General features: G+C 54.0%; 41 protein-coding genes and 2 tRNA genes (1 of these 43 cut by a window edge). 14 read left to right on the top strand and 29 right to left on the bottom strand.

The genetic code is table 11. The features are described from left to right. Positions 1-79 precede the first annotated feature (79 nt). Both ABD931_RS17935 and ABD931_RS17940 read left to right on the top strand, forming a co-directional pair. Positions 80-943 (top strand): hydroxypyruvate isomerase family protein, encoded by an 864-nt coding sequence (locus tag ABD931_RS17935; RefSeq protein ID WP_345269233.1) that lies wholly within the window; start codon positions 80-82, stop codon positions 941-943. 115 nt (positions 944-1,058) lie between these two features. Then, the gene (locus ABD931_RS17940) at positions 1,059-1,943 is read left to right on the top strand and encodes a hydroxypyruvate isomerase family protein (RefSeq protein ID WP_345269234.1); all 885 of its coding nucleotides are present in this window, start codon (positions 1,059-1,061) and stop codon (positions 1,941-1,943) included. A 225-nt stretch (positions 1,944-2,168) separates the two neighbouring features. Here ABD931_RS17940 and ABD931_RS17945 read toward each other — a convergent pair whose 3' ends face one another. Next, on the bottom strand, positions 2,169-2,423 hold the full coding sequence (locus ABD931_RS17945) for a hypothetical protein (protein WP_345269235.1): 255 nt from the start codon (positions 2,421-2,423) through the stop codon (positions 2,169-2,171). A gap of 19 nt (positions 2,424-2,442) precedes the next feature. Beyond that, positions 2,443-3,006, bottom strand: coding sequence for a hypothetical protein (locus ABD931_RS17950; RefSeq protein ID WP_345269237.1), 564 nt, complete (start codon positions 3,004-3,006; stop codon positions 2,443-2,445). Positions 3,007-3,168: 162 nt separating this feature from the next. Between ABD931_RS17950 and ABD931_RS17955 the strand changes: the two genes are divergently transcribed. Next, positions 3,169-4,518, top strand: coding sequence for an APC family permease (locus tag ABD931_RS17955; protein WP_345269238.1), 1,350 nt, complete (start codon positions 3,169-3,171; stop codon positions 4,516-4,518). A 12-nt stretch (positions 4,519-4,530) separates the two neighbouring features. Further along, a complete protein-coding gene (locus ABD931_RS17960; protein WP_345269239.1) occupies positions 4,531-6,372 on the top strand; it encodes a hypothetical protein in 1,842 nt (613 codons plus the stop codon). On the opposite strand, the gene ABD931_RS17965 is transcribed toward ABD931_RS17960, so the two are convergent. From ABD931_RS17965 to ABD931_RS17975, 3 genes are all read right to left on the bottom strand, one after another. Then, entirely contained in the window at positions 6,357-7,121 is a 765-nt protein-coding gene (locus ABD931_RS17965; protein ID WP_345269240.1) for a class I SAM-dependent DNA methyltransferase, read from the bottom strand. The genes ABD931_RS17960 and ABD931_RS17965 overlap by 16 nt on opposite strands. A gap of 104 nt (positions 7,122-7,225) precedes the next feature. Next, the gene (locus ABD931_RS17970) at positions 7,226-11,275 is read right to left on the bottom strand and encodes an AAA domain-containing protein (RefSeq protein ID WP_345269241.1); all 4,050 of its coding nucleotides are present in this window, start codon (positions 11,273-11,275) and stop codon (positions 7,226-7,228) included. 99 nt (positions 11,276-11,374) lie between these two features. Then, the gene (locus tag ABD931_RS17975) at positions 11,375-12,457 is read right to left on the bottom strand and encodes a TerC/Alx family metal homeostasis membrane protein (protein ID WP_345269242.1); all 1,083 of its coding nucleotides are present in this window, start codon (positions 12,455-12,457) and stop codon (positions 11,375-11,377) included. Positions 12,458-12,602: 145 nt separating this feature from the next. Here ABD931_RS17975 and ABD931_RS17980 point away from each other — a divergent pair, with 145 nt between their 5' ends. Beyond that, complete coding sequence (locus ABD931_RS17980; protein ID WP_345269243.1) at positions 12,603-13,343, top strand: glycosyltransferase family 2 protein; 741 nt, start codon at positions 12,603-12,605, stop codon at positions 13,341-13,343. Here ABD931_RS17980 and ABD931_RS17985 read toward each other — a convergent pair. Further along, positions 13,303-14,484: a type III polyketide synthase gene (locus ABD931_RS17985; protein WP_370469329.1), complete on the bottom strand. Its 1,182-nt coding sequence runs from the start codon at positions 14,482-14,484 to the stop codon at positions 13,303-13,305. The two genes, ABD931_RS17980 and ABD931_RS17985, sit on opposite strands and share 41 nt — an antisense overlap. 63 nt (positions 14,485-14,547) lie before the next feature. Between ABD931_RS17985 and ABD931_RS17990 the strand changes: the two genes are divergently transcribed. From ABD931_RS17990 to ABD931_RS18000, 3 genes are all read left to right on the top strand, one after another. Next, a complete protein-coding gene (locus tag ABD931_RS17990) occupies positions 14,548-15,438 on the top strand; it encodes a UbiA family prenyltransferase (protein WP_345269246.1) in 891 nt (296 codons plus the stop codon). A gap of 99 nt (positions 15,439-15,537) precedes the next feature. Beyond that, a tRNA-Gly gene (locus ABD931_RS17995) sits at positions 15,538-15,613 on the top strand. A gap of 56 nt (positions 15,614-15,669) precedes the next feature. Next, positions 15,670-15,756: transfer RNA gene (locus tag ABD931_RS18000), tRNA-Leu, on the top strand. Between the two features lie 129 nt (positions 15,757-15,885). Here ABD931_RS18000 and ABD931_RS18005 read toward each other — a convergent pair. From ABD931_RS18005 to ABD931_RS18015, 3 genes are read right to left on the bottom strand one after another with little or no spacing between them, the layout of a single operon-like run. Then, positions 15,886-18,366 (bottom strand): hypothetical protein, encoded by a 2,481-nt coding sequence (locus tag ABD931_RS18005; RefSeq protein WP_345269247.1) that lies wholly within the window; start codon positions 18,364-18,366, stop codon positions 15,886-15,888. A gap of 56 nt (positions 18,367-18,422) precedes the next feature. Next, positions 18,423-20,105 (bottom strand): RagB/SusD family nutrient uptake outer membrane protein, encoded by a 1,683-nt coding sequence (locus ABD931_RS18010; protein WP_345269248.1) that lies wholly within the window; start codon positions 20,103-20,105, stop codon positions 18,423-18,425. 34 nt (positions 20,106-20,139) lie between these two features. Beyond that, positions 20,140-23,181, bottom strand: coding sequence for a SusC/RagA family TonB-linked outer membrane protein (locus tag ABD931_RS18015; protein WP_345269250.1), 3,042 nt, complete (start codon positions 23,179-23,181; stop codon positions 20,140-20,142). Positions 23,182-23,337: 156 nt separating this feature from the next. Between ABD931_RS18015 and ABD931_RS18020 the strand changes: the two genes are divergently transcribed. Continuing rightward, positions 23,338-24,693 (top strand): hypothetical protein, encoded by a 1,356-nt coding sequence (locus tag ABD931_RS18020; protein ID WP_345269251.1) that lies wholly within the window; start codon positions 23,338-23,340, stop codon positions 24,691-24,693. Positions 24,694-25,139: 446 nt separating this feature from the next. Here the strand turns inward: ABD931_RS18020 and ABD931_RS29260 are convergent, their stop codons facing one another. Then, a complete protein-coding gene (locus ABD931_RS29260; protein WP_370469330.1) occupies positions 25,140-25,424 on the bottom strand; it encodes a group I intron-associated PD-(D/E)XK endonuclease in 285 nt (94 codons plus the stop codon). A 241-nt stretch (positions 25,425-25,665) separates the two neighbouring features. Between ABD931_RS29260 and era the strand changes: the two genes are divergently transcribed. The 3 genes from era (at position 25,666) to ABD931_RS18035 (ending at position 28,625) form a co-directional block, all read left to right on the top strand. After that, positions 25,666-26,589, top strand: a complete 924-nt coding sequence (gene era, locus ABD931_RS18025; RefSeq protein WP_345269252.1) for a GTPase Era — start codon at positions 25,666-25,668, stop codon at positions 26,587-26,589. Positions 26,590-26,674: 85 nt separating this feature from the next. Continuing rightward, positions 26,675-27,982: a ribosome biogenesis GTPase Der gene (gene der / locus ABD931_RS18030; RefSeq protein ID WP_345269253.1), complete on the top strand. Its 1,308-nt coding sequence runs from the start codon at positions 26,675-26,677 to the stop codon at positions 27,980-27,982. A gap of 334 nt (positions 27,983-28,316) precedes the next feature. Beyond that, on the top strand, positions 28,317-28,625 hold the full coding sequence (locus tag ABD931_RS18035) for an ArsR/SmtB family transcription factor (protein WP_345269254.1): 309 nt from the start codon (positions 28,317-28,319) through the stop codon (positions 28,623-28,625). 53 nt (positions 28,626-28,678) lie between these two features. Here the strand turns inward: ABD931_RS18035 and ruvB are convergent, their stop codons facing one another. Together ruvB and ABD931_RS18045 are read right to left on the bottom strand one after the other, a co-directional pair. After that, positions 28,679-29,707, bottom strand: a complete 1,029-nt coding sequence (gene ruvB / locus ABD931_RS18040; protein WP_345269256.1) for a Holliday junction branch migration DNA helicase RuvB — start codon at positions 29,705-29,707, stop codon at positions 28,679-28,681. Between the two features lie 91 nt (positions 29,708-29,798). Then, positions 29,799-33,473, bottom strand: coding sequence for a T9SS type B sorting domain-containing protein (locus ABD931_RS18045; protein ID WP_345269257.1), 3,675 nt, complete (start codon positions 33,471-33,473; stop codon positions 29,799-29,801). A gap of 266 nt (positions 33,474-33,739) precedes the next feature. Between ABD931_RS18045 and ABD931_RS18050 the strand changes: the two genes are divergently transcribed. Continuing rightward, positions 33,740-34,774 carry a PorP/SprF family type IX secretion system membrane protein gene (locus ABD931_RS18050; protein ID WP_345269258.1) on the top strand — a complete coding sequence of 345 codons (1,035 nt, stop codon included), beginning with the start codon at positions 33,740-33,742 and terminating at the stop codon, positions 34,772-34,774. Between the two features lie 48 nt (positions 34,775-34,822). Here the strand turns inward: ABD931_RS18050 and ABD931_RS18055 are convergent, their stop codons facing one another. From ABD931_RS18055 to ABD931_RS18085, 7 genes are all read right to left on the bottom strand, one after another. Beyond that, the gene (locus ABD931_RS18055; protein ID WP_345269259.1) at positions 34,823-36,085 is read right to left on the bottom strand and encodes an aspartate kinase; all 1,263 of its coding nucleotides are present in this window, start codon (positions 36,083-36,085) and stop codon (positions 34,823-34,825) included. A 154-nt stretch (positions 36,086-36,239) separates the two neighbouring features. Further along, entirely contained in the window at positions 36,240-38,180 is a 1,941-nt protein-coding gene (gene dxs, locus ABD931_RS18060) for a 1-deoxy-D-xylulose-5-phosphate synthase (RefSeq protein WP_345269260.1), read from the bottom strand. Between the two features lie 305 nt (positions 38,181-38,485). Then, entirely contained in the window at positions 38,486-39,403 is a 918-nt protein-coding gene (locus ABD931_RS18065; protein WP_345269261.1) for a rhomboid family intramembrane serine protease, read from the bottom strand. A 3-nt stretch (positions 39,404-39,406) separates the two neighbouring features. Next, complete coding sequence (locus ABD931_RS18070; RefSeq protein ID WP_345269322.1) at positions 39,407-40,186, bottom strand: rhomboid family intramembrane serine protease; 780 nt, start codon at positions 40,184-40,186, stop codon at positions 39,407-39,409. Positions 40,187-40,217: 31 nt separating this feature from the next. Continuing rightward, entirely contained in the window at positions 40,218-42,167 is a 1,950-nt protein-coding gene (gene mutL, locus ABD931_RS18075; RefSeq protein ID WP_345269263.1) for a DNA mismatch repair endonuclease MutL, read from the bottom strand. Between the two features lie 92 nt (positions 42,168-42,259). Then, on the bottom strand, positions 42,260-44,704 hold the full coding sequence (locus tag ABD931_RS18080) for a TonB-dependent receptor (protein ID WP_345269264.1): 2,445 nt from the start codon (positions 44,702-44,704) through the stop codon (positions 42,260-42,262). A 112-nt stretch (positions 44,705-44,816) separates the two neighbouring features. Next, on the bottom strand, positions 44,817-45,185 hold the full coding sequence (locus ABD931_RS18085) for a DUF8478 family putative metalloprotein (RefSeq protein ID WP_345269265.1): 369 nt from the start codon (positions 45,183-45,185) through the stop codon (positions 44,817-44,819). Between the two features lie 301 nt (positions 45,186-45,486). Between ABD931_RS18085 and ABD931_RS18090 the strand changes: the two genes are divergently transcribed. Further along, a complete protein-coding gene (locus tag ABD931_RS18090; protein ID WP_345269266.1) occupies positions 45,487-45,654 on the top strand; it encodes a hypothetical protein in 168 nt (55 codons plus the stop codon). Between the two features lie 77 nt (positions 45,655-45,731). On the opposite strand, the gene ABD931_RS18095 is transcribed toward ABD931_RS18090, so the two are convergent. The 10 genes from ABD931_RS18095 to ABD931_RS18140 form a co-directional block, all read right to left on the bottom strand. Then, complete coding sequence (locus ABD931_RS18095; protein ID WP_345269267.1) at positions 45,732-46,460, bottom strand: RluA family pseudouridine synthase; 729 nt, start codon at positions 46,458-46,460, stop codon at positions 45,732-45,734. Between the two features lie 12 nt (positions 46,461-46,472). After that, positions 46,473-47,291: a 3-methyl-2-oxobutanoate hydroxymethyltransferase gene (panB, locus tag ABD931_RS18100; protein WP_345269268.1), complete on the bottom strand. Its 819-nt coding sequence runs from the start codon at positions 47,289-47,291 to the stop codon at positions 46,473-46,475. 15 nt (positions 47,292-47,306) lie between these two features. Continuing rightward, positions 47,307-48,698: a murein hydrolase activator EnvC family protein gene (locus ABD931_RS18105; protein WP_345269270.1), complete on the bottom strand. Its 1,392-nt coding sequence runs from the start codon at positions 48,696-48,698 to the stop codon at positions 47,307-47,309. A gap of 24 nt (positions 48,699-48,722) precedes the next feature. Further along, entirely contained in the window at positions 48,723-49,568 is an 846-nt protein-coding gene (gene lolB1 / locus ABD931_RS18110) for a lipoprotein insertase outer membrane protein LolB1 (RefSeq protein ID WP_345269271.1), read from the bottom strand. After that, entirely contained in the window at positions 49,565-51,325 is a 1,761-nt protein-coding gene (locus ABD931_RS18115; RefSeq protein WP_345269272.1) for a tetratricopeptide repeat protein, read from the bottom strand. The genes lolB1 and ABD931_RS18115 overlap by 4 nt, the downstream gene beginning before the upstream one ends. 286 nt (positions 51,326-51,611) lie before the next feature. Further along, the gene (locus ABD931_RS18120) at positions 51,612-52,334 is read right to left on the bottom strand and encodes an RluA family pseudouridine synthase (RefSeq protein WP_345269273.1); all 723 of its coding nucleotides are present in this window, start codon (positions 52,332-52,334) and stop codon (positions 51,612-51,614) included. Between the two features lie 87 nt (positions 52,335-52,421). Beyond that, positions 52,422-52,862: a hypothetical protein gene (locus tag ABD931_RS18125; RefSeq protein ID WP_345269275.1), complete on the bottom strand. Its 441-nt coding sequence runs from the start codon at positions 52,860-52,862 to the stop codon at positions 52,422-52,424. After that, positions 52,859-54,871, bottom strand: a complete 2,013-nt coding sequence (locus ABD931_RS18130) for a fibronectin type III domain-containing protein (RefSeq protein WP_345269276.1) — start codon at positions 54,869-54,871, stop codon at positions 52,859-52,861. The genes ABD931_RS18125 and ABD931_RS18130 overlap by 4 nt, the downstream gene beginning before the upstream one ends. Before the next feature lie 10 nt (positions 54,872-54,881). After that, the gene (locus tag ABD931_RS18135; RefSeq protein ID WP_345269277.1) at positions 54,882-56,999 is read right to left on the bottom strand and encodes a fibronectin type III domain-containing protein; all 2,118 of its coding nucleotides are present in this window, start codon (positions 56,997-56,999) and stop codon (positions 54,882-54,884) included. A gap of 14 nt (positions 57,000-57,013) precedes the next feature. After that, positions 57,014-57,671 carry the 3' portion of a hypothetical protein gene (locus ABD931_RS18140; protein ID WP_345269278.1) on the bottom strand. Its footprint extends 368 nt past the window's final position, so 658 of the gene's 1,026 nt are visible here — the last part of the coding sequence; its start codon lies off the right edge, out of view; the stop codon is at positions 57,014-57,016.

Here is a 57,671-nt window from a genome sequence, read left to right on the forward strand (position 1 = left end):
TAAGGTTTGAGGTTTGAAGTTTGAAGTTAAACCTTGGCCTTGAACCTCAAACTTCAAACCTTAAACCTCAAACTAAAGAATGTCTTCCCGCCGAACTGCTCTCAAAACCCTGACCGGCACCGCCCTGACGCTGTCGCTGGCAGAAACGCTGGCCGCCCAGACGGCTGCCGCTGCTCCCGCCCTGAAAGGTAACATCAAACACTCGGCCTGCCGGTGGTGCTACAGTAAAATTCCGCTCGAAGAACTGTGCAAGGCTGCTAAGGAAATTGGCCTACAGGCCCTCGATCTGACCGGTCCCGACGAGTGGCCGGTCCTGAAAAAATACGGCCTGACCTGCTCCATGGCGCAGGGGGCCGGTAAAGGCATAGAGCGGGGTTTCAACGACCCGGCTCTCCACGACGAACTGGTAGCCAGCTACGAGGCTATTTTTCCGAAGCTGAAAGATGCCGGCCTCACCAACGTAATCTGCTTCTCGGGCAACCGCCGGGGCATGGCCGACGAGCAGGGGCTGGAAAACTGCGCCAAAGGCCTGAAGCGGCTGATGAGCAGCGCCGAAAAGCATGGCGTGGTGATGATTATGGAATTGCTCAACAGCAAGGTCAACCACAAAGACTATATGTGCGACCATACCGCCTGGGGGGCCGAACTCTGCCAGCGCGTGGGCTCGGAGAACTTCAAGTTGCTGTACGATATCTATCACATGCAGATCATGGAGGGCGACATTATCCGGACGCTCAAAGAAAACAGCAAGTACATCGGCCACTACCACACAGGCGGCAACCCCGGCCGCAACGAAATTGATGACAGCCAGGAGATCTACTACCCGGCCGTGATGAAAGCCATCCTGGAAACCGGCTACAAAGGGTTCGTTGCCCAGGAGTTCATCCCCAAGCGCGACCCCCTCACCTCGCTGAAGCAGGGGGTGATGATTTGTGATGTATAAATTTAGTTTGAGGTTTGAGGTTAAAAAGATCACCTCTAATCTGAGAGCGTCCTATTGTTGAAGAATTAGTGTAGCTTAACTTCAAACCTCAAACTTCAAACCTCAAACGACAATTATGTCTACCCGCCGAACGGCCCTCAAAACATTAGCCGGTACTGCGCTGGGCGCGGCTGCCTTTGACTCTATAGCTATGGGTATGGATACGCCCATGAAACTGAAGGGTAATATCCGGCACTCGGTGAGCCGCTGGTGCTACGCCAGCATCCCGTTTGAAGAGCTGGTGCAGATCAGCAAGAGCCTGGGGATCGAGTCGGTGGAGCTGACCGGCCCTGAGGAGTGGAAAGTGCTGAACAAATACGGCATGACCTCGGCCATGGGCTGGATGGACCCCTGGCCCAAAGGTACCGGCCTGACCAGTTTCTTCAACAATCCGAAGAACCATGATACGCTGGTTGAGTTGTACACCAGTCTGATTCCACAGGCAGCCAATGCCGGGGTGCGTAACCTGATCTGCTTCTCGGGCAATCGCAACGGCATCGGCGATTACCAGGGCCTGCTCAACTGCCAGAAGGTACTGAAGCGCATTATGCCCATCGCCGAGAAGAACAACGTGCTGCTGACGATGGAACTGCTCAGCTCCCGCGACAGCCACCCCGACTATCAGGCCGACAATGTAGAGTGGGGTGCCGTGCTGTGCGAGATGGTAGGCTCACCCAACTTCAAGCTGCTGTACGACATCTTCCATATGCAGAGCATGTCGGGCGACCATATCCGCAACATCCGTCGGTACCATCAGTACATCAGCCACTACCATACCGGAGGGCATCCGGGCCGCCACGAAATCGACGAGACGCAGGAGATTTACTACCCTGCTATCGTAAAAGCCATTGTAGCGACCGGCTACAAAGGTTTTATCGGGCAGGAGTTTGTGCCCTCATCTAAAGACAAACCGGCTATGGTGGAGTCGCTGAAAAAGTCGGTGCTGATTTGCGATGTGTAGAGATTAGTCGATAGTCGTTAGCTGTCCAGCGCCAGCCCTGACGCCTATCGACTATTGACTCTTATCCCAAACTCCCCTTCTTCAGCGCCATTACGCAAAACACTGCCAGTGCTCCGTTCTGCTGCTGCGCTGTTCATTATAGGCCTGCAGGCGCTGAAACACAAAGAAGCCTCTCTTAACCGCTGATTGGTTAAGAGAGGCTTCTGGCATTTTTGAGCAGATGGCTTACCGCTGACCACCATTACTGTTCCTGGCAGACCCCTGACCGGTCTTGTTTTGAGTACTCCGGTTGATGGTACCGCCGGTACTGCCCGGCTGTTGATTCTTTTTGCCAAGATCGGTAGCCGAGCCGGGTTGTCGGCCCTGCTCGGCTACCGTCACCCGCGAGGTACTGACCCCACCCGCCCCCGACGGTGAAGCGGTATTCAATCCGGCCTGCGTCTGGCTACTGCCTGCCGGAGCCTCATTAGCCTGAGTCATGTTATCGGGTGTGCGGCTCTCAGTCCCTTACGCCAGACACCGAACCGGGTCGGGTAGAACCCGACTGCCCAGAGGTAGATAGCGTAGAGGTGCTGAGGCTGGGTTGCTGCCGTACCGTAATTTTGGTATTGGTACCCGGTGCACCGCCCGGCGTAGGCGCACTGGCAGTACCCTCCGACGAACTACCCTGCGTTCGCACGCGTGGCCCCGTCGCCGGTAACCGATTCACCCATTGGGGTTCAGGCTCAATACTCGGATTGGGTCTGGCCGGGTTGTTGGATATATTGTCGCTCGGTGCGACAATGACATATTCATTTCCCTGAGACGAAGTAGGGCCGGTGGGCGAATAATAACTGTTGCCGCTGCTGGTGACGGTCTCACCCTTCATTTTACCACTGCCCACTTCGCTATTACCGCTACCAACCCGATTCATCCCTCTGACCGAGCTGGTTTCATTCTCTGGTACAGTGTTTGATGTGACCCCCGAAGTCGTTTTCAGCGAAGGCGACGATTTTGTCTGAGCTATAGATCGGGTAGTCAGCATCATCGACAACACTAAACTACCAATAAGTATCTTTTTCATAACGCGACGTAGTTTCTGAATTGTAATCGTTCCTTTATCAACCCTAATCTATAGGCTTTGTTTGCAAAATTAGCCTGCAGAACTGACTGCAGCGATGTGTTTGCTGCCGGAACTTTTCGGACAATGGCGGCATTTGCCAATAAACCCAAATCTGCCGTACGCTTGAAGAATTCTACTGCTCCTGATTTGCAGACACTCCCCCGCCGGCTCAGCTTACTGCAAGGCACCGCCCTGAACATGATCGACATGGTGGGGATCGGGCCGTTTGTGGTGCTGCCGCTGGTGATTCAGACCATTGGCGGGCCGCAGTTTATCTATGCCTGGGTGCTGGGGGCGCTAATCTCCTTTATTGATGCCTTTATCTGGGCCGAACTCGGCGCGGCTTTTCCCAAAGCGGGCGGCAGCTATAACTTTCTGAAGATTGCCTACGGGGAGCAACGCTGGGGTAAACTCCTCTCCTTTCTGTTTGTCTGGCAAACGCTGATTCAGGCTCCGCTGGTAGTTGCGTCGGGCGCTATCGGTTTTGCCCAGTATGCCTCTTACCTGTTTCCGCTCGACGACTGGCAGCGCCGACTGGTATCCGGGAGCGTTGTTGTGTTGATTGTGCTCCTGTTGTACCGGCGCATCGAGACCATCGGCCGCATCAGCCTGCTGCTCTGGGCTTGTGTGCTAACGACCATGGGCTGGATCATTATCGGGGGGCTCAGCAACGCCACCCAACCGGTGCTACAGGTGGTTCAGGCCGCTGGTCCGCTCACAACCGGGTTGTTTGGCGCGGGTCTGGGCGCGGCTTCGGTCAAAACCATCTACTGCTACCTGGGGTATTACAACGTTTGCCACCTGGGTTCGGAGATCCGGAACCCGCAGCGCAACATTCCCATCAGCATGTTTATCTCCATTGTTGGCATTGCCGCCCTGTACCTGCTGATGAACATTAGCGTGGTGAGCGTAATACCCTGGCAGGAGGCACAGCAGAGCACCTTTATCGTCAGCACGTTTGTAGAGCGGTTGTACGGCCCCGAAGCCGCCCAAATGGCCACCTGGCTGGTGCTGGTGGTGGCGTTTTCGTCCTTGTTTGCCGTGCTGCTGGGTTATTCGCGGGTGCCCTATGCGGCTGCCGCCGACGGGCAGTTTTTTGCCATTTTTGCCCGCCTGCATCCTACCCGCCATTTCCCGCATTTGTCGCTGCTGTTTCTGGGGCTGCTGGCGTTTGTGTTTAGTCTCCTGTTCCGGCTGGCCGATGTAATTACGGCTATTCTGGCCATGCGCATTGTTATCCAGTTTATCGGGCAGGCGGTTGGGCTGCTGATTCTGCACCGGAACCGCCCCCGCACCGACTTTCCGTTCCGGATGCCGCTGTATCCGCTGCCGGTGCTGCTGGCCATTGTCATCTGGGCGTTTATCTTTGTCTCCACCGGCTGGTCCTTTATGTTGTCGGGCCTGACGGTCATTGCCCTTGGCGTGGTCACCTTCCTGCTTTCGGCGCGGGTAAAGCGTCAGTGGCCGTTTTAAGCGAACCCGTTTATGCGAACGTCTTTCTGGATTGTTGTCTTGCTGCTGGCGACCGTCTTCTACGGCTTGTTTGTTATCAAAGACTTCCGCAATCCGATTACCGACTGGGGCGATACCGATGTCTGGGAATATTACGGCTATTATTTTGCCAAAAACTTATCGTTCAGCCCTCTGCCGACGCTCGATCTGGTTAACAACCAGCTGGCCTATCCATACGGAACCAATCAGGCGCTGCAGGATTGGGCCGTTGAGCGGGAGTTGTTCTACGCCTTTCTGTACCGGCTGATGGGTACTACCGGGCCTTATCTGCAGATGTACCTGATTGTATCGGTGTTACTCATCGCCTTTGGCGTGTTCGGTTTGCTGAGGCCGGTGGTGGGCAATCCCAAAGCGGGCCTGGCAGCTGGGGTGATGGCGTTTTGTAACTTTTACGCCATTCACAAATATCCGGGTCATCTGGCTTTCACCGCCCTGCACTGGACTACCCTCAGCCTGGTAACCGACTGGCTATTAGGCCGGCGGGTGTGGTTACAGCAACCGCTGACCTTACGTTTCCTGCTGGTAAAGGCTTTATTTCTGGCTCTCGTGCTGGGACAGAACCTGGGCTATGTGGCCGGTTATGCCCTATCGGGGTTTAGCCTGACAACGCTGTTCTGTATGGGTGTTTACCTTAATCGCAGGCGCCGGGTACCGTTCAGGGCGTATATCAGCCTGGACCCGTTCGTGTACCGGGGGCAGCATTTGCTTTTGCTTACTGGCATCGTTGCCGTAGCTTTTCTGTATATACCGCTGGTGCTGCAAATTGCCGCTGCCGCCAAAAGCCTGCAATCGGCCAGTTTGCCGATGGGTATCTTCTGGGATAACCCCCTGCGGCTGTGGCTACCGTTACTGCCGGGTATCAGCCCCTATCATCTGGATTATCAGCCGTGGCTACGCGACAGCACAGAAGGGATGGGGCCATCCAGTCCGGGGCTTTTTCTGACTGCACTGGGACTAATCGGCTTTTTTCATGCACGCAACAAAGCGGTGTATCTGCCGCTGCTGGTCCTGATGGGCCTGTGTTTGCTGTTTCATACCACCCGCCTGCCCACGCTCCGGATTTTTCCCTGGTTTTTGTTCACCAGGGTATCTTCCCGTGCCACGTTGATTTACCCGGTTATTCTGACGCTGCTGGCGCTTTCTGTGGAGTGGAAACGGCTGCCGGCCCTGCTACGCGCAGGAATTATAGCGCTGGCGCTGGCAGAAACCGGCACCGCCTACCAGGCTCATGTCGCTTATTTTAATCCAGTGGCGGTGCACCAGCCGTTCTACGCGTATATGAATACTGTGAAGCAAACCCCGGGAGAAGCCGTTCTCGACTGGCCATTCTGTGCCTTAGGGGATAATGGCCTGGGCGAAGACCTCTGTCCGTTCTTTTACCAGACCTCCGGCACGTTTGCCCTGCGCCGGTTTCACGATAAGAAAGTAATGGGCTTCTTTCTGGGCCGGCTGCATCCCGCCCAGATAGCCCCGTTTGAACAGGCCAACTGGCCCTGCCTGTTTATGCCTAATAACCCGAATCTGTTTAAAGCCACCCGGCAACGCCGGTGCTTTACCGGTACAGAAATGCAGCGTTTCGCCGATTTTTTTGCGTACAACGATTTCTGCGGTATCAACCTCTATCCGGACCTGCTGGCCCCCGGCTGCGAGGAGGCTTTTTACCAGCGCTTTGGCCGTCCCGTCGCCGAAACCGAACTGCGGTTTACAGGTCGGGTAGTATTTATTCCCAAACCCGATTCCTTACGCCGGCGGCTGAATCCAGCGCTGGGCAAACGCATCCGGCTTGCCTGTCAGGAGGATCAGGCCGGGCGCTGATACACCACAAAGACAGAACTGCCGAAGGGTGCTTTGGGCAGCACTTGTTCTTCGGCCCGGACCAGCCCATACAGCAGCCCGTTGATGCCATCCCCTGGGTAGCCCACATCGGAGTGCAGATTCTGGAGCTTGAGTATCCTGAGCCGGATACCCAGCAGTTGCGCTTTACGGTAGCCCCAGATCAGCGGTGCCAGCAGAAAACTCCAGTAGGTGCCGTACCGAAGCGGCATCCCCACCGCCTTACCGAACACGGTAAATTCATTCAGGTTGAACCGCCGGGGTATTTTCAGCACAATCGAGTGAACGCCTTCGAACGCTTTGAGGGCATTGTTGTTGGTGATAAACAGGCCTCCCGGTTGCAGCCGGTTCCGGAACTCCGTCATTACATGCCGGATTTCATCGTCGGTAAGGTAGCAAAACACATCATTGCAGATGATGACATCGAACGGCTCCGGCGGCAGCGTACCCACGTCGCGCAGATCCAGTTGGCGGACGTTCAGGCCACGGGCGCGGGTAAAGGCCACGGCATCTTCCGAGAGGTCCAGCCCCTGCAGATTTTGGTAGCCATTGTTCTGCAGGAATGACAGCATACCGCCCGTGCCGCAGCCGGCATCCAGCACGCGCAATGTGCGGTTGTTGCCAAACTGCCGCTGAATCTGCCGCAGCACCTTGCCGTGCAGAATTCGGTACCACCATAACCGGGACTCCACCCGGAACATCACTTCGTATTCGTCGTGCAGACCGATCATTTTGATTTGAAGTTTGAGCCGGGCGGCCGGTGCCGTTTGAGGTTTGAAGTTATGTTCGCAGTCAAATTAACCTCAAACGTTAAACTTCAAACCTCAAACCAAAATTAAACCTTCCCCCTCCAGTACTCGCGGCTGTATATTCGTCGGTGGGGCCAGTGTTTGGCGCGGAGGGCGAAGGGCATATAGGCGTGGGCGTCTTTGGGACTTTGCTGGTAATACTGGTCGTCGTCGGTCAGCAGCAGCGATTTATACTGTTTGCCGTCTTTGATGGTCAGGTCGGCAAAGGGCAACTCCGGTTGCCAGTCGGGGTGACGGGTGGTCAGTTTATCTTTTAGCAAAGCACCGGAGCGCAGCCCGTCGGCCGGGCGTGGCTGGGGCCGGAATTGCCCCTCGGCCACCTGGCGGGCGTAGGTCAGGTAGGCTCTCAGGAGCCTGGGGCCTTCGTTGGCGGTCTGGTCTACGTTTAATTGCTCTGGCCAGAGGCTGGTCACCACATAGATCCGCTCCCGCGCCCGCGTAATGGCCACGTTCAGCCGGTTTTCGCCACCCGACGCGTTCAGACTGCCAAACTGCATGGTGAGCCGCCCCGCTTCGTCCGGTGCGTACCCCAGCGAGAAAATAATGATGTCCCGCTCGTCGCCCTGCACATTTTCAATGTTTTTGACGAAGGTCACTTCGCTGGTCAGGTCTTTATCAAACGTAGCCAGCGGCAGGTTTCTGAGTTCGCCGGCAGCTACCGGATGCAGGCGATCCACTTCCGGGTGAAAATAGCGCTCCAACCGCTCCTGAATCAACTGCTGCTGGGCATAGTTGAACGTCAGAATACCGATAGACTTCCCCGGCTGCTCTACGGCAAGCTGTTCCAGCAATTGTAATACCGTCTCAGCCTCGAGGGGATTGGTGTTCTGCCGCCAGGTACCGTTTACCTTCAGGTAATGAATGGCCGGTTCGTGGCGGTTCATGTCCTGGCAGTCGGGTAGCAGTAGCAACCGGTTGCGGTAAAAATGCTGGTTTGAGAAGGTGATGAGGTCCAGCGAGCGGCTGCGATAGTGGCCCAGCAGCGACACCTGCGGCAGATACTGGCCTGCCAGATCGAGCAGCGATTCAACCTCCAGCAGCACCGGTGTTTCATCGCCGGCTTCCTCCTCATAGCGAACACGATACAGATCGCTGGGCCGGAGTTGCTGTTTATCGCCGGTCACCACCACCTGCTTGCCCCGGTACATGGCCGGCAAGCCGCTTTCGGCAAAACACTGAGAAGCTTCGTCGAAGATGACCAGGTCGAACAGCCCTTCTTTAAGCGGGAATATGGCCGAGACCGACTCCGGCGAAGCCAGCCAGCACGGCACCAGCTTAAATACCTCATCGGCATACTGCTCCATCAGTTTCCGCACAGGCCAGACGCTGCGCCGTTTGGTGGTCTGGTGCTGTAGTTCGCGGTACGTAACCGGGTTGTTCAACCGGTTAAACGTCAGGTTTTTGTATGTGTGCTCCCGCAGCTTCACCAGCAGCATATCCCGGCTGAGCGCCTGCTTCCGGCGTATACTTTCCTGTAGGTCGTGCTCGATCTGCTCATTTTGCAGGGATGACACTCCCCGCAGCCTCGGGTATTTTGTTTCAATATGTTCGATCCAGGCTAGCCGGATTGAGTTCTGAAAGAGTGCCGTAAGCTGATCGGGCGTTCCGCTTGCCAGATCACCATCCGTTACCGGCATCGCATCATACAGCCGCTCAATCACTATCTGCTCCACATCGCTGAAGCGCTCCCAGGCCTTATCGGTCTCCACCAGCAGGTCAAAATCGTCCTGAAGCGCGTGCCGTAGTTGCCCGGCATAATCAGCATCCTGCCAGGCTTGCTCAATCTGCCCCTCTGTCAGGTAGCGCTGCCAGTCGGCCAGCTGTGGCAGAACCCGGGCCGCCAGCGCCGACAGGGCCCGTACGGTTTGGGTAAACACCGGGAACGACTCCCAAACGGCCGGCGGCAGATAGGTGGTAGCGGAGAGCGGCCGCAGTTGCTCGGCAGCTTCACCGGCGCGACAGAGCAACCGGAGGCTGTCGGGTTCGTTGGGCAGCGCCGGAGAGAGCGCCAGCAGGGGCATGGCCTGCCGCCGAACCGATTCCAACTGGATACGCTTATCGACTTTATGCGTTAGCGTCAGGAGGTCATCGGCGGAAACCGAAAGCCGGTTGGCCGTTGCTACCTGGTGTACCTGTTCTTTGCCCTGCCCCCGCAACTGCCACCAGTTCCAGGATACCCAGGAGCTGCGGGCCTGCCGAGCTTCGTCGAGCCGATTACGGAAAGCAGGCAAGTCATCGGGCGGTAAGGTTGTTTCGGGTCCGGGCGTGTCAAGCGCTTCGTTCCAGCTACTGGCGAGTGCCTCCAGTTGCGGCCGGGCCGTTTTACAGGCCGGATGCGTCGGGTGGTCCACAAAAAAGCGAACCACCGACCAGATCAGGTCAGCATCCGGACCCGCCCCTTCTATCAGCGCAACCACGCCGGCCAGCCGGTCGGCATCGGCATGCCAATGCGCCCACTCGTCCAGCGTCAGCGTTCGCCCGATCAGGTCGGTGGTTTGCTGGTTGATGCTTTGGGCCGTGTTGGAAATGTTCCCGACCGCTTTTTCAGCCACCGACAAGGCCGACGCCGGTAACTGGCTGAAGGATACCCGATCGGCAAAAAGATGATTGGGGCCAAGCCGTTGCCGGCAGGCGGTGTACGCCGTCAGCTTCCGCAGAAAGTCGGCCAGGGTATCAAACCGAAACCGACTGTAAAAATCACTTAACGGGATAGCCGATGCCGAAGGATTGCTGGTAAGGTATAGCTCTTTGACCGACAGGCCGCACTCGGCGGTGTCGAACAGAGCCTCTTTAAACGCCTGCAACTCGGCCGTCAACTGATCAATTTTACGGCTCTCCGTATCAAAGTCGCGTTCCATCACCACGGCATCGAGGCTGTAGTTTTGCCGCTTGTAGGTATCAACGGCCTCAATCTGGCCGGCAATCTGGCTGTAGAGCGGCTTACGATCGTTCTGAAAATCGTGGATCAGGGCTATAAACGGCTCCATACCGACCTGCCGCAACCGGTTGTAGACCACATCCAGCGCTGCCCGTTTCTGGCAGACCAGCAGCACCCGTTTGCCCTGCGCGGCTCCGTCGGCCATCAGATTGGCAATGAGTTGTGATTTACCCGTGCCCGGCGGGCCCTGCACCACCAGCGACTGCCCCGCCTTCACGGCCCGCACGGCCGCTTCCTGTGAGGCATCCATCGGTAAGGGCGTACGCAGGTGCTCTTCACGGATTTCGTCGGCGATCGATTTAGGCGTGATAAACGGAATGCCGGCTCCGTTACGGGTTCCCGGATCAGTATCCGAATTACGACTGGCACGGGCGATGAGCGCGTCATAGTCCGGAGCCAGAAACGAGCCGGCCTGCGGGAATATGCCCAGCACAGCCTCGGGATACAACTTCAGTTCGCCGGTCCGTTCCGTTGCATCCAGGCTCTTCAGAGACTGCTTATCGAACGACTGGAGCTTATTCTCAAACAAATCCTGGTTGAAGTTGATCTCCAGTGGACTGGCCTTCAGCCATTCGTACAACTGTATACGAAAAGCCAGCGGATCATGGGGAAAATCGGTAAAATCCTGTTCCAGGTACTCATCCGGCACAGAAACCCGGTTAAAGTGGGCATAAGCCAGCAACACGGTAGCGTTAACTGTAGCGGCTGCGTCGCCCCGGCGGGTGAGCTGCCATTGATTGCCTTCCTGCTCCAGATGAACCGGAAAAAACAACAGCGGCCCGTGAACCACTGTACCGTCCATCAGCTTACCCCGCACAAACGGGTACCCCACATACAAATCCCAGGTACCGCGTTCTTCCTCAATAAACTGCTCGGTTCGGGCAATGCGTCGAAGCTTCCGGCTCACGTCGTTCACCCGCTGGTTCCGGCTGTCCAGCACATCGCAGAGCGGAATAACCGGTCGTTGCGTAATCAGTTGGGCTATCAGGTCGAAGGATGGTCGGTTGAGCAGGAAATCGGTATCGTGCAGGTCGAGAAACTGCTCGGCGGGCAAGCTGCTGAGTAATAATGAACGGTTACGGCTGCTGAGGTTGGTCAGCCGTTTACGGTAAACTTTCAGGATGTCGGGCGTGAACATGGCAGGACAATATACACCAAAAACAACACACGGATGCCCGAGGTTTACGCTGGTATGTAAATCCGGGCATTCGTGCGGCTTGTTCTATCCAACGGTTCGTCAGACTCTCACTTCCTCGTCTTTCTCTACTGTTTTTTTCTCCGGAATCAGCCAGGAAGCTACAATACTTACCCCCAGAATGGTCAGAATGATGTACAGCGAGTACACAGTTTCAAAGCCGATCTGCTCCAGATACGAATGGGCCAGCATCTTCGCTCCAATAAACGTGAGCAGTACCGCCAGACCAACTTTCAGGAAGCGGAACTGGCTCATGATGCTCGACAGGAAAAAGAACATCGACCGTAGCCCCATGATGGCAAATACGTTGGAGAAAAAGACGATGTACGGGTCTTTGGTGATGGAGAAAATCGCCGGGATGGAGTCGACGGCAAACACCAGGTCGGTAAAGGCCACCACCACCACTACAATAAACAGGGGAGTGACAAATAGCTTGCCGTCGGTTTTGCGCCGGACAAAGAAATGGTCAATTACGTTCCGGCGGTATACGTTCAGGTACCTGGCCGTTATCTTCACCACCGGATGATTTTTAGGCTCGATTTTCTCGTCCTCCTCTTTCTGGAAGAACAGGCTGATACCGGTATACACCAGAAACGCCCCGAAGATGTAGATAATCCAGTCGAAGCGCTGCAGCAGGGCCGAGCCCACGAAAATAAAAATAAACCGGAGGATAATGGCCCCCAGGATGCCCCAGACCAGAATCTTTTTATAAAACCGCTCCCGCACACCGAACGACGCAAAGATCATGATGAACACGAAAATATTGTCGGCCGACAGCGAGTACTCCACCAGATAGCCGGTGATGTATTCCAGCGCCATGTTTTTCTGAAACAGCACCCGGCTCGCTTCAAAATTGCCGGTAATCAGATCAACCTGGGGTGCATATAAATCCCGGACCGCTTCAAGCCGGGCCATGGAATCGATGCCGTGAATCAGATACCCGTAATTTTGTATGAAAAAATAGAAAGCTATAGATAAGGCAACCCAGATGGCGCTCCAGATACCAGCTTCCTTAAAACTAACCACATGGCTTTTTTGCCGGGTCAGCATACCGAGGTCTAGTGCCATCACAAACAGCACAAATGCGGCAAAGCCCAGAAAAAATAAGGTTTCGCTATCCAGCATAATTCGTTAACTAACTAACAGAAGAACGCCGGTTTTGGAAAGAAAGTTAGCGATGGCGTCCGAAAAACGGCGCAATATCGGCAAAGGATTTCGTTCGTGCGCAGGAAATGTTGGGACATTGGCGTTCACTCCTTAGTTTTGAGGCATGTTTAATGGTAAAAAAGTCATTGTGGTGATGCCGGCTTACCGGGCCGCCCTGACATTGGAACGTACCTACCGTGAAATTCCGCTCGATCTGGTTGATGAGGTCATTCTGGTTGATGATGCCAGCCCTGATAATACCGTTGACGTAGCCCGGCAGCTGGGTATCCGCCACGTGATCCGTCACGACCTCAACAAAGGCTATGGCGGCAATCAGAAAACCTGCTACCGCAAAGCCCTCGAACTGGGCGGAGACATTGTGGTGATGCTCCACCCCGACTACCAGTACACGCCTATGCTGCTGCCGGCCATGATCTCCATCATCGGCAATGAGTTGTATCCGGTGGTGTTTGCGTCCCGCATTCTGGGCAAAGGGGCGCTCAAAGGCGGTATGCCGATGTACAAGTATATTGCCAACCGCTTTCTGACGTTTACGCAGAACCTGCTGATGAACCAGAAACTGTCGGAGTACCACACCGGCTACCGGGCGTTCTCCGGCGAGGTGCTGCGAAGCCTGGACTTCACCCACAACTCCGACGATTTCATCTTCGACAACGAGATGATTGCCCAGATTTTTTATAAGGGCTATGAAATTGGTGAGGTTACCTGCCCTACGAAGTATTTTGAAGAAGCCTCGTCGATTAACTTCCGCCGGAGCAGCATTTACGGGCTGGGCGTGTTAAAAGTTTCCTTGTTTTATATGCTCACGAAACGGGGACTGATGCGCTGGAAACTGCTGACGTAACCCGCTCGGGCCTGGTCATGTTCATTTCCAGAATCATAGACTCCAGCGTAAGGCCCGGCCCAAAAGCGCAGCTCAGAATGTTGGGCTGGGCGTCGGCCGTTCCCTGCGTCAGCACCTCGCGCCAGATGGCGGTGAGCACAAACAGCACTGTGGCCGACGACATATTGCCGTATTGCCGCAGCACCTCATAGGCGTAGCGGTTCTGCTCCGGTTCCAGGCCAAGTTGCTGCTCAATCACTTCCAGAATGCGCCGGCCGCCGGGATGCAGGGCGTAGTACCCGATGTCGCCGATGGTCAGGCCACTCTTTTCCAGCAACCGTGACATCAGCTTACCAATACCGTTGCGGATCACCGTCGGCACCTCCTGCGTCAGCGTCATCTCAAAGCCGTGGTCGTTGACGTGCCAGGCCATTTCGTCTTTCCCCTCCGGCAGCAAATCACAGTAGAACGTACGCATCCGCAGCGACCGCTCCGCCCGGGGTTGGGCTTCAACCAGCACGGCGGCTGCGCCATCGGCAAAGAGAGCATTCGAGAGCAGATGGTCGGTTTCCGTTCGTTTCTGAAAGTGCAGGGTGCAAAGTTCAACAGATACTAGTAGTACCTTAGCGTCCGGGTCGGCCCGGACAATGGCGTCGGCCGTTTTCAGCCCGTTAAACGCCCCATAGCAGCCCATAAAGTTGATCGCCAGGCGTTGGGTGGTGGAGGGCAGATCGAGGGCTTCCAGGATTTCAATATCCGGACCGGGATTAGAAAGACCGGTACAGCTTACCACAATCAAATGGGTAATTTGCTGGAGATCGAACTCCGGGTAATCCGCCAGGCAATTCTGAATGGCCTTGACGGCCAGGGGTGTAGCTTCCGTACGATAAATAGCCATGCGCTGGCCCACCGTTGGGAAGGGCTCCAGGCCGGGTGTGTTCGGATAAAACGTAAATTTACCTACCCGAAGGCCGTAGTCGGGCAGCACCGAGTGGCGCTGCTCAATGCGGGTCTGTCGGTAAATGACTTGCAGGCGTCGTTGGTCGCGCTCGTCAAACTGTAGCGCGTCGGCCATAAACTCGGCAATTTTAGACTGTGGTATGGCATAGGCCGGTACGGCAGTGCCCAATGCGTTGATATAACTGCTATGCTGATTCGGCATACTGAACATCGCTCGTAGGTATTGGGGTATAACTATCGGTTGTATAATAATGTTGGTGGTCGCATGGTAACACACGAAAAAAGCAGACGCATGACCGCCCGGGCGGTATGGTTGCATTTGCGGGTACCGTTCTCGTTCTTTCTGCTGCCGGTTTTCTGGTTCGCCCTGAGCCAGTCGCCCCAGTCGGATACAGGCCGGGCGCTGGCGGTGGTGCTGATCATCCACCTGCTGCTTTACCCGGCCAGCAATGCCTACAACAGCTATTACGATAAAGACGAGGGCAGCATCGGCATTCTGGAAACGCCCCCGCCCGTTGACCGGACGCTGTTTTACGTCGCCTGGGGGCTCGATATTGTGGCGCTGGTACTCGGAGCTTTCATCGGCTGGCCATTTGTGTTGTACCTGCTCATCTACGGTACCATCTCCAAAGCTTATAGTAACGACCGCATCCGGCTCAAGAAGTACCCTATTCTCAGTTGGCTGGTGGTGGGCACCTTCCAGGGCGGCCTTACCTACCTGATGACTTACCAGGCCATCAATAACCTGCCGCTGCGGGCACTTGCCGACCCCCGCCCTCTGCTGGCGGCTCTGCTCTGCACCCTGAACCTGCTGGCGATTTACCCCATTACCCAAGTATACCAGCACGACGAAGACAGCCGCCGGGGCGACCTGACTATGAGCCGGCTGCTGGGCATCCGGGGCACGTTTGTCTGTGCCATTGTAATGTTCGGGCTATCGGTAACGGGCTATTACTTCTATTTCGAGGGCGGTTCGCCGTTTTATATGCTATTGGGGTATCTGCTGCCGGCCGCCGGTTTCTTCCTGTTCTGGTTCTGGCAGGTTTACCACGACGCCGGCAAGGCCAGCTTCCGCTCGGCCATGCGCATGACCCTGCTGGCGGGGCTGGGACTCAACGCTTTTTTCCTGACCCTGCTGTGGCTAAATCATTCGTAGCCAGTGCAGAGCGGTTTTTTCGGTGCGGTTTTCTAAATTTTTTCGGCAAAACCTCTTGACAAATGGCGGTAAAGCCTTAATTTTGCATCCACAAACAACGCGAAAGTAGCTCAGCTGGTAGAGCGCGACCTTGCCAAGGTCGAGGTCGCGGGTTCGAACCCCGTCTTTCGCTCCAGAAAAAGGCACCGACCCCGGTGCTTTTTTTGTAGCGTGTGGATTTTACCAATCCGAGCCGGGATGGCGGAATAGGTAGACGCGCAGGACTTAAAATCCTGTGATCCGTAAAAGGTCGTGCGGGTTCGATTCCCGCTCCCGGTACTCAAGTTCTATTGATAGTGCCTGCTAATCAGAAGATTAGCAGGCACTATTTTTTTATTGGCAGTACACCCATTACAGTGTACGTAACTCCTTATCTACTAAAAACCGCCATTCCGGGGCATTTCTGACTTACTCGTACCGAAGCTGGGCTGTCGCTTCGCAGTTTTCATTGGCTTTGAACCGTATCCAGCGGGCCTGAAAGTCCCTGGGAAAAGTAAACTGCGTGGTCTGTCCCGGCTTCACCGTTATGGTTTTGTATGGCATCCAGACGCCGGTACCCACCGGATCGGCTTCCAGCGTAAAGGTGACGGCCTTAATTGCCTTGTGCGAAAGCTGCAAACTACGCTGATCGTAAAAGCCAATCAGGTATGGGTCAGAGAATTCACCGGCTTTTATCTGGGTATTTTTCCAGGGACCACCCTGACCGGTTGGTTTACCTAGTTTCCAGAGGTCGTCGATTACCCCGGCCCAGACGGCGGCTTTTTTATCGTCCGATACAATAATATGTTCGTTTTTGGGAGCCGATGCCAGGTCGATACCCGTCAGCAACAGCAGGCCCCGGTACGAGGCATAATCGTTGATGCGCAGAGTATGGGAGGCAATTGGCCTTATTTTAGCGTAGCCGTCGGCATTCTCGGCGGGCAGTTCGTAGAACGTTCCGTGGCAGTTGAACAGATCGCGCTCGGTCGCTACCTCCCGGCAAATGCGCAGGCTGGCTCCATTCGTCAGATCCGTGTATGCTTTGTTGCCCAGCGGGAGCCGCCAGCGTCGGCCTTTACCATCAACCACCAGCACACTCGCGTTGTCGATCATCACCACCTGCTGCGGAATGATAAACTTACTTTTTATAAATGCGTGGGTGGCAGGATCCTCCTTTCTAACCAGTTGCAGAGCATCGTTCAGTTCATAATAACCCACATCGGTGGGTTGGCTGCCGTTGTAGGTCATGGCTGCCAGACCCAGTGCCCGCCGGTTATCGCCCAGTCCGTAGAGCATACCGGCCACTGTTTTAGGAGAACCCACGTTGCTCAGGCCGGTAAACATCGGGCTCGTTTGCGTGCTGCGGGTGTCATTGGCCGCATAGGAAAAATGCGCCGATACATTCGCCGGCCGGTTGGTCTTTATCCGAATCCATTCGCCGGGAGTATTCGCTGCAAAAGCGATTTGCTGGACCTGCTTAGCGCCCACCGTTGCCGTTTGCAGGGGTGACCAGGTGCCTGTACCTGTTTTGTCTACCTCGAAGGCGAAGACTACCTCGGCGTCACTGTTATTCTGCACCCAGGCCGACCGGTTGGCCCAGCCCGCAAACAGAAACGGCTCCGAGGGCGCATTGGCGTTAACCGCTTCGCTGATCCAGACTGCTCCCTCAGCGGTGTTCGGACCGAGTTGGTCGGGCAGGGTGAGTGGAGCAAACCAAAGGTTCGAGTTCGACTGGCCAGGCCCTTCAATACTGCCCTTGGCTTTACGCTTGTTCAGAAACTCCCGCTGAGCCGAATCGTCGCAGCCAAATACCAACTGGTCGTTCCAGCGGGTGTAGTCGCCAATCACTTTCAGGTAGGCCGAGCGCGGGCGGATTCCGGCTGTATTCGTGGCCGTAAACTGTTCGGGAAACCGCCAGAACATCCCGTGCATGGTCATCAGGTAGTCGGGTTTAGCCGTTGTTCCTACATCGCGAATCCGGGGCCACTCGGTGTTCCAGCCGTGGGCTCCGTCGTAGCTATGGCTGGCTTTGGGCAGCCGAAAGAAATGCCAGCCGGTTTGTTTGTTACGCACGCCGAGCAGAACCGATTTATGGTCCCAACCGGTCGTCCAGATCGGATCGGTATCGGGATTTTTATTGCCGTAAATACCACCGGGGCCGGTTACTTCCACAAACTGATTCCGGCGGACTACCGTCCAGTTTTTTCCATCCCACTCGGAAAGTGACCCGGCATCAATATCGAACTGCTCCAGGGCTTTGGGGCCCGACTCGCCGTTGTTGGCGTATACCATAACACCCTGCCCGGAGTAGAGTCCTTTTCCGTGCGCACCCGGCAGCAGTTCGCCATGCTGGTTGTTCGACTCATCGGCTCCCTTTTTCTGCTTTACATTGCCGTCTTCATAAAGCAGAGTAGGGGTCAGGGTGTTTACATCGACCTCATAAAAGCCTTCTTCCATCGTGCCGTAGTAGAGTTTGTTTGCCGGGTCGGTCAGGTGACGGGCGTTACCGGTGTGGCGTCCGGGCATGGTCTTGTACGGTATCGCCCGAACCTGGCCTTTGCTGTCGATGGCGTAAGGCCCTATAAACAACTGGTTGCTTTCGGGATGGATCATCCGGTTGGCGGGTGTACCGCCAATACTTTCCGGGCGCACAATCTGCCGTAAATCCGGCGTAATTTCGTAGAGCTTGTCCGACGACCCGAATGGCAGATGGGGCCCGTAGGTAACGACCCAGAGCTTTCCCGCCCACGGCACAACGGCACCCGTTCCACACTCGCCCTCGTTGTTGTACATGGCCAGGTGTGGATAAATACCACTGTATGAAGGTTTTTTGCCTGACTGGGCCATCAGCGAATAGGTCAGCCCCGTAAGGCAGGCAATCAGGATATATGACAGACTATTTTTTTTCATCAAGCAAGAATTAACGCATTATGTAAGTACATAGGAAGTTAGGCATTCAGACCGATTTAATAGCCAGGATTCTGGGTGAGGTTAGGATTAACCCGACGCTCCAGCGCCGGAATAGGCCATAGGTACTGCCGGGACTTATCAAAGCTACGCTGAGCGACTACTTTTACATCGCTTCCAAAAACCGAATAATCGGGGATACCGTTGTCGTCCAGGGGCGTTACGCCGGGGAAGGGCCATTTTGCCCGGTTCTGAGCCGCCGGGTCGGGCAAGCCGATAACAGGTCGTGTCAGGGCTTTTTCGGCCAGTTTCCACCGGATCAGGTCCATGTAGCGCAATCCTTCTTTGGCGAATTCAACCCGCCGTTCACGCCGGATAATCTGCCGGAGTTTGGCCGGGTCAGTGGTGGTCACAGCCGGGTAAGCCGACGTTTGTCCCACGGCCACCCCATAGGCTCTGGCCCGTACCTGATTAATGGCGTTCAGCACGCTTGCATCCATTTCGCCCAGCTCAATTTTCGCTTCGGCATAGGTAAGCAGTATCTCTGCATAGCGAATAATAAGTGCATCGGCATCTTCGCTCTGTTTGTCGGCCCAGCTCTGGTCGATACCTTTTTTCCAGAGAAAGCCCGTAAAACTGGCGAAGGCAGCCACGGCCCGTGTATCCAGGTTTGATACCCGCCGATTTTCTTTACTGCTGAATACAGTTGTGGAGTCGGGGTGGGGCTGATACCCATAGCCGAGCCACTGTGTGCCAAATTCAACAATACTGGCTGTCAGGCGCGGGTCCCGGTTCTTGAACGGCTCTTTGGGGTTGTACAACGGCGACTCGTCAATGGGAAGCCCATCGCGGCTTTCGTAGGCATCCACCATAGAGCGAGTTGGAATCTGAGCCCCAAAACCACCCGTTGTACGGGGGAGCTGATCCCGAACACCAGTGCCCGACGTAAAGACTTTCTGCGCTTCGTCGCGGGGAACGCTGATTATAAGTTCGTTACTGGTTTCGCCGGCCTTCAGAAAGAGCTGGCCGTAATTGGGGTGCAGGCTATAAGCTCCGGGTCCCGTAAACTGCATAATGGCCTGAGCGGCATCGCGGGCAATGGCCCATTTGCCCGTATAAAGCGCGGTGCGGGCTTTAACCGCCAGCGCTGCGCCTTTGGTGAGTCGTTTTACGGCCGAGCCTGCGTACGATTGCGGCAGGTTGGCGCCGGCAAAATCAAGTTCCTCAAAGACGAATTTGAGCACTTCAGCCTGATTGGTCCGGGTAATGTTGTACGATTCTTCCAGTACGATGGGCTTCGTGATGAGCGGTACATCGCCAAAGTGGGTAATGAGCCGGGAATATTGGTAGGCCCGGATCAGCCGCATCTCGGCTTCCAGCCGGGTTATAACCGGCGCAGGGGTGTTGGCGGCCGCCCGGTCTTTGTTGGCCAGGAAGGAATTGGCCCGTGCAATGGCTTTGTAGCAGGCTGTCCAGTAAGCTTGTGCGGTAGGGTCTTCGGCATTCATGGTACCAAAGGTGACGGCATTGCCTAATTGCCCCCGATGCCAATAGTTATCGGTAAACTGCTCGTTGTCGTTTCCCCAGAAATCAAGTCGGTACAGGTCATTCACGGCCAGTTCAAGTTCGGTCTGGTTTGAGTAGAAGGTGGCCGTTGAAGGTTCAGAAAGCGGATTGAGGTCCAGCGTATGACAGGCTGTAACGCCGGTTATCAGCAGGAGTATACATGCTATATTTTTCATGCAATAAAATCAGTTAGGCTGTTCATGAATACACTTAAAACCGCAGGGTAACACCGGCCAGTAAGGTCGTTACAATGGGATAGGACGAATTGCCCACTTCGGGATCCCAGTATCTGGGAAACTTGTGCAGCGCAAATACATCGTTGGCCGACACATAAATCCGTGTCGATTGCAGACCAGTGCGCTTGAGCCAATCGGGGCGAAGCGTATAACCGAGCGTTACGTTTTTGACCCGGAAATAAGCCCCGCTGATCAGCCAGAAGTCGGAAGATTCGTAATTCGCTCCCAGCGACCGGGTCGACAGCCGGGGGTAGCGGGCCTGCAGGTTCTGTTCGGCCGTATTGGTTTTGCTCCAGAACCTACCGATTAGCTCCGCCGGCACATTCCCGAAAGCCTCCGCAAAGGGTCGGACAACTTCATCGGGCAGGCGGCTGAGCTTTTTGCCGACGCCCTGCATCACCAGTCCGAAATCGAAGCCGCTGTAGTCGAACCGCAGGGTGCTGCCGTACAGATACCGGGGCAGCGAGCCACCCAGCAGCACCCGGTCATCGGGGGTAATTTTGCCGTCGTTGTTGATATCCACGTAGCGGACATCACCGGCCGTAACGTTGGTGTTTAGCCGGGGCGAGCTAGTGGCTTCGTCCTGCGTCTGGTACAAACCGGCCGAGCGGTAGCCGAACCATTCGTTGTACTCGCTGCCTTTGAAGGTAGACAGACTACCCAACATCTGGGTTCCTTTCATATCAACGATTTTTGACCGGGCATCCGACAGGTTGAATGCAACCGAGTAGTTTACCTTGCCAATCCGGTCGCGCCAGCTGGTTTCCAGCTCCCAGCCCTTTACGTCGAGAATACCAGCGTTCTGCTGCGGGCGTTCGTATCCCAGATACAGGGGAATATCCAGCGCCAGCAGAATATCGTATGTACGTTTCTGGTAATAATCGGCGGTGAGCGTGAGCCGGTTGTTGAAGAAAGCCGCGTCCAGACCGACATCCATCGTCCGCGTAGTTTCCCAGGAAATGTTTTCTACGGCATAGTCGACCTGTCCCCCACCGTTCAGCGGTACCACCACGCCATTCTGGTAAAACAGGGCATTGCTGAAGCTGATGGTTGCCTGGTAAGGGTAACTGCCAATCCGCTCGTTGCCTACTACCCCGTACGAACCCCGTAGCTTCAGAAATGAAATCCAGCGGTTTTCACGCAGAAAATTCTCTTCTGACAGCGTCCACCCCGCCGAAACGGAGGGAAACAGGGCGTCGCGGTACTGCCGGTTAAACCGAGACGACTGATCGTACCGGAGGTTTCCCTGGATATAGTACTTGTTTTTAAAATCATATTTTACCCGCCCAAAAATTGACCGGAGGGCAACCTCACTGGCGCTACCCGCATTATCCCGCAGTTCCAGCGAACCCGCGTTGAGGTAGGGAAAAGCCGTTAATGCAAAGCCACTCCGGGAAGCCGACAGCGATTCATTACGAGAATAGATTTCTTCGTAGCCACCCAGCACATCCACGTTGTGCCCACCGGCAAAATTCCGGGTGTAGGTTGCGAGTAACTGACCGGTCAGCATCAGATTTTCGGACCGACCCTCCGTTAATGTTGTGCGGGGCTGATTGCTGAACGAGCTGGCGCTACCATCCGGATTGGTGAATGAAATGCGTTTCGAGAAGGCTTTGGATTTATCCAGATCGATGGTGGGCGAAATCAGCGCCGTGAGCGTCAACCCGTCAACGGGTTTGACATTAAAGGCTAGTCGCCCCATCAACTGGTTAAACGTACCGTTGCTGGTCCCCCCTTCGTTCAGTTGGGCAATAGGGTTCCGGCCATCTTTGGCCAGTGCATATTGGCCGTTGGTGTAGAAATCATCGTAGATGGGCGGCATAACCCGGGCCTCGTAAATCGGGTTAACAACGGGCGTAACCGTACCGGTGCGTTTGTAGGCCATGTCCAGGTTCACGCCTAGTTTGGCGTTGATCTGCAGGTCGTTGTTTACCCGGAACAGATAGCGTTCGTAGGTGTAATTATCATAAAAAGCACCTGATTTTGTGTAACCCAGCGACGCCTTGGTTTTGATTTTGTTGGTACCCATCGTAAACACCAGGTCATGCCGTATGCGGGGAGCAGTTGCCCGGGTCATCACTGTTTTCTGCCAATCGGTATTGGCAAACGGAAATACATCGGGTTTCTCGCGATTATACCGCTCAAAATTATCGATGAAATCCTGCGAATACGGTCCGCTGGACGAGCCATCGTTGGTAGCCTGCTCGTTGAACAGCCGCATGTACTCCGGTGCGCCGGCATAAGCGGGCAAAGCGGTAGGTTTCTGCACCCCGTATTCAGCGTTGTACTCAAAGCTGCTTTGCCCTTCGCGGGCCCGCTTGGTGGTTACGAGTACCACGCCGGCAGCCCCCCGCGACCCGTAAATGGCCGCCGAAGCGGCATCTTTCAGTACCGTGATGTTTTCGACATCGTTGGGGTTCACGTTATCAATGCTGTTCACCGGCACGCCATCAACAATAATGAGCGGACTGTTGGTGCCCAGGGTTGTAATGCCCCGGATGAGGATGTTGGCTCCGGCTCCGGGTGCGCCACTGGAGCGGGTAACCGATACCCCTGCAATGCTGCCCTGTAGTGCCTCCGATATCTGAACGGTTTGCCGACCGCCCACGTCTTTGGCATCGATGGTTGTAACGGCGCCGGTCAGGTCTTTTTTCTTCTGCGTACCATACCCTACTACCACAACCTCCTCCAGCGAGTTCTGATCGGGTTGCAGGTTTACATTGATCGTGGTCTGTCCCTGGGCATTAATGTCCTGACTTTTGTAGCCGACAAACGAGAATGTCAGTACTACTGAAGGGGAATCGGGAATCGTCAGTTTATACGCGCCGTTGGCATCGGTAACGGTGCCCCGCTGTGTACCTTTGACAACGATACTGACGCCGGGTAAATCGTTAGCGGTTTCGTCGGTAACCTTGCCACTAATCTGGCGCGACTGTGCCAGAGCGGCCGGGTCCCAGCTTAGCAACAGGCCACATAACAATACGTATTTTTGTCGCATAATTTTTCCGATATTCATGGGGTCATAGCCTGGTTTGTGGTTAAAAGATCAGTGATTTATCAGTAAGCAAATATAAAGTTGCACTATGCGGAGACCGGACAGACCGGTTTGACCATTTGATTACTCAAAATTATGGACAAGCCATCTTGCTGATTTATAGATAGTTGCGGAAATATGATTGCAGAGAACGGACAGGAGAAAGTTGGCTTCTACTACCACCTAGAGCATTGTTGTCAGCAGGTGAGCGAGGTCTATGGCAAGCCCGACCGGGCGGCCTGGACCAACGGCGACTATGTTCAGCTGAGTAATATACTTTTTCGGAAGACCAGAGTGCGGATTAGTCCGAATACCCTGAAACGTATATTTGGTAAAATCAAGACGGACTCCCGCTACTATCCGCAAAAGGCAACCCGCGACGCACTGGCCAGTTATGTAGGTTATTCCGACTGGGATAGTTTCGTGCAGGCAACTCCGGTTAGAGCCATTTACGAAAGCCCGGCCGTTAACCATAACGAACAACCGGAGATTGAGCTGGTTGCCGAGTCTCCCCGCCAGCCACCCCGCCCAAAAAAACGAGGTCCGAAAAGATGGGTTTGGGTGACCATGATGGCCGCCCTGATGCTGGTAGCCGTTGTCATACTGTTGCCTGAAACTCCGCTGTCCGAAACGATTGCGACCGATTCGGTGCAGTTGGTGTGTAAAAATCCAGTGGGTGAGAACCCCCACTCGGCTAATTTTGACGTTTCGGGGCTCACCCGGCCGGCCGCTCAGTTGCCGCCTTACACTATCGATTTTGGAGATGGACGTCATAAACCGGTCATCCTGAAAAATCGCCGGCATAACCACTACTACGAAATGCCGGGGCGGTACTTTGCCGTACTGCGCCAGGGCACAAAACGGCTCGATACGGCTACGGTCTACCTGCCTACCAAAGGCTGGACGGCTACTGCCTATATGATGTACGATACGTCGCGGGTCTACCCCATCGAACGAAAGAATCTGTTTCTGGACGGGCAGCGGAGCATCAGCGCCGTTGAAGCCGTTAAGGCGGGTGTCGACACGAACCGTACGTTTTTTATTGAGTTTGTCAATACCCAGGTCACCAATATCGACGGCGACAATTTTGAGCTCACTACAGCGGTTGTAACCTCACCAACCCGAACCGGTGTGCGCTGTTCGCAGGTGAGTATTACGGTGAATGGTGAGTTGTCTAATCACTCATTCGATGTGATGAAACCGGGCTGTGAGTACTGGACCCACCTTATTTTGTCAGAACAATACAAAATCGGGCAACAAGATGACCTGCGGTTTATGGCGGCCGACCTGCGCGCCGGTGGAACGCTGAAGCTACGGGTTCTTGATCAGCACGCTCAGCTTTTTATCAACGGCCGGAAGGTGTACGAAGCCCGCTATCAGAAACCATTAAAGCGGGTTTATGGGGTAAGCATCAAGTTTGCGGGGATTGGCAAAGTCAATTCGTTTACCCTAAAAGACGTAAAAACGGGGAATGAGTTCAATGGCAATTTCTGAAGCTACGAACAGCGTGTCCGTACAACAAGGATATTTGACACACCAGAGCGGCCTATAAACAAAAAGCCTGATTAGCTTTTGGACGCTAATCAGGCTTTATTCTAGTAGCGGGAGCTGGACTCGAACCAGCGACCTTTGGGTTATGCTTACTACTACAACTTTCGTTGCTTCCGGCCTTCCGGAATTTGTAGTCTGGACTGTCTCTTTACCCTCGTCTTTACGTTAGGGTACCTGCCATTCAGTCTCTACACCTTCTTCAACTTTCGTTGAAGCTTGGCTCGGGATTACCACACTAACGGCTTCCCCGAGTTTGACAGGAGTACATATTGAAGTTTCCTTCAATACTGCCCTCTGCTCTATCAGCATCCAAGCATCTTTGTAATCCGCCGATCGGGGTTTACGCTGTCGCCTGTCGGTCTCGATCAAGTGTATCTCGCTACCGTAACTTATGAATACATCCACCGGAAAACGTACGTACTATCTTTTTCTTCAATGTACGCTATGGCAAAGTCGAAATTGTTTTTGCTGTAGCGTTCACGTAACATTCGCCTTCTGTTAGTTTTTGTTCTTCGGGTATCGACCACATAGTTGTTTCGACCTAAGTCGTACCATGCACTTTTTACCTGAACTTTCAGAAGGTAACCGTTAACGTCAAAGACTAAATCGTACGGTAACCTGTCGCCTACTGGCCGGAGAACGCCCCAACCTCGTTTCAGCGCCTGAAGGGTTATGGCTTGTCGGCTATATCACCCTTCAGTTTCGTATTCATAAACCTGCTGACTTCGCAGTTACTTGAGCCCAACGAGCTACCAACTGCTCCATCCCGCGATGTTGTGGGTGCAAAAGTAGTAGTCTTTTGTGATAAAACAACTACCTTTGTAAAAAAATAACACCCCTCCCCGCAAAATAGTTTTGTCCGGAGGGGAGTTTTTTTCTGGGGCTGCCACTATTCGGCCTGATTATCATTCTTTTATGGACATCTCAAACGAAACCTATGCGCCGGAGCATAAAGCCGGTTTTGTCAGCATCATCGGTAAACCCAACGTGGGGAAGTCGACGCTGATGAACCAACTGGTCGGCGAACGGCTGTCGATCATCACCTCCAAGGCGCAAACAACGCGCCACCGCATCATGGGTATTCTTAACGGGGTACACAACGGGCAGGAGTTTCAGTTGATCTATTCCGATACACCGGGCATTATCAAGCCGCAGTATAAGCTCCACGAATCGATGATGAGCTTTGTGCGCGGCTCGCTGGAAGATGCCGACGTGATTCTGTTTGTCACCGACATCTTTGAAAAGCACGACGAGAACGACGTTATCGAGCGGCTCCAGCACAGCCAGACACCCGTGCTGCTGCTCATCAACAAGATTGATCTGGCTACCCCCGAACAGGTAGAAGAGAAAAAGCTATACTGGCAGCAGAACTTCAAAGCCGAAGACATTATTCCGATCTCGGCCATCGGCGCGGCTAATCTCGATCAGGTGTTCGACGCCATTATTACCCGACTGCCGCTTCATCCGCCGTTCTTCCCCAAAGACGAGATGACCGATAAGCCCGAGCGGTTCTTTGCATCGGAGATTATCCGGGAAAAAATTTTCCTGAACTATAAGAAGGAAATCCCCTACAGCACCGAGGTGGTGGTAATCGGCTTTAAAGAGAAAGAAGACATTATTGTCATTCAGGCCGAGATCCTGGTCGAGCGGGCCACGCAGCGGGCCATTCTGCTGGGCGAAGGCGGCAACATGATCAAAAAGACGGGCATTATGGCCCGTGAAGAGTTGGAACGCTTCTTCGGAAAAAAAGTGTTCCTTGAACAGTTTGTTAAAATAGAACCCGACTGGCGCAACAAGGAGCGAACCCTCCGGCGGTTTGGGTATGATCAAAGTGAGTAAAAGTGATTAGTCGATAGTCAATAGTAGTTAGTGCTGACGTCAGATGCACTAACTACTATTGACTATCGATTATCGACTAAAAAGTATGGCAAATATTGTAGCAATTGTGGGCCGGCCGAATGTGGGCAAATCCACGCTCTTTAATCGACTGATTGAGCAGCGGCAGGCTATTATGGATAACCAGAGCGGTGTTACCCGCGACCGGCATTATGGGCAGGCGGAGTGGACCGACAAGTATTTTACCGTGATCGATACCGGCGGCTATGTCGTCGGCTCCGAAGACATTTTTGAGGGAGCCATTCGCGAGCAGGTGGAGCTGGCCATTGAAGAAGCTTCCGTGCTGCTGTTTATGGTGGATACCATGACCGGCCTCACCAGCCTCGACCAGGAGTTTGCCGATGTGCTGCGCCGGTCGAAGAAGCCGGTACTGGTGGTGGCCAACAAAGCCGAAACGATAGACCGGCAGCAGGCCGCCGGTGAGTTCTACGCGCTGGGGCTGGGCGAGATCTTTCCGGTATCGGCGCAGACGGGCACCGGCACGGGCGAGTTGCTGGATGAGGTAGTCAAGCATTTTAAAGATACCGGTATCGAAGATCCGGAGGCCGGCGTTCCCCGAGTGGCTATTCTGGGCCGGCCAAATGCCGGTAAATCGTCGTTTCTGAACGTGCTGCTGGGCCGGGAACGGAGCATTGTCACTGATATTGCCGGCACCACCCGCGATGCCATCAACACCCGGTACAAAGCCTTTGGCAAAGATTTTATCCTGACCGATACGGCCGGTATTCGCCGGAAGGCCAAGATCAAAGACAATATCGAGTTCTACTCCATTCTGCGTTCAATCCGGGCCATGGAAGAGTCGGATGTGTGCGTGGTGATGCTGGATGCGACCCGTGGCCTTGAGTCGCAGGACATGAATATCATCGGACAGGCGGTACGGGCCAAGAAAGGTGTGGTCATTATGGTGAACAAATGGGATGCCATTGAGAAAGACACCAAGACCGCCGATGTGTGGCGGAAGGAGATTCACAGCCGGATGGCTCCTATCGACTTCCTGCCCATCATCTTTGCGTCTGTTCACGAGAAGCAGCGGATTTTTCAGGTAATGGAGAAGGTAATGGAGGTTTACGAGAACAAGCACAAGAAAATTGCCACCTCGAAGCTGAACGAGACCATGCTGCCGATTATTGAAGCGTATCCGCCACCGGCGCATCGGGGTAAGTACATCCGGATTAAGTATACCATGCAGTTGCCGACACCCTCACCAACGTTTATCTTCTTTACGAATCACCCACAGTATCTGAAAGAGCCCTACGAGCGGTTTCTGGAGAACAAGCTGCGGGAAAACTTTGGCTTTGAGGGCGTGCCGATTACCGTATTTTTCCGGCAGAAATAAAGCAGACTTATCCACAGAGTTATCCACAGTAGCGTTTAACTGAGGATATCTGGTACGAATCCCTGGCGGGAGCTTGGAAATGGGCGGTGCTGGCTGGTCGGTTCTTTGACTAAGTCGGCCCGCCATTTCAATATTGTTGGCCTATAGACTAAATAATTTACAATTAACACAAACATTGGTTACATCCCTTAGTTAATCATTAAAAGGTTCACATTCTATAATAGGATAGGAAAACAGGCCTTACGATAAATTCACACCGACATTCAACCATCTATTTATCTGTTAGTTCCAGAATTTAGTTAACTTTTCACGGCACACCCAACAGTAGGTTATTATGGCAACAGAAAAAGTGTTAGATGACGAAAAAAAAATTGAGCGAGCTGCGTACGTGTTGAAAGCCGTAGCTCATCCGTTGCGCATTAAGATTATCCAGATGCTGAACGAGAACAAGGAACTGAACGTCTCGACGATTTACAAGAATCTGAACGCCGAACAGTCGCTGATTTCTCACCACCTCATTAACATGCGGGATAAGGGTATTCTGGAGATACGAAGGAGTGGGAAAAACATTTATTATTTTTTGGTCGACAACGCTGTATCCGAGATTATCGAATGTATTTACCGAAGCAAGATTCTGAACTAGAGCAAAAAAGGCAACCCACAACAGGTTGCCTTTTTTGCTACTATCTTTATAGACTAACCGAATAACTCACCCGTCCGGTATGTCGGCATAATACCCAGGTGGTGATACGCTTTTTCGGTAGCTTCCCGCCCCCGTGAAGTCCGCTTCAGATAGCCCTCCTGAATCAGAAACGGCTCATACACTTCTTCAATCGTTTCGGCTTCTTCCCCACAGGCTGTTGCAATGGTCGACAGGCCCACCGGTCCGCCTTTGAACTTCTCAATAATGGTCGACAAGATTCGATTGTCCATATCATCCAGGCCGTTTTGATCTACGTCCAGCGCAGTCAGTGCGATCTCGGCAATGTCGACGGTGATGTAGCCGTTACCTTTTACCTGCGCAAAGTCGCGGGTCCGGCGCAGCAGGTTGTTCGCAATACGCGGGGTACCCCGGCTCCGGCGGGCAATTTCGTAAGCCCCTTCCTCATCAATCGGGGTTGCCAGAATAGCGGCTGAGCGCTGCACAATCGTGGTCAGCAGCCGCGCGTCGTAGTACTCCAGCCGGCAACTAATACCAAAGCGTGCTCTTAACGGCGATGTCAGCATTCCGGCCCGCGTGGTTGCCCCAATGAGCGTAAACGGATTCAGTTTGATCTGCACGGTCCGGGCGTTGGGGCCGGAGTCGAGCATGATGTCGATCTTATAGTCCTCCATGGCCGAGTACAGGTACTCTTCCACCACGGGGTTGAGCCGGTGAATCTCGTCGATGAACAGAACGTCGTTGGGCTGCAGGTTGGTGAGCAAGCCCGCCAGGTCGGAGGGTTTGTCGAGCACCGGCCCCGAAGTCATTTTAATGTTTGCATTCAGTTCATTAGCGATGATATGCGACAGGGTGGTTTTCCCCAGGCCCGGAGGGCCGTGCAGCAGCACGTGGTCGAGGGCTTCGGCCCGTTGCTTGGCGGCTTTAACGAACACTTCGAGGTTGTCGAGCACCTTCTTCTGCCCCGTAAAATCGTCGAACGAAAGGGGCCGTAAAGCCCGTTCGATTTCGCGGTCAGTGGCCGTCATCCCGTCTGTGGTTCCTTTCATGAAGTCTTTCCGCATGTGTTTATCTGTTCGTCGTTTTCAGTCCGGCAAAAATGCCTTTTTTACCGTCTGTTTTGGGTAAATTTACGAAAAAAACGGCAAAAAAGCACTACCGGATCAGCAGAATAGACCCCCGTTTTACCTCCTTCGGGCGCTCCGGAAAGTACTGACTTTTGAAGGTGATCACGTACGGATACAGCATCGACGGATACATGGATCCCCGGTAGGTACCATCCCAGCGCTTCTCCGGATCATCACTCTGAAAGATCACCTCTCCCCAGCGATTGTAGATCTTCAGGTCGAAGTCGGTGATGTAGGCGGTGAAAACGGTAAAGGTATCATTAATGCCATCGCCATTCGGCGTGAACGCTTCCGGCGCCAGCACGCGGGGCTCACACAGGTCAAGTACCCTGGCAACGTCCTGCGCCCGGCAGCCCTCCTGGTCAACAACCTGAAGCTGGTATGTTCCAGCCTGTCTGACGGTAACCACCCGGCTGCTGTCATTCAACTGAGGCCAGAAGAATCGCAGCCCCGGCCCACCGCCGGCCGTTAACCGGGTTGTTCCGTTTTCGGGCACGCACAGCGCTGCTTCTTTGGTCAGTGTAAACGCCGGCTGGGGCTTATTGGTCACCCGCACGGTGCTACGGCCCACACAGCCGGTAATGGTATTCCGGACCACAATTGAATACGTGCCGGGCGCATTAATTACGACCGACCGGCCGTTGGCCCCGGTACTCCACTGGTACGTATTACCCGCCAGGGAGCCGCCGTCGATCGGAATCAGCACCGCCGTATCGCCCACGCAAATCCGGCGGTCGGGGCCGAGGCTGGCAAAACCGGTACTATCCAGCCCCACCCGGATATTGTCGGCCGTGGCTTTACAGCCGCCCACGTCGGTTACCTCTACGCTGTAGGTGCCCGACAGCACGCCGGTCAGGATCGGATTCTGGCTGATCTGATTACCGCCGGCATCGCGCCAGATATAGGTGGAGGGTGTACCTCCCGTAATCGTGAGCGCTACTGATCCGCTATTCGGCTGGCTGCACAAGGCGGGCCTGGGCTGAGAGACCACCCGGAGCTGATTGGCCGGGGAGTTAAGCGTAAAGGAGGTATCGACAGTGCAGGTATTTTCGTTGGTCGCTCTTACCTGAAACTGCCCTTCAGGCAGGTTATTCAAGCGGTTTGACACACTTGGCAGGGCCGATCCGCTGCGACTCCAGACAAAGGTGTAGGAGCCGGCCGGGGTTGGTCGTACCTCAATAAAGCCATCGGTAGCCGTACAGGTAGTAGGCCCTCCCAGCGTAGCCGCCAGCACCGGCTTTGGCGATTGCCGCAGGACAATGGTATCGCTATTTTCGCAACCCAGGTCGTTCTGCGCTTTCACAATGTATGTTCCCGGCCGGGATACCGGATTATCGCGCTGGGTAACCCCATTGCTCCACTGGAAACGGGTCCAGGTCTGCTGGGGCACGGTCAGGGCATAGGTGGTTCCCTGGCAGAAGGTAGTATCGGGTCCCAGGTCCAGCGAAGGCGGCCGGCGCAGGTTCACCTGAATGGTATCGGTCTGGAAACACTCGCCGTTGGCAGCCACAATCACGTACTGACCGGGGCGGGTGGCCGTTAGCTGCCTCGTTCGGGCAATAACCCGCCTGTTAAAGATCCAGAAATAGGCCTGCGCCTGCACTTTGGCGTCCAGCGTCACACTTAGCTTACAGGAATCTATATCCGGCCCGAGGTCAATCTTGGCGGGCGGATCAATTATTCGCACGGTATCGCGGATAAGGGTATCCTTACAGATGCCGCCCGTTGCTTTTTGCGTCACAATCCGGAGGCTAACATAGTACGTCCCGGCCGACCTATAGGTATGCTTCTGGGGCTGGGCCGATGTAAAGGATTTTGGGGCCGTGCCGTCGCCAAAGTCCAGCGTATACGTTTCTTTCAGTTTCGGGCAGTTGGGTCCGATCTCAAAGGTTGTCGGGGAGCCCGAACACGTATCGGCATGGGAGATACCGGGGCCGCTGGACTGATCGTTGAAGTTGGCCACCAGGTTGGGCAGCCCCAACTGGCTGGTTTTTCCGCCCAGGCTCTGCCCCTGGGGATTGAACCGCAGACTGTCCAGCAGGCTGCCGCCGTTGGGGTTCTCAATCACCCCGAGCGAATTGCTGCCTTTTACGGCTACGTAGATCTTACCGTCGGGAGCAATCTGTAAAGCACCGTACTGACGTGTTGTCGAACTATCGATTACCACCCTGGATTCGGCAATGCCGGCGGAATCTGTCTGGGTGAGGTCGTAACTCAACAGATACGAGGTGTTGTTGTTGGCCGAGTCGCCCAGCATAGACACGTACAGCTTGGTCCCATCCGGCGAGAACTCCACCCCATAGGCTTTGGGCGGGGCCGGCCCCAACTGAATCGTTCGATTAAAGGTAAGCACCCCTGTGGAGTCGTTAAAGGTAAACAGGTCGATGGAGTTGTTTGGCGGGCCGGGAATAACCACTGCCATTGGCCGGTTGCCGTTGCCGCTGGTATCGGCCGGGCCAATTTTCATGTAGCCTTCGCCCCGGATGGGGGTATCATGCGCCTGACCCAGGTCGTAGATCTTTTCTTCTTTGGTGTCGCTCTGGGTGAGGTGATACACCCGGAAGCGGTTGGTACCATAGTCGTGCGTGATTACCCAATACGTACTGTCGCGTTCATTCTTCACCGAAGCCGAGCGCTCGGTACTTTGCTCAGACAGCGGAATATTTTTCTCCACAACCGCCCCTTTGCCGTTATTGTAGCGCATATCGACCACGCTGTAGGTAAGGCGACGGGTGCCGTTGATTTCGGCCGTAGTGTACACATAATACAGGTACTCGCAACCCCGGCAGGTCGGCTTCGGAACAATCAGTGCCGACTGGGTAGACCGCTGGTTTCCGCCCAGGCTGATGGTATCCTGGACCAGAGTGGGCTTACCGTCCCGGTCAAAGATTATCGAAGGCATCCGGTCTCCGTTTCTATCGAAAACGGTAATCCCGTCGGAGTAGAACAGCAGTTCCCCTTTGGTGTTGGATATCGCCGAAGACCCTTCAATTGTATTTAGTTTGGCATCGTCGATAGGACTGGCTCCTCCCCCGCTGAAATCAAGGCCGGCATTGCTGCCAAAATACCATTTAACGCCCTGCGCCTGTTTCTGCTCCCCGCAGACATCCACGTTGATGCGGTCCTGTGTGGTACAGCCCGTTTCCGGGTCGCGCACCTCTACCGAGTAGCACCCTGAGCTGTCTACTTTAAGTACCTGCGTTGTATCGCCCTTCGGATACCACAGGAAGCGATACTGGTTAGCGGTTTGACCTGGGTACGGATTCAGATCGATGGTCTCTCCCTGGCAAATAGTCGTGTCGGGGCGCCAGTTCCGGAACGGCGGAGGAGGAACGCCGATATTGATCCGGATCTGCACTGGCGGCAGAACCGTTCCATCATCCCGCGTACGATTTACAGAGATAACATAGACCCCTGGCTGCTGGTACAGGTTTTTAGCGGTTTTGCCGGTTAGAATTTTACTTGGTCCGCCGGCAGGGTCCTGAAACCCCCATTGAATATCCCGAATGTTTCTTGTCGAGTCGGCAAACGTCAACGAATCGGTTTTGCACTCTTCATCAACGGGTACGCAAAACTTACCCCTGACGGTAATTCCGCCGGGTAAGGGATCCAGCACCTGTGCCCGGGCGGTGGTCCAGCCACCGATCAGGCACAGCGCCAGTAAGAAGCCAATGATGTGTTTATGTAGTATAGTGAAGTACATGTAGTTTGCCGTTAGCCATCCTGACCAAACACCACCCCAGGCATAGCAGTTAAAGGGGGCATTACGTTATTGTAAACGAAAACGGATTCGTAAAATTTTGTCGCAAAACTTCATCCTATCAGCGATACAAGTACGTAAATTTTACGTAGCCACCCGACACACAGAATAAAGTCTTTCTCAGACCGACTGCTTTATACTTTTTTATCAGTAATATCGTATTTCTTGAGAAGAACAGTGGCAAACCGCCGGCATTAGCTCCCTCTCCTATGGGTAAGAAATCTATTTTGTTGAGTCTGTTGCTGCTGCTGGGTCGGCTGACGTATGCGCAGGACCCGCAGTTTACGCAATTCTTTGCAGCCCCGCTCTACCTGAACCCGGCGTTTGCCGGCTCAGCCCTGGCACCACGCATTACCATGAACTACCGCAACCAGTGGCCGGCTATTACCAATTACGTGACCACGGCGGTTGGTATCGACCACTATATGCCCCGTTTCAACAGCGGCATTGGCCTGTTACTCGTCAACGACAATCAGGGTCAGGGCCGGATCAAATCGACCGATATTGGTCTGCAGTACGCTTATCAGTTTCAGGTGGGGGAAGAATCCTATGTCCGGCTGGGCCTGCAGGGTTCGTATGTGAACCGCAATATCAACTATTTTGGCCTAACGTTTGGCGATCAGCTTTCCAGCGGTGGCTTCACGGGCAACCCCAGCAGCGACCCTATCCTGGCGGGCGGGCAACCCAACAACAACTACCTCGATTTCTCAACGGGAGGTCTGTTTTATTCCGACTGGTTCTGGATGGGGGTTTCGGCCCACCACATTAACCGGCCTAATCAGGGCTTCTTTGTGGGTGACAATAGCCGGTTGCCCATGAAAGGCAGTTTTCATGCCGGTCTGCGCATTCCGCTCGACGGCTTCACGGGAACGGCCGATGAGTGGGATCGCGAAATCAGCTTTTCGCCGGCCATTCTCTATAAGTTTCAAGGAAAATATGACCAACTGGATATGGGTGCTTATCTGACCTACTCGCCTATCACCCTGGGGCTCTGGTACCGGGGGCTACCCGTAAAGAAATACGCCCAGAACATAAACAACCACGATGCGCTGGCGGCTCTGATCGGCTACCGCGCCGACAACTTCTCGATCGGCTACAGCTACGATGCAACGGTTTCGACGCTGGGGTTCGGCAGTGGCGGCTCCCATGAAATATCGCTGTCATACACCTTCGACAAGCTTGAAATAAACAAACGTAACCGGGTCCGGCGTAAAGACCGGAAAATTCCGTGCCCGAAGTTTTGACAGCCCCACGTATCAACGGTGGTTCGCCATCTTTAACCCGTGGGTATGTTACCCAAGATCTTTCACCACGAGCTGCACGGTATAGCGGCTTTTCTGCTCCAGCAGCAGCTTTTTATTGATACATACGCGGTCGATGGTACGCTGGTTGTAATAGCGGATGGTGATCAGTTCCAGGCCATCGTTGTAGGTGATCCGGAAATCCTGCTTCAGCCGTTCCAGCAGGGCTGGTATTTTGTCAGGGTTGTTATCGACCACGACCGAAAAGCTGATGGCCGTGTTTTGCATGAGGTTGATCTTCACGCCGGCTTCGGCAAAGCGGCCGAAAATCCGGCTCAGGTTGTCTTCGGCAATGAACGAGAAGTCGTACGGGTGCAGCGAGATCAGGATCTGGTTGATTTTGAAGATAAACGACGGAATGTCGAGGTGGTGTTCGTTGTTGCAGATCTCGGTACCCGGCTGTTGAGGCTGTAAAAAAGACCGCACATACAGCGCAATGTCTTTGTTCTGCAGCGGCTTTATCGTTTTAGGGTGAATCACCGTAGCGCCATAATAGGCCAGCTCAATGGCATCCTGGTAGGTTAACCTCTCCAGCAGTACCGTTTCATCAAACCATTTCGGATCGGCATTCAGAACGCCCGGCACGTCTTTCCAGATGGTGACGCTATCGGCATTGAGGCAGAAGGCAAAAATGGCGGCCGTGTAGTCGGAGCCTTCGCGGCCGAGTGTGGTGGTGTAGCCGTCGGGCGTCTGGCCAATAAAGCCCTGGGTAACGATAATTCCGTCTGCCGATTGCGCCATCTGCTGAATCTGCCGGCAGGTTACGTCCCAGTCCACTTTTCCTTCGCGAAATGTATTGTCGGTGCGGACCAGCTGGCGGGCGTCGGCCCAGTGCGCCCGAATACCGGTGCTGTTCAGGTAAGCCGCTACAATCTGGGTGGAGATAATTTCGCCGACAGACACGATCTGGTCGTAAACACAATCATACGATTCGTCAGGCGTTTGCTGCAGATACCGTTCCAGTTGGGAGAAGGTGGCAAAAACGGGGGCAAAAGCCGGCACCGGCGACTGATCGCTCAGCTCGTTCATAATGGCCTCGTGGTATTGCCGAACGGTTTGCCAGCGGCTGTAAGCCTCTGCCGGCTGCTGCTGATGGCAGGCCCGGGTTACCTCCTCCAGCGCATTGGTAGTTTTTCCCATGGCCGATACCACAATCAGCAAATCACCGTTGGCCTGGGTTTGTACAATCTTAGCCAGGTTCCGTACGCCATCGGCGTTTTTGACCGAGGCTCCACCAAATTTATATACGTTCATCTGCTTGATTTATAAGTAAAACGCGGGAATAGCACGCGAATGACGCGGATTGGGCCAATTTACGCAGATGATTTAAAATAAAATCCGCGCTAATCCGCTCAATCTGCGTCATCCGCGTGCTATTCCCGCGTTCTATTTACAAGAAGATTTTATTCTATACAACGAGCGCCTGCCGCCGGCCGGTGAAAATTAGCTCCCGGACCGCCCGGGCAATGCCTTCCGGATCAAAGCCACACTCCCGGTGCAGTTCGATCTGCTCGCCATGCTCAACGATGGCGTCTGGAATACCGAGCCGCTTTACCCGTGCCATGTAGCCATGTTCGGCCATAAATTCCAGCACGGCGCTGCCGAAGCCACCCATCAGGCAACCGTCTTCTACGGTCAATACCTTATCGAAACGCTGAAATACCGAATGCAGCAGTTCTTCATCCAGCGGCTTCACAAACCGCATGTCGACGTGCGCCGGGTTCAGGCCTTCTTTCCGGAGCTGGGCCGACGCCTGAACGGCGTAGTTGCCGATATGCCCGATGGTCAGGATCGCCACATCCTCGCCGTCCTGCACCATACGGCCTTTGCCGACAGGAATCTGTTCCAAAGGTGTGCGCCAGTTGGGCATAACGCCCTCACCCCGTGGGTAACGAATGGTAAACGCCTGTTTGCCAGACTGAATCTCGGCCGATTGCGCTGTAAACATCAGATTACGCAACTCCTGCTCGTTCATGGGAGCCGACACAATCATGTTGGGCACGCAACGCATAAAAGCGATGTCATAGGCACCGTGATGAGTGGGGCCGTCGGCACCGGCAAAGCCCGCCCGGTCGAGGCAGAAAATAACCGGCAGTTCCTGAATGCAGACATCGTGGATCACCTGATCGTAGGCCCGCTGCATAAAGGTGGAATAGATATTGCAGAACACCACCTCGCCCTGCGTAGCCATACCAGCCGAGAAAGTAACGGCATGTTGTTCGGCAATACCTACATCAAAGGCCCGCTCGGGATACGCTTTCATCAGGATATTCATCGACGAGCCCGACGGCATAGCCGGCGTAACGCCCACTACGCGGGGGTTTTGCTCCACCAGTTCCACCAGCGTGTGGCCAAACACATCCTGGTATTTGGGCGGCTGCGGGGCATCGTATACTTTTTTCTTGATCTCACCGGTCACCTTATCGAACAAACCAGGCGCGTGCCATTTGGTTTGGTCTTTTTCGGCGGGTCCGTAGCCTTTGCCTTTCACGGTCAGGCAGTGCAGCAGTTTGGGACCGGGAATATCTTTAAGGTCTTCCAGCACGCTGGTCAGATGATCGATGTCGTGCCCGTCGATGGGGCCAAAATAGCGCAGATTCAGCGACTCGAACAGGTTGCTCTGGTGCAGCAGCGTCGCTTTCAGCCCTGTTTCGAGCTTAGAGACGATTTCCTGCGCGCTCTTGCCGAACATACTCATCTTACCCAGCAGGTTCCAGACCTCGTCTTTTACCTTGTTATAAGTATGCGAGGTGGTAATATCGGTCAGGTACTCACGCAACGCGCCCACGTTAGGGTCAATAGACATGCAGTTGTCGTTGAGTACAATGAGCAGGTTACTGTTGGTAGCGCCGGCATGGTTCATGCCTTCAAACGCCAGACCGGCAGTCATAGCGCCATCGCCGATCACCGCAATATGGTGACGGTTGGGCAGGTTCTGCAGTTGTGAAGCCACGGCCATACCCAGCGCAGCCGAGATAGACGTAGAAGAATGCCCGACGCCAAAGCTATCGAACATACTCTCCTTACGCTTGGGAAAGCCCGACAGGCCTTTGTAGAAGCGGTTTGTATAAAAGGTGTCGCGCCGGCCGGTCAGAATCTTATGTCCGTATGCCTGATGCCCCACATCCCAGACCAGTTGATCGTCGGGTGTATTGAATACATAGTGCAGCGCTACCGTTAGTTCGACCACGCCCAGGCTGGCACCGAAGTGCCCGCCATATACGGAAACATTGTCGATAATGAACTGACGGAGTTCGTCGCACACCTGAAGTAATCGTTCTTTGCTGAGTTTCCTAAGATCGTCAGGGGTATCGATGGTGGCTAACAGTTTGCCGGGGGTGATTAGCATATGGATAACAGCAGAAGTGACTGTCTTGCAACAACAAACGGATAAAGTGTAATGTTTTATCACGCCTGGCACAGCCTGTGTCAGGCATTGAAACAGGACAGCTAAAATACGGCTTTTTTGAACAATTCGAATACATACCTTTTGTAAAAGTCTCAGTAAGCCCTCCTGAATAGGGTACATTGCCAATCAACAAATCGCACTTTTTCTATACGTTATGGGTGAGGCAGCGGCATACCCAATAAAAATCCCGGCCTGACTAAGCGGCAGGTCGGGATTATTAACAACCAGGGGTAACAACAGCTGTGTCAGTTACGCTGGCTGGCGCGGAAGAGTTTCTGTTTCTCTTCGCGGGAAAGGCTCTCATACCCGGAGCGCGAAATTTTGTCAAGGATTGCATCGATTTCGTCCTGATCGGGCATCGAAATCGACGATGCTCCGGGAGAAGCATAGGTGCTGGTGTGAGCATTGGCATTACTCCGCTGCCGGTACGAAACTTTAACGGCCGGTTTTTTTTTGAACAGGCCCTGCCAGCCGTCGGCTACCCAGTAGATAGGTCGCCCCAGATCGGTGCCGTTCTGCAGAAGCTTGATAAACACAAATCCCATAATAGCCCCGCCCAGGTGCGCCAGATTTCCGCCGGCATTAGGGCCGATCGACTGGGCAAATGACAGGACAATAAAGAAAAAGACAATGTACTTGATCCGGACCGGACCAAAAAAAAGCAGATGGAACGTGTAGTTAGGCAACAGCGTAGCCGCACCAACCGCCACCGAAAAGGCAGCCGCCGACGCGCCTACCATATGCGAGCCGGCTACCAGATTCTGGTAATAGGGAACCAGGTTATAAATAGCCATATAGGCCACCCCACCAGCCAGCCCCCCCAGCACATATAGGCTGACCAGCCGCCGGCTACCCAGATACTCATCGATGAGCCGGCCGAACCAGTACAGATACAACATGTTAAATAATATGTGAAATATCTCTTCGTGGGTAAAGAAATAGGTCACCGCCGTCCATGGCCGCCGGATAAACGAGTTGATCGAAGCAGGCATCGCCATTTGCTCCCGGATAAGGCCATACAAACCATCGGTCTGCGCCATTGCCAGGATCACCTTCAACAGAAGCAGTACCAGAAAAATCACCGTGTTAATCAAAATAAGCTGAACCAACGTGTTGTTGGGCTTATTGAACTCGGATCGAAAGTCATCGAACAACCCGCTCATCACTTAGTAAAATGTTTTTCGTTGAGACCCCCAATATTTAATTAAGATAAAAGCAAAGAGCATACCCCCGATATGAGCGAAGTGCGCCACATTGGAAGCCTGAGACCGGTATATTCCCGAATATAACTCATATGCTCCGTAAAAGATCACCAGGTACTTCGCTTTAATAGGTATCGGCGGAAATAACAGGAATAACTGAGTATTAGGGAATAACATGCCAAACGCCATAATAATCCCGAATATTGCCCCCGACGCCCCTACCATTGGTTCATAAACTTGCCGACTAAAGTATGTGTTTACAATTTTTATGCTGCCATCAATCAAGGCCGGGTTATTGGGTTGGGCTTCGTATTGTTCCATGAACCCGGATACCTGATCGTATAAACCACTGGCGTACCGGGTAATAAAGTCCATAAACGCGTCTGGTGACGGATTGAGCGGGTACGTCCTGGCCGCATCGTACATACCCGCCGATTCAAAATAGTTGATGCCCGAAAAGAGCAGGGCCGCCCCGATACCCGTAAAAAAATAAAAAAATGTAAACCGCCGGGGTCCCCAGACCCGCTCCAGCATAGGTGCAAATATGATCAGACCAATCATATTGCTGAAAATATGCATAAAACCCGCATGCATAAACATATGGGTAATAAGCTGTACCGGATTGAAGTCCGGGGACAAAAAAGACCGGAGTCCGAACTGATAAATTAATCCAGGGTTATATGATTCAAGTATAAAAACAATAATGTTCAGGAAAAGTATGGTGCGGACAACCGGTGTTAGCATCATTTGGTTACAATTTACTTTTATTAACAAATTAAGTCTTAAAAAGTCCGGCAATTTTATCTAACGTCAGGACCGTTGTCACCGGCTCACCCGCAGGCGTATAACTAGGGTTGGTTGCCCCAAACAATTGTTCGATCAGCGCCTTGCGTTCAGACGGGCTCAGGCTCACCGTATACCGGCCCGCCGACCGCCGGGCCAGCGATCGGGCCAGCACTTCTGTCCGATCCAGCTTGAGCCGGCCGGTTTCTTCGCGCAATTGCGCCAGCAAATTAGCAAAAAGTTCTTCTTCATTTTCGCCGGTGGTCATGGCCGGTACCCCCCGGATGATAAAGGTATTTTGCCCGAGCTCGTCGAACTGAAAACCCAGGCTGGTGAGTTCATCGCGCAGGTCCAGCGCCAACTGGAAATCAACCGGGGAGACCGTCACCGTTTTTGGAAACAGCAGTTGCTGGGCCACTCCATTGCGCCGGGACAGGGCCGCGTGAAACTGGTCGTACAGAATCCGCTCGTAGGCTCGGCGCTGGTCGATAACCATCAGCCCGGATTTCACCGGCACCAGCAAATACCGGTTCTGCACCTGGATACTGGGGTTTTCGGCCGTTTCCAGGTCGGGCAGTTCATTTATCAGTTTATTGGCCCGGCTGCTTACCGTAACGGCGTCCGGCGCAGGCGGTACCGGGTCGGTCGTAGTGGTTTCTGACTTAGGGCTGGTCACCGGTGCCGGCTCTAACCAATCGGCACTGATGTCGGCCGGAAACCCAGCTTTGCTTCTGGCTGGGGTTTCGGCCGTGGACAATCCCTCAAACATGGCCTGCCAGTTGGCCGCCGATGCTTTACGGGGAGCCGACTCGGCTGGCTTATCGGCCGACCAGGAGGCTGCCAGCGGCCGGGGCTTACTATCCACGGGGGCAAAGTGCCGTTCAATGGCGTTACTACCGCCACCCCCGTCCAGAAAGTTTACATCCGATTCAAAATCGAGCGAAGGCGAAAGGTTGTAAATACCCACCGCTTTCCGGACGGCCGCCATCACAATTGCGTATACCGACCGCTCGTCGTCAAACTTAATTTCGGTCTTGGTCGGGTGAATATTAATGTCGATATGCGACGGATCGATCTCAATAAACAGCACGTAAAACGGATGGCTACCTTCGGGCAGGGTGCCTTCATAGGCACCAATGACCGCGTGGTGCAGGTAATTGTGCTTGATAAAGCGGGTATTGACAAAGAAAAACTGATCACCCCGCGCCTTCCGGGCCGATTCGGGTTTGCCGATATAGCCCCGCACCTTTACGTACGGCGTTTCTTCTTCGCAAAAGGCCAGTTGCTCCCGGTAGCTTTTGCCAAACATATCAATAATCCGGCGGCTCAGCTTACCGGCCACCAGGTTATACACCTCCTGATCGTTATGAAACAGCGAAAAGCCGACCTCCGGGAAGGCCAGCGCTACCCGCTGAAACTCATCGAGAATATGCCGCATCTCTACTGAGTTCGACTTCAGAAAATTACGCCGGGCCGGTACGTTAAAAAACAGGTTTTTGACCAGAATATTGGTTCCTGGCAGGCACGACACCATTTCCTGCGATTTGATCTCCGAGCCTTCAATCCGGATCAGCGTACCCAGTTCTTCATCCGCCCGCCGGGTCCGCATCTCCACCTGGGCAACGGCAGCAATGGAGGCCAGGGCTTCACCCCGGAAACCCATCGTCCGGATGCGGAAGAGGTCGTCCGACGAGCGTATCTTGGAGGTCGCGTGTCGTTCAAAGCTCATCCGGGCATCAGTCTCCGACATGCCCGACCCATCGTCGATGATCTGAACCAGTGTCCGGCCGGCATCGCGGATGATGACCTGAATGGATTTGGCACCGGCATCCACCGCGTTTTCCAGTAATTCCTTTACTACCGAAGCCGGCCGCTGCACTACCTCTCCTGCCGCAATCTGGTTGGCAATCGAATCCGGTAATAATTGTATGATGTTTAACATGAGACCTGGTCTGCCGACCCTTGTTTGCTGTTTACCTGTATGAACACAAGATACGACAAAAATAGTCAGGAAACACGGCTTTTCTGTCGGTCTTACCGGCTGTTTACGACCGTCGACGCCGAAAAAGGAATGAGCAGTTTTACGCTGAAATTGCGGCCCATACTATACACACCCCGGCGGCCTGTCTGTAGGTTTTCGTCCAGGTATTTCAGGCGGCTCTGGTGATTCTGGTAGGCCACATCACCGAGGTTTGTCGCCGTCAGGTAGAGCGAAAACAGGGTCTGCCGGTTATTGCCGGTTATATCTCCCCCGATGCCGGCATTGACCAGGACATAGCCGGGCGTCGGCGTTTCGGTGTTATAGGCGAGCAGCACCCGGTCCTGCCGCTGGTATACTTCCACATCCAGGGAGGCATAGACATTGCGCAGCCGGTTCTGCCACCGGTCTTTGGTAAGTTTGACCTGCGAAATCCAGCGCGGAGCGGGCATAAACGGCAGGTACCGGGCACCCGGTTCCGCAGCCGACAGATTGCGGGCGTACACCGACGAATAACTCTGGGTAATGCTGAACCACCGCGCCGATGCCGGATTATACGTCAGCGTAGCTTCTATGCCCTGCAAACGGGCATTCCCCTGAGCGTAGCGGAAAGCGGGCACGCCGTTGATGATGGAGTCGGCCCCGGTAACGGTATTGACCCGTTCGGAATAGGTGTAGTTGCGGATAGTGTTCTGAAACAGGCTAATGTCGACGTACAGGCTGGGGGACTCATACGTGGCCCCTATATCGCCCTGATACGCTACTTCGGGCTTGGCGTTGAGGTTACCAATTTCGTAGCGGAACGTACCGGCATGTTCGCCGTTCGAGGAAAGTTCCGGCACGGCCGGTGCCCGGAACCCGCGTGAGGCATTGACCCGCACCATCAGATGCGGTGTCAGCGTATACACCCCGCCTGCACTGGCCGAGAGGTTCCGGTAGGTTTTCTCAAAGCCGGGAAAGCGCACGATGGCCCCCGGTACGGGTAGAGACTGGAACCGCCCTTCAGAATCAATGTAAAGCTTGTCGATGTCCAGCGCCCGGATGTCATACCGGATACCTCCGCTCAGCTTCAGCCGCTCATAGCTTTTCTTGCTGAACAGGAAAATGCCGTTGTCGAACAGCGTATAGTTGGGGTATAGTGTCTGGGCACCCCGGTTGCCAAGCGTCTGAAACATGCCGTTGGTGCCCAGCGTCACCTCCCAGTTCCGGCGGGTGGAAAAATTGTACCGGCCATCGTAATACCAGGTTTGCAGAAACAGGAACAAGTCCGGAACGCCAGGCGCAAACACGTTCCCGTATTCCAGCCGCCGGTTCTGAGCGTACGACAGGTTCAGGGAGGCCGAGGCCTCTCCCAACTGAACGTAGTTGTTCAGGGCCAGCTTAAAATTGGTCAGCGTCTGCGAATTGGAGGGGTTGATCATCCGCCCGTTCAGTTCTGCGTCGCTGACGGTTACGTTGCCTTCGGTGGTATCGTTCAGCGCTACGGCTTTGGTGAAGCGGCCCAGCTCGTCGCGGGTACCCGTAATAATGTTAAATTTCTGGAATGACCGCAGAAAATACAGCCGGGTATACCCCCATTTTTTGTTCAGGCCCACAAAGCCGTTAACGTTTAGCGGCTCCTGAAAATTAGAGCTATACACGCGCCCGTCGACCGGGTTCCGATAGTTTTTAGCGTCTTTGCGACTCACCTGAGCCAGCCAGACAAAGCCATTCTGGTTACCGGCCACCTGAGCCGATACCCCCAGCAGGTTGTTGTTGCTCTGATAGTTGGTCAGTACCCGACCGATAATCTTACCCTCCTCAACGGGCCGGGGCGACAAAATAGCCATAACCCCGCCCAGGCCGTCGGAGCCATACATCAGACTACCCGCGCCCCGGATTATCTCGTAGCGGTCAATAGAGTATTCGTCTACCTGAATACTGTGTTCTTCGCCCCATTGGTTATCCTCCTGCCGGATACCATCGTGCATAGTAATAACCCGGTTAAAACCCAGTCCGCGAATAATGGGCTTTGACAAACCAACGCCCGTTGAGATTTGAGACATACCGGGCAGTTTACTGACGGCATCGATCAGGTTGGTCGACGGTGATTGCAGCCATTGAATTCTGGACAGCGCGGCAATGGGAATCGGGCTCTCTTTGATAATGGTTTTGGTGGCCGACCCCGATACAATAACCTCTTCCAGGGAGTTAACGGCATTTTCCATTGTAACATTATACGTTACATCGCCGTTGATGGCCAGTTGCTGAACTACCGTTTTATGCGAAACAAATGACACCTGTACGGTAAAGGTTCCAACCGGTAATCTGGCCAGGCGATACGCCCCGTTGGCGTCGGTTGTGGCCCCAACCCGGAGTTCAGGAACGAAAATGGTCGCTCCAACAACCGCTTCGTTATTTTCTTTGTGGATGACACGGCCACTAAGGGCATTTTGCGCCTGCGCAGGCAACCAAAGACTCCCGGCTCCCACCAGCAAGCACACCAGTATATAATTGAACATGGATTATGATAGAATTTTGGTTCGTAAAAAAGATACCGGCGGTCACTACAGCCTGTATACGCCAGGTTATAGCCAACCACCAGGCTGACAATATGATCAGCCGGAAACTACATCAATACGAACCGGAAGGAGGTCCCCGACGGTGGAATGTACAGGAGACGGTGCGGGCAAGAACCTGTAACGGCGGTAACCATACGGTGGAGGCAATAACCACCAGGACGAGAAAAACAACGACCGCAATGTGGTTGTCGGTGAACAGCGCATGGGCCAGTTGATCCAGCCAGATCAGCTCTTGCCGGGAGTGATTGTTGGGCTGAAAAGGATCTTTTGTAAACGGCTTGAACGGATGCGTGTGGGAGATGATTGTTCCGTCGGCCAGCCGGTGGGCGTGACGGAAAACGATCCCGGATACCACTATTCCCAGGAATAACCCCAGTTGCAGGCGGGCCAGCAGGAATCGGTGTTTCCGGAGACAAACCATGAGTAGAATCCGTAAAGGGTAGCAAGCAGACAAAATTAAAATAAAATTAAAGCTTTCCCTCTACTTTCAAAATAGATAATCTGCAAAATCCAATTGAAACCGCCTTTTTCCGCTTTCTAGCTTTAACTCTGTAGGAATAAAGCAATTTTTAGGAAGTCAGGCATTCATATGTCGGAGATGTATGACTATAGTAAGTTTAACTATAATTCTTTCAACAGTAATCCTTAACTTTTTTTTTGTATTTTTGTTATCGTTGATATACCACCTAACACAAATCATTTACTTTTACCACCTTACTGAGATGAAAGGAATTCGTTTGTACATGATTCTGCAGTGGGTTTTGTTTTTGCCCATCATTCTGCCGTTATGTGTCGTTTTTGGTGCGCTTAGAGGAGCATTTCAAATGGTGGAACGGGTCATGGATCAGTTTTGGACCGACATCTGGCCGGAAAACAGTACGGCCTCCTGAAACAGCAAAAATGCCTTACCGGGTCCGGTAAGGCATTTTTGCTGTTTCAGGTCCGGATAAACCGGCGCGTATCGGCATTAATAGATAAAATCCAGGTTTTTATCTTTGAAATCTTCGGTATCCAACGCCAGAAACTCCTCCCAGAAGGGATCATTGGGTACACCGGCCTTACAGATTAGCGGCTCTTTCTTTACCGGATGTATAAAATATAACCGGCGCGCGTGCAGGTAAATCTTCTTGTCGGGAACTGCCCGGTCGTAACCATATTTGATATCGCCCCTGATTGGGCAGCCCATACTGGCCAACTGCGCCCGAATCTGATGGGGCCGGCCGGTAATAGGGTTTACCTCCAGCAGATAATGTTCGTTTATTTTCCCAAGCAGCCGGTAGGTTAACTCCGCTTTCTGGGAGCCGGGGGCTTCGTAGGTGTACGCCGTCACCTGGTTACGTTCTTCGTCTTTGACCAGCCAGTGAACAAGTCTTCCTTTCTCTTCCGGTGGCATCCGGCGCACAACGGCCCAGTAGGTCTTCTGCACCTGCCGTTTCCGAAAAATCTCGTTCATCCGCTCCAGAGCTTTGGAAGTCCGGGCAAATACCACCAGACCACTCACGGGGCGGTCGAGCCGGTGAACCGTTCCCAGGAACACCTCACCGGGTTTAGCATATTTTTCTTTAATGTAATCCTTCACCAAATCCAGCAGCGTAACATCGCCGGTACGGTCGCCCTGTACCAGCAACCCCGGTTCTTTATTAACGATAACCAGGTGATTGTCTTCGTATACAATCTGGTAACCTTTTGTCTTCATACTACTCTCAACTTAATACGCTTCCTGTTCGTTCGGAAACTCCCGCGATTTTACGTCATCCACGTAATGCGAGATGGCATTGGTCATGATGGTATGCAGGTCGGCATACCGGCGCAGAAAACGGGGCTTAAATTCCTTATTGATGCCCAGCAGGTCGTGAATCACCAGAATCTGGCCGTCGGCATACGGACCGGCACCGATGCCAATGGTCGGAATGGTTAATGTTTCAGAAACCTGTTTGGTCAGCGCAGCCGGTATCTTTTCCAGCACGATGCTGAAGCAGCCGATGTCCTGGAGCATCTGGGCGTCGTCCAGCAGCTTTTGCGCTTCGGTCTCTTCTTTAGCTCGTACGGCGTACGTACCAAACTTATAGATCGATTGAGGGGTAAGCCCCAGGTGGCCCATTACCGGTACGCCGGCGCTAAGAATCCGGAGAACAGATTCCCGCACCTCCAGCCCCCCTTCCAGCTTCACGGCATGCGCTCCTGCTTCTTTCATGATCCGGATTGCCGACCGCAGCGCTTCTGACGAATTGCCCTGGTAGGAGCCAAACGGCAGATCGACCACCACCAGCGCCCGCTTTACCGCCCGCACAACCGCACTGGCGTGGTATATCATCTGGTCGAGGGTGATAGGCAGCGTTGTTTCGTGACCGGCCATCACGTTGGAGGCTGAGTCGCCGACAAGGATCAGTTCTACGCCGGCGGCATCGACCACCCGCGCCATGGAGTAGTCGTAGGCGGTTAGGGCCGAAATCTTCTCGCCTTTATTCTTTAGCTCCTGAATAACGTGCGTTGTAACGCGCTTAATGTCGAGATTGTGAACAGACATGGATTATGTCGTTTTTTATCGTGGTACCAGCCAGGTCTCAGGGTTCAGGCGGCTGTAGTTTTTCCAGATCTGAAACTGCACTTCGGAGACGCCATCTTTATCCGTTGAGACAAAGCCAATGATATCGCGGGCTTTTACGCGCTGGCCAACCTTTACGATGGCGCTGCGCAATTTAGCATAAACTGTCATATAGTCGCCGTGCTGAATGGCAACAACGGTGTTCATACCGGGCATGTAGGTAACGTCCCGGACAGTGCCTTCATACACCGTCCGTACGGGTTCGCCCGCGTTGGTCTGGATATCAATGCCCAGATTTTCGACGATGACTCCTTTCAAAACCGGGTGTTCTTTCCGGCCGAAGCGGTCGGAGATAAAGCCGGTTTGAACCGGCCAGGGAAGCCGGTTTTTGGATGCTGTAAACGAAGATGCCAGCGCCACCTCAGCCTCATTGAAGTTATTGGCATTGGGGCGCTCTACCGGTTTGGTGGTCACGTCGGACACGGCCGGCGCTTCTGCCGGTGCCGGGGTAGCCGGGGTCGTTGTTTTCTCGCCCGCTGTAGCGGCCGCAGCGGCTTCTTCTGCCCGTTTCTTCTCGGCGGCCCGACGGGCCGCTTCCAGGCGGGCAAGGCGCTCCCGCTCCAGGCGTTCGCGCTCGGCACGCTCGCGAGCCTCCCGCTCAATAATCCGCCGTATCATGGTTTCCAGCCGGCTCACAGCCCGGCGGCTTTCGGTCAGTTCGGCCCGTAACAGGGCTTCTTTCTTACCGAGTTCGTCTACTACTTTGTTTTGCTTCTCTTTGAGCGTTTCCAGCTTTTTCGATTCGCCAAGCTTAACCAGGAGCGTGCTTTTCTGCTGCCGGCGCTTTCGTTCCGTCGCCAGGCGTTTTTCTTCCATCTGGCGCTGCACGGATTCAATCTGCCGGACCTGGCTCTGCCGGGCGTCGGAATATTGTTTCAGGTAGCGGTACCGGGCTACTAATTGATTGTAGCTGTCGGCGGAGAACAAAAAGCCCAGGGGATTGACCTGCTGCCGGCGCCGGTCGGCGGCATAAATCATGGCTGCGTATTCTTTTTTCAGCTTACCCATATCCCGGTCCAGCAATTCGCCGGCCCGGCGCAGTTCATCCATTTCCGTCTCAATCAGCTTCAGATCTTCTGAGAGCAGATTAATCTGGCTCGACTGCGTTTTGATTTGCTGATTGAGCGCTTTTAACTGACCCAGGCTCACATCTTTCTGCGACGAGGTTTCTTTAAGGATGTTCCGGATCTGCGACATTTTCTCCAGGTTCTGCTTCTTCTCCCGTTCGAGCGCCTGCCGGTTACGTGGCTGCGCAGCCAACCGGAGCGAAAGCAAACAGCCTAAAACCAATACCCAGCCGCATAGCTGCCAATGCCTACGTAGTTGCATACAATACTAAAACAAGCTGCCCGCCTACTGCCGCCGTTCGTAACGGGGAGGAATGGTAAACGGAAAGCCGGGATTTTTATCCACTAACTCGACTTTATTGTGCTGAATCCGGAGCAGGGTCTGATAAAACTGTCCGTCGCTGCGCGATTTGTAATCGACCGTGAGCAGGCTGGTGTAGGGAAACAGGAAATTGTTGAGCGCTGTAAAATCCTCATAATCCAGGCGCAGGGTATTTTTAGTCGGCTGTTCTACCATCATCAGCTTTTTCAGCTTTCGGTCCTGCTCGCCAATATAGTTCTCAACCATGACTTTTCCTTCGCTCTGGCGAAGCAGCAGATAGTCACGTTCGTTCTTGATTTTCTGCGCCGGTTTTTTCGGGAGGGGCAGATTCCCCACAATCAGCGCCTGGAGCAGATCAAAATCCAGATTGAAATTGAACTGCTTGCTGAGCGTTGGAAAGTCGTATTTGACGTATTCGCGGTGTACTTTATCCTGAATCGTAATGGTATCGCGGGTTACCAGTCCACGGGCAACCTCAATGCCTAACCCTGACACCGAGAACCAGATGATGCTGTCTTTCTTGACGCGCAGGTTCACGTTCGCATTATTGATGTCTTGCTCTTTATTTTTGAACGATACCTTTGAGCGGGCAGTCAGGTAGGTAAAATCAATTTCGGCTACGTTGGTCCGCGCTTCTTCAATACCCGGCCGGTTTATTATCGCGTGGGTGGTGTCGGCCGGTTTCCGGCTAATGACTGTCGTATCTGTTGGTGTGCGGGTTAAAGCGGTTTTAGACAGGTGCCGTCGACGGCAGGCTTCCGAGTGCAGGAACAGAACCAACGTAAGCAGCCAGAGCAGGTATTTCATCATATTTTTCCGGTGGCGATTTTCTTATCGAGTTGCTCGCTGTTTTCTCCTTTCAATTTTGCCTTTTTCCATTGCTCAACTGCTTTGTCACGCTCTCCAAGCTGGTACAGTACATCGCCGTAATGTTCGATGATGGTACCGCTCACATTGGCCGGATCGGCCTGCAGGGCTTTTTCGAGATACTGCCGGGCTTTGCTATACTCCTTCATCACATATAGCACCCAGGCATAGGTATCGAGGTACGTCGCATTATTCGGATTCCGCTCCACCAGCTTCTGTGACATCTGGAGCGCCTGGGGCAGCTTTTCCTTCCGCAGCGACAGGAAGTAGCTGTAGTTATTCAGCACGTAGTCGTTATTGGGGTCAGCCTTCAGCACCTGTTCGTAAGCCTCGTCGGATCTGGCGTAATCGCCAAGCCCATTAAAGGCGTCACCCAATTGGGCATTGATATTCCGGCTCAGTTCTTTATTGGTCACCAGCAACCGGCGGCTTTCCTCAAGGGCATCTACGGCATCCTGATACTGCCGTTTAAATAAATGCCCGGATCCCTTGGCGAGCCAGAGCTGTCCCTGGGTGGGAAATACCTCCAGGGCCTGATTGGCATGTACCAGCAGGCTGTCTACCTGGTTCAGGGCTCCGTCGAGTTCCAGAATAGCGCCCCATACTTCAAACACCGAGCCGTCGACGCGGGCGGCTTTTACGTAAGCGTCACGGGCTTCGGCTTTTTTACCCATCTGCATGAGCAGGTCGGCCATCATCACCTGAGAGCCGGCATCTTTCGGGTTGGCCTGCACCAGGTCCTGCGCCATTTTCAACGCATCATTTTTAGCCGTCGGGTTCTCTCCGGCCATATCCATATAGCTCGACAGGATACGCGCTTTGATATTTGCCTCCAGATTGGGGTTGGAGAACACATATTTCAGCTCCTGCCGGTATTTCTCCATATTCCCCTGCTTGCGGTACACGTCGGCCAGCAGTACATGGGCCTGCGGTAAATCGGGGCTGATCTTAAGGGCTCTCTCCAGCCAGGTAAGGGCTTGCGGAAGGCGGTCGTTGGCAATCAGCAGTTCTGCCCCTTCAATCAGGTAGTCAGGTTCGCCGGGCTCGGCAGCCGCCAGTTTTTCGGCTTCTTCAATGGCCTTATCTACTTTGTTCTGCTTGAGGTAAATGCGCTGTTTCTGGCGGATGATTTCTTCGTTCAGGCCCAGCACTTTTTCTACCTTATCGTAGGTTTCGAGCGCCTTATCGGGTTTATCGTCGAACAGGTAAATGGCCGCCAGTTCAACGCCGTATTCGATATTATCGGGGCCTTTCTGCAAAACAGCTTCGTAGAGGTTTTCGGCTTCGGCGTAGCGTTTCTGTTTGACAAAAATCTCGGCCAGTTGCAGGGCGTAATATTTATTGCCGTTATCCAGCTGGTACGCTTTCTGGGCGTACGACAGGGCCTCGGTTATCTTCCCGCTCTTCAGCAGGGCAGATGCCACCGCATACTGCGCTGCGGCATTAGCCGGATTTTTCTGAATCAGTTTCTCAAACTGGGCAATGGCTTTTGTGGGCTCGTCGGTCATGATATACTTCATGCCTTCGGTAAACAGAGATTCGTCGATACCCTGGTTGAGGGTCCCTCCGCCAATACCGCTTTGTTCTTCCTTAGGCCTGGCTTTCCGCTGAGCCTGAACAGGAATGATTGCCAGCACCGCCAGACAGCCGGCACCGGCCAACACCCATTTTCGCCATGTATGTGTAATGAGGCCTTCCATATCCCCTGCTGTATCTCCTGTGTTAGTTAAAACGGCTATACCGAATTCGTCAGTTCGTCATGTGTGAAACGTTCTGACTCATAGCTCTATTGCAGTAAGCCTCCTTGCTACCGGTTTTACTCTATACAAAGGTAGTGTAAAACAAGTCTACTCTACCGCAATATATCAACATTCTGCCGAACGGGACGGGATGGGGGTTTGACGTTTGAAGTTTAAGGTTTAACGTTTGACGTTGGCTTCAGCCTTTTTAACGTCAAACGTTAAACCTTAAACTTCAAACGTCAGCCTACAGCGAATGCTTCTCAAGCTGCTTTACCAGCACGTCGAAGTCTTTGGGGTAAGGGGCTTCGAACTGGACGTCTTCGCCGTTCAGCAGGGTAAAGGTCAGCGATCGGGCGTGCAGGGCTACACGCTGAATCAGGGGCAGCTCTTCGGTGCCCTGCTTGAGGTTGAACTTGCGCTTGATCTGCGACAGGTAAATGGGATCGCCACCGTAGGTCGGGTCGTTGACAATGGGGGCTTTCAGACACATCAGGTGAACCCGGATCTGGTGCATCCTACCCGTTATAGGCATACACTCCACCAGGGTGTGTGAGCGATACGCCCGAATGGTGTTGAAAATCGTTTCGGCTTCTTTGCCCTTCTGCCGGTCGATCCGGACAGCGGTACCGTCGCGGACGGGGGCAATGGGCAGATACACTGAGATCATATCGAAATCATGCACCCCATTCACAATGGCATGGTAGCGTTTGGCGACTTCGCGGTGCTCAAACTGCATAGCCAGGTGGCGGTACGCTTCCGGATGCTTGGCAATGGCCAGAATGCCGGAGGTCTCTTTGTCCAGCCGGTGGCCTAACTGCGCATCGGCATGATATTCCTTCGCCATCCGCAGGATACTGTTCGACCGGTCGGCGGTGCGTTCGTCGAGTGAGGCTACGTGCGGGGGCTTGTTGATGAGTATATAGTCTTCGTTTTCAAAAACGATGAGGTCTTCAAAGGCAATTTTCATACCGCAAATTTACGAAAAGTATCCCAGAGATAGCGACCGCGGCTTCGGAGCGTGTGCCGCCCCGCTGGGTACGTCTCGGCTCCGGTATCACCCCTCCGGTTTCAGCACGTATTCATTCACACTATTGCCCGTTTTCCGGCTTTCGGCAGTACGCTGCAACTGCAGGTCAGTTGCCGTGGGCGTACCCAAAATGTAATATTCAATGGTGCCGATGGTGGCGGAGGGTTTGGGCTCCAGGTTTTCCAGAATCAGCCGCTGGTTATCGGTCGACAGGCTCCAGGTGCCTGTAGTGGTCCGGCCATCAATGTCGATCAGGATGGCTTTGTCGGGCCGGCTTAGGTCGAGCCGGAAGCGGGTGTAACCCGGCCGAACGTTGCTGGAAGCGCCTTCGGTGTAGACGGTGACGGTATTCTCCTTCACAGATTGCGCTTTCCAGACCTTGCCGATCAATTGATTGATAGGGGTCAGGGCTTTGGGCTGACAGCCGACCGTCAGGCAGATTAATAGGAGTATAGCAATGGGTCTCATTGGATAATGACTTTTTGGGTGATGCGTTGCTCCGCGGTTTCGATAGTGACCAGGTAGATACCGGAAGCGAGGTCGCCCAGATACTGTTGCCAGTTCGCCTGGTTGCCGGCCGGAATTTGGTAGCGCCGTGCCGGCAGCCCCTGCATGGTTATGATCTGCAGGGTAGACTCTTTCGCCAGGTGTTTGGCCAACTGCACATACAACATACGCTCGGCTACGTAAATGGGCAGTTCCGTCGCTGCTTTGGGGGCCACGCCCGTGATGAGAAACTCGGCATCGACCCTGGCCAGATTGCTGTAGACGGAGTTGCCGTTTCCATTGGTGGCTTTGACGCGGTAGTAATACGTGGCTATCGCGAGTATCTCGCGGTCAAAGAACTCAGGAGAGGAAGCCGACTGCTTGCCAATTTCTACAAACCCCGTGGTTGGACTGGTAGACCGTTCAACGGTTACGCCCGTTGCGTTGCCCGACAACGGATCCCAGGTCAGCCGAATCAGGTCGAAATCAAGCGGCACCGCTTTCAGGTTCTTCGGCGCGTCGGGCACCGGTGCGGCCGGCGTTGTTGCATCGGCTATATTGGAGTATGCCGACGGGCCTACAGCATTGACCGCTCTGACCCGATAGAAGTAGCGTGTAGACCCATTCAGCCCGGTGCTTTGGTAGGCTATGGTTCCGGCAGGCACTTCTGCTATTTTCGTGAATGTGGTGCCGTCCGTCGAGCGTTCAATATCAAACCGGGTTTCGTTGTTGGATAAGTCGGCCCATTGCAGATTGATCTGACTGAACGATATCGCCTGTGCCACCAACCGGGCAGGGGCGGTGGGTGCTACATCGGCGGTGGTGGCGTCGGCGGTATTGCTGTACGCAGAAGGCCCTCCCTGATTGACTGCCCGCAGCCGGTAGTAATAGCGGGTGGCCGGGTCCAGGCCGGTATTCTGATAGCTGGTCACATCGGCTTGCAGATCGGCAATTTTGCTGAAGGTGCGGTTATCGGTCGACCGCTCCAGCTCAAAGCCGGTTTCGTTATTGGCGTTATCGGTCCAGTTCAGGTTGATCTGCGACGAGGAGACCGCTACCGCCGACAAATTGGACGGTGCAGCCGGTGCAGGTATTGGCGGAGCGGGTGTCATGGCGCATACGGTATTGGAGTAGCCCGAAACACCTGACCCATTACGGGCCTGCACCCGGTAGCAGTACTGGGTGTTGGGGGTGAGGTTTTTGTCTTCGTAGCTGGTTGCATTTACGCCCAGATCAGCGATTTTGCTGAAGGGTCCATTAGGCTGGCTCGCCCGCTCCAGTTCGAAGCCCGTTTCATTATTCGATAAGTCAGCCCACTGCAGGTTTATCTGCGTCGATGACGTTGCCTGGGCCACCAATCGGGCGGGGGCATTAGGCACGGCCTGTTGGGTAGTAGCGCAGGCAATGTTCGAGTAGCCTGCTGGTTCAACAGACGAATCAAACTGGACTCGATAACAGTATTCTGTACCGGGTTGCAGATTAGTATCGGTATAGCCGGCCGTAGTGGTGGCGATTCTCGTAAACGTACCGGATTGACCGGTACGGCGCTCTACAAAATAATTGGCTTCTTTCCCGACATCGGTCCACGTCAGCCGGATAGATGTCGTACCCTGAGCGGTTGCTGCCAGATTCGTTACAACGGGTGGTCTGGCCAGGGTAGTCGCGCTGGCGGTATTCGAGTACGATGAGTTGCCAGTGGCAAATTTTGCCCGTACCCGGAAGGAGTAGGCGGTTACCGGATTTAGATTCGTCACCGTAAACGAGGTAGCGTTGACCGCAGCATCAGCCACTTTGGTAAACGTACGGCCATCAGTACTCTGCTCTATTTCAAAGCCGGTTTCGTTGGTCGTATTGTCGGTCCAGGTCAATCGGATTGAGGTGCTGGTCAGGGCGACAGCCGCCAGATTGGTCGGCTGGGTAAGCTGGGCCTGCACCACTGAGCTACCCCCCATCAGCAGGGTCAGCAAGTACAATAAATAGTATTTTTTCATGGCAGGTTGCTTAATTAACCGTGATGGATGTCCGGTTCGACAGGCCCGATTCGGAGCCGTCCTGGTAAATGACCTTTACGGCGTACTGGTAACGTCCTTTGCTTACAGCCTTATCGGTAAATGACCGTTCCCGGTTGCTTACGCCGTACGACCTAAGCGGCTGTCCATCAACACCCCTATAAACAATGTACCGGGCGTAATCATTGGTAAGATGCCATTGGAGGATTACGGCCTTCTGGTCATTCACATACTGGGCGCTAAGCCGGCTAGCCGGGCGGGGGTACGTTGCCGGTGTAGCCACATGCAGCGGAAACGACTCGGCGGATCGCAGCCCTGCCGAATCGACAGCGACAATAGCATACTGGTAGGCGGTACGACTTTTTACGGCAGCATCGACGTAAGTAAACTGGTTCGTTGGCAGCCTGGCGTGTTCGCGCCAGCGTTCGGTTGGTTCATTGCGTCGGAGGAGCAGGTGTTCCTTTACGTCGTCGCTGGAACTGGGGCGCCAGCTTATCTGAACAGTAGTGTCGGTAGCGAGAAAAGACTCAATGGCCGGGGCTGTGGGTGGTACCTTATCAGGGCGGGTCAGCGTCAGGATGTCAGAGGGTGGACTTGGGTTGTGCTTCTGGTCCCAGGCCACTACGCGGTAATACAACCGGCGGGTCAGTGTGCGTAGTGTTGTGCGGTCATCAAAAACACTTACAGGTAAGATATCGGCCGTCAGCGGAGTAAACACATGCGATGGGTCATTGGCAAACAATACCGTATAGCCCAGCATGTCACGTTCGGTATTAGGATCCCAAATTACCCGTACAAAGCCGGTCGTGTCGATGTAACCCTGTAGGTTTTTCGGCTTAGTCGGCCCCTGGATGTCGTTGAATACACAATAGGCAGCCGGCGTAGATGCCGCGTTTCGCGCTGTGTCAACGGCTACGACTACATAGTATGTTTTTTCGTAAGGATCAGCACTTTCGTCGGTGAAGGAGGTGGTGCCGGGGGGTAGCAGGCTGGGTGAAACCGGAGCAAAAGGTCCGTTAACGTCGCGCCCCCGGCCTACGGCAAAACCGGCCAGATCACCGGGCGCTTTACCATACTCCCAGGTTAATTTCACCTGTGTGCCCTGCTGGTGTTTTACCCGCAGGTTCGATACGGCTTTGGGCGGAGTTTGATCGATGGTTTGTATGGTTAGTACGGGTGAGGGCAGACTTAACTCCGCAAAGGGCGTAATCCCAAGTACCCGGTACTGGTAAGGGCGGTAATTTTGGGCAACCGAATCTTTATACTCAAACGATTGGGCAAACTGGGCCACCGACGACTGGAGCCAGGGCCGTCGGTTCAACCGTCGGAAGGTACGGCCACCGTCGTCAGATCGTTCGATGTAGTAGGCCGAAAAGAGCTCCTGAGTAGCCATCCGATCCCAGCGTAACGTCACTATCCGGTCGCCTGCTTCGGCCTGAATAGATACCATTGCCGGGCGGGGAGCGGGGCCGTCGTTAATAACGGTAGCCTTCTCCGAAGGTGTCGGGTAGTTTTTGGGGTCTGCCAAAGGCAGGATCGTATAAAAATAGAGGGTTCCCTTCTGAACATTTTTATCTGTAAAGCGGAGGCCCATTCCCTCGGCGTGGCGGGCATTGGCATCAGCCAGGGTCAGGCCCAACATCAGCCGCAGATCATCCTGGGTTTTTTGCTGTATCAAATCATCCAGCGTAACCGCGCGGTCGGGTTTTATGACACTGCTTTTTCCGTAAAGCAACTGGACACATACGCCGGCCAGGGTATCGCGGGGGCCGGCTTTCTGCTTCCACTCGTCCAACGACCAGGGCGCTATTTTGATAGTGTAATCCACTTTGAGTTTCTGGTCGGGTCCAAGACTCTGCCGGCTGAGCAGATAGCCCCCTCCCCGCACAGCCGCCCGGAACAACAGCGCATTGTTGGGTGCCCAGCGCAGCACCACCGAATCGCCATACGAGCGGGCCAACAGAACTACCCGGAAGTTGTTCACGGTATCGGGTATGGAAGCCGGACCCGGTGCTGTGTTTGGCCGGTCTGCCCGACGGCCCGGCTGCTGCGCCAGCGCTGTAAGCGTCAGGTTACAGGCGATCATCCAGGCTACAAAAAAACGGTTCATAACAGGTGTTGATCTTAGGGTACAATAAACGAGTGTGGGGCCGAGAAGGTAGCCCATATAAATATGTCGTCTTTAGGACAGTTGCACTTGTCATCCCAATAGTAGCTAAGGGCCTGGCTACTTTTGGACAGAATCATAATTGGGGCCAGACTGCCAAACGAAACACCATAGAGCACAAAGGGAACGGCGGTGCCGGAACGCTTTACCAGCGGCTGGTAGGCTCCGTACTGAGCCCCCTGTTTTTTAGCGACGTAGGCATCATAAAGCATCTTGTAAATGGCATTGCCCTGTTTGGCAACATTACCATAGCCAAGCAGATCGGCGACCAGAAAAGCGACAAAGACACCTGCCGATTTTTTTTTAGTCATGGTCCATTCGTTAAAAGGATCCTGACAATAGCTTATACACTGCTGGAGGCCCGCCTTATAGATAACTTCAGCAAAGAAAGAAACAGGGTCACCCTGCATAACATCTACGTAATTCACCCCTGACAACTGCTCCCGCATAGAGTTGACAAATCGAATATAGTTGGGGTCTGGTTTCAGACCGGCCTGCGCTTCGAGTTTGGCAACGTAATCCAGCGTTTTTGTAAGGATGTATTCTGTAATATCCGTGCTTTTCGGATTCAGGTTCATACTACCGGCCTCAATGAGATTGTCGAGGTTTTTCAAT

This window comes from Nibrella viscosa (assembly GCF_039541875.1).
Taxonomy (GTDB): Bacteria; Bacteroidota; Bacteroidia; order Cytophagales; family Spirosomataceae; genus Nibrella; species Nibrella viscosa.

Coding starts and splice junctions, on each gene's coding strand:
- ABD931_RS17940 (WP_345269234.1), top strand. CDS start 1,059: ATGTCTACCCGCCGAACGGCCCTCAAAACATTAGCCGGTACTGCGCTG.
- ABD931_RS18090 (WP_345269266.1), top strand. CDS start 45,487: ATGAAAGGAATTCGTTTGTACATGATTCTGCAGTGGGTTTTGTTTTTG.
- ABD931_RS18005 (WP_345269247.1), bottom strand. CDS start 18,366: ATGAAAAAAAATAGTCTGTCATATATCCTGATTGCCTGCCTTACGGGG.
- ABD931_RS18055 (WP_345269259.1), bottom strand. CDS start 36,085: ATGAACGTATATAAATTTGGTGGAGCCTCGGTCAAAAACGCCGATGGC.
- ABD931_RS17975 (WP_345269242.1), bottom strand. CDS start 12,457: ATGCTGGATAGCGAAACCTTATTTTTTCTGGGCTTTGCCGCATTTGTG.
- der (WP_345269253.1), top strand. CDS start 26,675: ATGGCAAATATTGTAGCAATTGTGGGCCGGCCGAATGTGGGCAAATCC.
- ABD931_RS18035 (WP_345269254.1), top strand. CDS start 28,317: ATGGCAACAGAAAAAGTGTTAGATGACGAAAAAAAAATTGAGCGAGCT.
- ABD931_RS18130 (WP_345269276.1), bottom strand. CDS start 54,871: ATGAAAAAATACTATTTATTGTACTTGCTGACCCTGCTGATGGGGGGT.
- ABD931_RS18135 (WP_345269277.1), bottom strand. CDS start 56,999: ATGAACCGTTTTTTTGTAGCCTGGATGATCGCCTGTAACCTGACGCTT.
- ABD931_RS18085 (WP_345269265.1), bottom strand. CDS start 45,185: ATGGTTTGTCTCCGGAAACACCGATTCCTGCTGGCCCGCCTGCAACTG.
- ABD931_RS17965 (WP_345269240.1), bottom strand. CDS start 7,121: ATGATCGGTCTGCACGACGAATACGAAGTGATGTTCCGGGTGGAGTCC.
- mutL (WP_345269263.1), bottom strand. CDS start 42,167: ATGTTAAACATCATACAATTATTACCGGATTCGATTGCCAACCAGATT.
- ABD931_RS18125 (WP_345269275.1), bottom strand. CDS start 52,862: ATGAGACCCATTGCTATACTCCTATTAATCTGCCTGACGGTCGGCTGT.
- dxs (WP_345269260.1), bottom strand. CDS start 38,180: ATGCTAATCACCCCCGGCAAACTGTTAGCCACCATCGATACCCCTGAC.
- ABD931_RS18105 (WP_345269270.1), bottom strand. CDS start 48,698: ATGCAACTACGTAGGCATTGGCAGCTATGCGGCTGGGTATTGGTTTTA.
- ABD931_RS18045 (WP_345269257.1), bottom strand. CDS start 33,473: ATGTACTTCACTATACTACATAAACACATCATTGGCTTCTTACTGGCG.
- ABD931_RS18050 (WP_345269258.1), top strand. CDS start 33,740: ATGGGTAAGAAATCTATTTTGTTGAGTCTGTTGCTGCTGCTGGGTCGG.
- ABD931_RS18070 (WP_345269322.1), bottom strand. CDS start 40,186: ATGCTAACACCGGTTGTCCGCACCATACTTTTCCTGAACATTATTGTT.
- ABD931_RS18120 (WP_345269273.1), bottom strand. CDS start 52,334: ATGAAAATTGCCTTTGAAGACCTCATCGTTTTTGAAAACGAAGACTAT.
- ABD931_RS17990 (WP_345269246.1), top strand. CDS start 14,548: ATGGTAACACACGAAAAAAGCAGACGCATGACCGCCCGGGCGGTATGG.
- ABD931_RS17960 (WP_345269239.1), top strand. CDS start 4,531: ATGCGAACGTCTTTCTGGATTGTTGTCTTGCTGCTGGCGACCGTCTTC.
- ABD931_RS18010 (WP_345269248.1), bottom strand. CDS start 20,105: ATGAAAAATATAGCATGTATACTCCTGCTGATAACCGGCGTTACAGCC.
- panB (WP_345269268.1), bottom strand. CDS start 47,291: ATGTCTGTTCACAATCTCGACATTAAGCGCGTTACAACGCACGTTATT.
- lolB1 (WP_345269271.1), bottom strand. CDS start 49,568: ATGATGAAATACCTGCTCTGGCTGCTTACGTTGGTTCTGTTCCTGCAC.
- ABD931_RS17980 (WP_345269243.1), top strand. CDS start 12,603: ATGTTTAATGGTAAAAAAGTCATTGTGGTGATGCCGGCTTACCGGGCC.
- ABD931_RS17970 (WP_345269241.1), bottom strand. CDS start 11,275: ATGTTCACGCCCGACATCCTGAAAGTTTACCGTAAACGGCTGACCAAC.
- era (WP_345269252.1), top strand. CDS start 25,666: ATGGACATCTCAAACGAAACCTATGCGCCGGAGCATAAAGCCGGTTTT.
- ABD931_RS18015 (WP_345269250.1), bottom strand. CDS start 23,181: ATGAATATCGGAAAAATTATGCGACAAAAATACGTATTGTTATGTGGC.
- ABD931_RS18020 (WP_345269251.1), top strand. CDS start 23,338: ATGATTGCAGAGAACGGACAGGAGAAAGTTGGCTTCTACTACCACCTA.
- ABD931_RS18095 (WP_345269267.1), bottom strand. CDS start 46,460: ATGAAGACAAAAGGTTACCAGATTGTATACGAAGACAATCACCTGGTT.
- ABD931_RS18115 (WP_345269272.1), bottom strand. CDS start 51,325: ATGGAAGGCCTCATTACACATACATGGCGAAAATGGGTGTTGGCCGGT.
- ABD931_RS17935 (WP_345269233.1), top strand. CDS start 80: ATGTCTTCCCGCCGAACTGCTCTCAAAACCCTGACCGGCACCGCCCTG.
- ruvB (WP_345269256.1), bottom strand. CDS start 29,707: ATGCGGAAAGACTTCATGAAAGGAACCACAGACGGGATGACGGCCACT.
- ABD931_RS18065 (WP_345269261.1), bottom strand. CDS start 39,403: ATGAGCGGGTTGTTCGATGACTTTCGATCCGAGTTCAATAAGCCCAAC.
- ABD931_RS17950 (WP_345269237.1), bottom strand. CDS start 3,006: ATGAAAAAGATACTTATTGGTAGTTTAGTGTTGTCGATGATGCTGACT.
- ABD931_RS17945 (WP_345269235.1), bottom strand. CDS start 2,423: ATGACTCAGGCTAATGAGGCTCCGGCAGGCAGTAGCCAGACGCAGGCC.
- ABD931_RS18080 (WP_345269264.1), bottom strand. CDS start 44,704: ATGTTCAATTATATACTGGTGTGCTTGCTGGTGGGAGCCGGGAGTCTT.
- ABD931_RS17985 (WP_370469329.1), bottom strand. CDS start 14,484: ATGCCGAATCAGCATAGCAGTTATATCAACGCATTGGGCACTGCCGTA.